Source organism: Streptomyces sp. NPDC041200 (genome assembly GCF_055591805.1).
The window spans coordinates 1-57671 of sequence record NZ_JBVIZF010000029.1; the positions used below are offsets into that span (position 1 = coordinate 1).

At 72.6% G+C, this 57671-nt stretch carries 34 protein-coding genes and 3 pseudogenes (1 of these 37 running past the window's edge); 22 read left to right on the top strand and 15 right to left on the bottom strand.

The window, feature by feature from the left end:
* The 3 genes from ACZ6CL_RS34635 to ACZ6CL_RS34645 all read left to right on the top strand — a co-directional run.
* The coding region (locus tag ACZ6CL_RS34635; RefSeq protein WP_468943314.1) for an MFS transporter at positions 1-203 on the top strand (203 nt) is incomplete at its 5' end.
* 57 nt (positions 204-260) lie between these two features.
* Positions 261-1457, top strand: coding sequence for a Gfo/Idh/MocA family protein (locus ACZ6CL_RS34640; protein WP_468943315.1), 1197 nt, complete (start codon positions 261-263; stop codon positions 1455-1457).
* Between the two features lie 27 nt (positions 1458-1484).
* Positions 1485-2483, top strand: a complete 999-nt coding sequence (locus ACZ6CL_RS34645; protein ID WP_468943318.1) for a sugar phosphate isomerase/epimerase family protein — start codon at positions 1485-1487, stop codon at positions 2481-2483.
* An 80-nt stretch (positions 2484-2563) separates the two neighbouring features.
* Here the strand turns inward: ACZ6CL_RS34645 and ACZ6CL_RS34650 are convergent, their stop codons facing one another.
* Positions 2564-3511, bottom strand: a complete 948-nt coding sequence (locus ACZ6CL_RS34650) for a methionyl-tRNA formyltransferase (protein ID WP_468943321.1) — start codon at positions 3509-3511, stop codon at positions 2564-2566.
* A gap of 247 nt (positions 3512-3758) precedes the next feature.
* Here ACZ6CL_RS34650 and ACZ6CL_RS34655 point away from each other — a divergent pair, with 247 nt between their 5' ends.
* The 8 genes from ACZ6CL_RS34655 (at position 3759) to ACZ6CL_RS34690 (ending at position 23860) form a co-directional block, all read left to right on the top strand.
* A complete protein-coding gene (locus ACZ6CL_RS34655) occupies positions 3759-5114 on the top strand; it encodes a lysine N(6)-hydroxylase/L-ornithine N(5)-oxygenase family protein (RefSeq protein WP_468943322.1) in 1356 nt (451 codons plus the stop codon).
* A gap of 54 nt (positions 5115-5168) precedes the next feature.
* Positions 5169-6227: a FecCD family ABC transporter permease gene (locus ACZ6CL_RS34660; protein WP_468943325.1), complete on the top strand. Its 1059-nt coding sequence runs from the start codon at positions 5169-5171 to the stop codon at positions 6225-6227.
* Entirely contained in the window at positions 6224-7309 is a 1086-nt protein-coding gene (locus ACZ6CL_RS34665) for a FecCD family ABC transporter permease (RefSeq protein ID WP_468943328.1), read from the top strand. The genes ACZ6CL_RS34660 and ACZ6CL_RS34665 overlap by 4 nt, the downstream gene beginning before the upstream one ends.
* A 41-nt stretch (positions 7310-7350) precedes the next feature.
* Complete coding sequence (locus tag ACZ6CL_RS34670; protein WP_468943331.1) at positions 7351-8217, top strand: ABC transporter ATP-binding protein; 867 nt, start codon at positions 7351-7353, stop codon at positions 8215-8217.
* Positions 8218-8305: 88 nt separating this feature from the next.
* Positions 8306-9355: an iron-siderophore ABC transporter substrate-binding protein gene (locus tag ACZ6CL_RS34675; protein WP_468943334.1), complete on the top strand. Its 1050-nt coding sequence runs from the start codon at positions 8306-8308 to the stop codon at positions 9353-9355.
* A gap of 2 nt (positions 9356-9357) precedes the next feature.
* A complete protein-coding gene (locus ACZ6CL_RS34680; protein ID WP_468943335.1) occupies positions 9358-11160 on the top strand; it encodes an ABC transporter ATP-binding protein in 1803 nt (600 codons plus the stop codon).
* 98 nt (positions 11161-11258) lie between these two features.
* Positions 11259-22163, top strand: coding sequence for a non-ribosomal peptide synthetase (locus ACZ6CL_RS34685; RefSeq protein ID WP_468943338.1), 10905 nt, complete (start codon positions 11259-11261; stop codon positions 22161-22163).
* A complete protein-coding gene (locus ACZ6CL_RS34690) occupies positions 22160-23860 on the top strand; it encodes an ABC transporter ATP-binding protein (protein ID WP_468943340.1) in 1701 nt (566 codons plus the stop codon). Before ACZ6CL_RS34685 ends, ACZ6CL_RS34690 begins: the two co-directional genes overlap by 4 nt.
* A 42-nt stretch (positions 23861-23902) precedes the next feature.
* On the opposite strand, the gene ACZ6CL_RS34695 is transcribed toward ACZ6CL_RS34690, so the two are convergent.
* Positions 23903-25003, bottom strand: a complete 1101-nt coding sequence (locus ACZ6CL_RS34695; protein WP_468943342.1) for an alpha/beta hydrolase-fold protein — start codon at positions 25001-25003, stop codon at positions 23903-23905.
* A gap of 98 nt (positions 25004-25101) precedes the next feature.
* On the opposite strand from ACZ6CL_RS34695, the gene ACZ6CL_RS34700 reads away from it, so the two are divergent.
* Together ACZ6CL_RS34700 and ACZ6CL_RS34705 are read left to right on the top strand one after the other, a co-directional pair.
* A complete protein-coding gene (locus tag ACZ6CL_RS34700) occupies positions 25102-26679 on the top strand; it encodes an amidohydrolase (protein WP_468943345.1) in 1578 nt (525 codons plus the stop codon).
* A complete protein-coding gene (locus ACZ6CL_RS34705) occupies positions 26676-27185 on the top strand; it encodes a GNAT family N-acetyltransferase (RefSeq protein WP_468943347.1) in 510 nt (169 codons plus the stop codon). The genes ACZ6CL_RS34700 and ACZ6CL_RS34705 overlap by 4 nt, the downstream gene beginning before the upstream one ends.
* Positions 27186-27189: 4 nt before the next feature.
* Here ACZ6CL_RS34705 and argB read toward each other — a convergent pair whose 3' ends face one another.
* Together argB and ACZ6CL_RS34715 are read right to left on the bottom strand one after the other, a co-directional pair.
* The gene (argB, locus tag ACZ6CL_RS34710; protein WP_468943349.1) at positions 27190-28071 is read right to left on the bottom strand and encodes an acetylglutamate kinase; all 882 of its coding nucleotides are present in this window, start codon (positions 28069-28071) and stop codon (positions 27190-27192) included.
* Positions 28072-28527: 456 nt separating this feature from the next.
* Positions 28528-29448, bottom strand: coding sequence for a LysR family transcriptional regulator (locus tag ACZ6CL_RS34715; RefSeq protein ID WP_468943353.1), 921 nt, complete (start codon positions 29446-29448; stop codon positions 28528-28530).
* Between the two features lie 118 nt (positions 29449-29566).
* Here ACZ6CL_RS34715 and ACZ6CL_RS34720 point away from each other — a divergent pair.
* Both ACZ6CL_RS34720 and ACZ6CL_RS34725 read left to right on the top strand, forming a co-directional pair.
* Positions 29567-29899 (top strand): annotated as a pseudogene (locus ACZ6CL_RS34720) (FAD-binding oxidoreductase); the annotation flags it as partial.
* A gap of 170 nt (positions 29900-30069) precedes the next feature.
* Positions 30070-30573 (top strand): GNAT family N-acetyltransferase, encoded by a 504-nt coding sequence (locus tag ACZ6CL_RS34725; protein ID WP_468943356.1) that lies wholly within the window; start codon positions 30070-30072, stop codon positions 30571-30573.
* 36 nt (positions 30574-30609) lie between these two features.
* Here the strand turns inward: ACZ6CL_RS34725 and ACZ6CL_RS34730 are convergent, their stop codons facing one another.
* Complete coding sequence (locus ACZ6CL_RS34730; protein ID WP_468943359.1) at positions 30610-31866, bottom strand: ROK family protein; 1257 nt, start codon at positions 31864-31866, stop codon at positions 30610-30612.
* Positions 31867-32093: 227 nt separating this feature from the next.
* On the opposite strand from ACZ6CL_RS34730, the gene ACZ6CL_RS34735 reads away from it, so the two are divergent.
* From ACZ6CL_RS34735 to ACZ6CL_RS34755, 5 genes are read left to right on the top strand one after another with little or no spacing between them, the layout of a single operon-like run.
* Positions 32094-33446 (top strand): ABC transporter substrate-binding protein, encoded by a 1353-nt coding sequence (locus tag ACZ6CL_RS34735; protein WP_468943361.1) that lies wholly within the window; start codon positions 32094-32096, stop codon positions 33444-33446.
* A complete protein-coding gene (locus tag ACZ6CL_RS34740) occupies positions 33443-34417 on the top strand; it encodes a carbohydrate ABC transporter permease (protein ID WP_468943363.1) in 975 nt (324 codons plus the stop codon). The genes ACZ6CL_RS34735 and ACZ6CL_RS34740 overlap by 4 nt, the downstream gene beginning before the upstream one ends.
* Positions 34414-35271 carry a carbohydrate ABC transporter permease gene (locus tag ACZ6CL_RS34745; RefSeq protein ID WP_468943366.1) on the top strand — a complete coding sequence of 286 codons (858 nt, stop codon included), beginning with the start codon at positions 34414-34416 and terminating at the stop codon, positions 35269-35271. Before ACZ6CL_RS34740 ends, ACZ6CL_RS34745 begins: the two co-directional genes overlap by 4 nt.
* 6 nt (positions 35272-35277) lie before the next feature.
* Positions 35278-36309: a Gfo/Idh/MocA family protein gene (locus ACZ6CL_RS34750; RefSeq protein WP_468943442.1), complete on the top strand. Its 1032-nt coding sequence runs from the start codon at positions 35278-35280 to the stop codon at positions 36307-36309.
* A complete protein-coding gene (locus ACZ6CL_RS34755; protein ID WP_468943369.1) occupies positions 36306-37319 on the top strand; it encodes a Gfo/Idh/MocA family protein in 1014 nt (337 codons plus the stop codon). Before ACZ6CL_RS34750 ends, ACZ6CL_RS34755 begins: the two co-directional genes overlap by 4 nt.
* 73 nt (positions 37320-37392) lie before the next feature.
* Here ACZ6CL_RS34755 and ppk2 read toward each other — a convergent pair whose 3' ends face one another.
* The 4 genes and pseudogenes from ppk2 to ACZ6CL_RS34775 all read right to left on the bottom strand — a co-directional run.
* Positions 37393-38286, bottom strand: coding sequence for a polyphosphate kinase 2 (gene ppk2, locus ACZ6CL_RS34760; protein ID WP_468943372.1), 894 nt, complete (start codon positions 38284-38286; stop codon positions 37393-37395).
* A 17-nt stretch (positions 38287-38303) separates the two neighbouring features.
* Complete coding sequence (locus ACZ6CL_RS34765; protein ID WP_468943374.1) at positions 38304-38537, bottom strand: hypothetical protein; 234 nt, start codon at positions 38535-38537, stop codon at positions 38304-38306.
* 27 nt (positions 38538-38564) lie between these two features.
* On the bottom strand, positions 38565-39719 hold the full coding sequence (locus ACZ6CL_RS34770) for an inorganic phosphate transporter (protein ID WP_468943377.1): 1155 nt from the start codon (positions 39717-39719) through the stop codon (positions 38565-38567).
* A gap of 80 nt (positions 39720-39799) precedes the next feature.
* Positions 39800-40363, bottom strand: a pseudogene (locus ACZ6CL_RS34775) (LysR substrate-binding domain-containing protein); the annotation flags it as partial.
* Between the two features lie 14 nt (positions 40364-40377).
* On the opposite strand from ACZ6CL_RS34775, the pseudogene ACZ6CL_RS34780 reads away from it, so the two are divergent.
* Positions 40378-41001, top strand: a pseudogene (locus ACZ6CL_RS34780) (amino acid ABC transporter ATP-binding protein); the annotation flags it as partial.
* 46 nt (positions 41002-41047) lie between these two features.
* On the top strand, positions 41048-42208 hold the full coding sequence (locus tag ACZ6CL_RS34785; protein ID WP_468943379.1) for an NAD(P)/FAD-dependent oxidoreductase: 1161 nt from the start codon (positions 41048-41050) through the stop codon (positions 42206-42208).
* 12 nt (positions 42209-42220) lie between these two features.
* Here the strand turns inward: ACZ6CL_RS34785 and ACZ6CL_RS34790 are convergent, their stop codons facing one another.
* The 6 genes from ACZ6CL_RS34790 to ACZ6CL_RS34815 all read right to left on the bottom strand — a co-directional run.
* The gene (locus tag ACZ6CL_RS34790; RefSeq protein WP_468943382.1) at positions 42221-42925 is read right to left on the bottom strand and encodes a DUF2470 domain-containing protein; all 705 of its coding nucleotides are present in this window, start codon (positions 42923-42925) and stop codon (positions 42221-42223) included.
* Between the two features lie 114 nt (positions 42926-43039).
* Positions 43040-44002 (bottom strand): prolyl aminopeptidase, encoded by a 963-nt coding sequence (pip, locus tag ACZ6CL_RS34795; protein ID WP_468943384.1) that lies wholly within the window; start codon positions 44000-44002, stop codon positions 43040-43042.
* 74 nt (positions 44003-44076) lie between these two features.
* A complete protein-coding gene (locus ACZ6CL_RS34800) occupies positions 44077-45306 on the bottom strand; it encodes a glycosyltransferase (protein WP_468943386.1) in 1230 nt (409 codons plus the stop codon).
* Between the two features lie 24 nt (positions 45307-45330).
* Positions 45331-46203, bottom strand: a complete 873-nt coding sequence (locus ACZ6CL_RS34805; RefSeq protein WP_468943389.1) for a TauD/TfdA dioxygenase family protein — start codon at positions 46201-46203, stop codon at positions 45331-45333.
* A gap of 48 nt (positions 46204-46251) precedes the next feature.
* Positions 46252-55563 (bottom strand): amino acid adenylation domain-containing protein, encoded by a 9312-nt coding sequence (locus ACZ6CL_RS34810; protein ID WP_468943392.1) that lies wholly within the window; start codon positions 55561-55563, stop codon positions 46252-46254.
* Positions 55560-57671, bottom strand: the 3' portion of a protein-coding gene (locus ACZ6CL_RS34815; RefSeq protein WP_468943394.1) for a non-ribosomal peptide synthetase. The gene runs 1887 nt beyond the window's last position; only the last 2112 of its 3999 coding nucleotides appear in the window; its start codon lies beyond the right edge, outside the window — the gene reads right to left on this strand; the stop codon is at positions 55560-55562. The genes ACZ6CL_RS34810 and ACZ6CL_RS34815 overlap by 4 nt, the downstream gene beginning before the upstream one ends.

The window sequence follows — 57671 nt, forward strand, 5'->3', positions numbered from 1 at the left end:
CCGTGTTCGGCACCTGGACGGCCAACTTCGTGGTGACCCTGGCCTTCCCGCCACTGATCGCCGCGATCGGCGGTGCCACGTTCCTGCTCTTCGCGGCGGTCAACACCGCCACCATCTTCTACTACCTCCGCACCGTCCCCGAGACGCGAGGCCGCTCGATGGAAGCCATCGAGGCCCACTTCCGCGGCCAGTCCGCCGACTGACCACCCACGCCACGTCGACCAGACCGACCACCCCACTCCACGCTGAAAGGCACACCCATGGCCACGCCCGGCAAGCCCCTTTCCGTCGCGGTAATCGGAGCCGGCATGGCCGGCCGCACCCACGCCGCCGGTTACCGCAACGTCAACACGGTCTTCGCGGCCGGCCTGCCGCCGGTCCGCCTGGCCGCCATAGCCGACGCCAACGTCGCACTCGGCGAGGACGCCGCCCGCCGGTACGGCTACGAGAAGGCGCTCCCCAGCTGGGAGGCCGTGGCCGAGGACCCGACGATCGACGCCGTCAGCATCGTCGTCGGCAACGATCTGCACCGCCCCATCGCCGAGGCCCTGGTCGCCGCGGGCAAGCATGTGCTGTGCGAGAAGCCCCTGGCCGGAACGCTGGACGACGCCCGCGCGATGGCCGAGCTGGAGCGCACCGCCGATGTCGTGACGGCCGTCGGGTACACCTTCCGGCGCTCTCCCGCCATCTCCGCCATCCGTGACCACGTCCAGCGCGGGGAGCTGGGCGACCTCACGCTGTTCAGCGGCCGCTACTGGTGTGACTACGCCACCGACCCGAACGGCCCGCTGAGCTGGCGCTTCAAGGGCGGCCCCGGCTCCGGCGCGCTCGGGGACGTCGGCGCGCACGTGATCGACGCCGCCGAGTACATCGCCGGTCCCATCTCCGCGGTCTCCGGCGCCTCGCTGTCGACGCAGATCCCCAAGCGTCCGCTGCCGCTGGGCGCGGTCGTCGGGCACAACGCCGCCCCCGTCTCCGACGAGTTCGGCGAGGTCGAGAACGAGGACACCGCGTCCTTCACCGCGCGCTTCGAGTCCGGTCTCGTGGGCACCTTCTCGCTGTCGCGCACCGCCTTCGGCCTGCCCAACGGGCTCGCCTTCGATGTCGTGGGGCTGGGCGGCCGGGCGGCGTTCGACCAGCACAGGCCCGCCGAATACCTCTTCGACGATGCCCAGCCGGACGCCCGTACCCGCGGTGCGCGCCACATCATCGCCGGTCCGCAGATGCCGTACTTCAAGGGCGGCTACCCGATGGAGGCGCCGGGCGTGGGCGGCGGCAACGCCGAGATGTTCACGTACCAGGCGCGGGCCTTCCTCGACCAGGTCGCGGGCGTCGCCGACCCGCTGCCGGCCTGCGCCACCTTCGCCGACGGGCTGCGGACCATGGAGATCATCCAGGCCATCGTCGAGTCCTCCCGCCACGACGGTGCCGCCGTCGCCATCCCGGCCACCTCCTGACCACCCCCGTACGAAGGAGATAACCCCATGGCTCTCAAGCTCGGTGCCTACACCGCCTGTCTGCACGACCGCACGCTCACCGAGGCCCTCGACATCCTCAAGGAGAACGGGCTGACCTCCGTGGAGGTCAACACCGGTGGCTTCATCCCCGCCCCGCACTGCCCGGTCGACCTGCTGCTGTCCTCGGCCACCGCACGCGAGGAGTACCTGGCCGCCTTCGCCGACCGCGGCATGGAGCTGACCGGCCTCAACTGCAACGGCAACCCGCTCAACCCGCTCCCCGGGGTCGGCCCGAAACACGCCGACGACCTGCGCCGCACCATCCGGCTCGCGGGCCTCCTCGGGGTGAAGCACGTGGTCACCATGTCCGGCACACCCGGTTCCGACCCCGACGCCAAGTACCCCTCCTGGGTCGTGAATCCGTGGGACGGCGTCTACATGGACGTCCTGGACTACCAGTGGGGCGTGGCCGTCGCGTTCTGGAAGGAGATCGACGCGCTGGCCCGGGAGAACGACGTCCGGGTGGCCGTCGAGATGCACCCGCACAACGTGGTGTTCTCCCCGGTCACCCTGAAGCGGCTGGTCGACGAGACCGGCGCCACCAACGTCGGCGCGGAGATGGACCCCTCGCACCTGATGTGGCAGGGCATGGACATTGTGGCCTCCATCAAGTGGCTCGGCCCGCTGGTGTTCCACGCCGCCGCGAAGGACGCCACGCTCTGTCCCGGCGCCGACATCCGCGGCGTACTGGACTCGTCGTTCACCCGCGTGCCCGCCGACGCGCCCGGCAAGGTGCCCACCGGCTACGGCTTCTGGTGCAACGCCTGGCCCGAGGACCCGGCGTGGAAGTTCGTCGCGGTCGGCCTCGGACACGACACCGCCTACTGGACGGAGTTCCTGCGCGCCCTCGCGGAGGTCAACCCGGACATGGCCGTGAACATCGAGCACGAGGACGCCGCCTACTCCCAGACGGAGGGGCTGGCCCTGGCCGCCAAGAACCTGCGCGGCGCCGCGGCCGACCTCTGAACCCACGGGCGTGGGCGGCCCCGTACCCGGGAGGACCGGGTACGGGGCCTGCGCGTGCGGCCGTTACCGGGTGCGGTGGCTCAGGGGCGGCTGGTGAGGTAGCCGCCCATGGAGGTGAAGTACTCGGTGGCGGCCATCTCGTGGCCGTCCTCGGTCCGTACCCGGGTGATGGCCAGGCCGTGGTTGCGGCCGGTGCGGGCACCGGCTCCCGCGACGATCACCACGCCGTCGCCCTCGCGGTAGAAGACGCGGCCGGGAGTGCCGCCGTACCGGTTCTGGGACACGTCCGCTGCCAGGATTTCGAGGCGCTTGCCCTTGTGGAAGGTGTAGGTGCTGGGGTACGGCTCGGACTGGGCGCGGACCAGGCGTTCGAGGTCTTCCGCGGGCCAGGTCCAGTCGATGCGGATGTCCTCGGCGGACCGCTTGTGGAAGAAGGTGGCCTGGGACCGGTCCTGCTTGGTGAACTCCGTCTGCCCGGAGGCGATGAGGTCGAGGGCGCCGATCGTGACCGGGGCGATGAGGTCGACGGTCTTGTGGAAGAGGTCGGTGGTGGTGTCCTTCGGGCCCACCGGGACCGCCTCCTGCCGGACGATGTCACCGGCGTCGAGTTCGTCGTTCATCATGTGCGCGGTGACGCCCACTTCGGGCTCGCCGTTGATGAGGGCCCAGATCAGCGGGGAGAAACCGGCGTACTTCGGCAGCAGCGAGTCATGGACGTTGAGCGTGCCGTGGCGCGGCAGGCCGAAGATGCGCGGGGGGATCCAGGTCCGCCAGTTGTTCGCCACGATGATGTCCGCGTCGGCCTCCTTGAGGCGCTCGAACAACTCCTCGTCGTCGGGGCGGTTGCGGATCAGGACCGGGACGCCGTGCTCGTCGGCGAGGTCGGCGACGGAGTCGCTCCAGATCTTCTCGTACGCGTGCTCGCTCTTGGGATGCGTCACGACCAGGACCACGTCGTGTTCGGAGTCCAGGAGGGCTTGCAGGGTGCGGTGCCCCCAGGTCTGGTAGCCGAACATGACGACCCGCATGGGGTTCCTCCTCGAAGCAGGGGATGACCGGGGCAAGTAAAGCAAGGCTTGCCTTAGTCTGCAACGGGCTGATCTGGGGCCCCAGTTGGCGGGGCTGGTGTCGGATTGATTGTTTCCGGCTATCGACAGCCCCACCGGTTTAGCTTAGGCTCGCCTAAGTTGTTGGCGTGTCGCTCCGTCGGCGCGCCCCCCTTTACGCACCCTTCTCACCGCCTGACAGGCGATGGCCCCGCACGATGGGAGTGTCATGTCACGGGTTCTTCCTGGTGACGCATTACCGGTCCACGACCTCATTGGCATCGGCTTCGGGCCGTCCAATGTGGCCATGGCGATCGCGATCGGCGAGCACAACGCACGCGCCGGAGGGCCGGAGGCGATCAGCGCTCACTTCTTCGAGCAGCAGCCGCGCTTCGGCTGGCACCGTGGCATGCTGATCGACGACGCGACCATGCAGGTGTCCTTCCTCAAGGACCTGGTGACGCTGCGGAACCCGTCCAGTGAGTACAGCTTCCTCTGCTACCTGCAGAGCAAGGGCCGGCTGATCGACTTCATCAACCACAAGAACCTCTTCCCGCTGCGCGTGGAGTTCCACGACTACTTCGAATGGGCCGCGGCCAAGGTCGGGAACATGGTTTCCTACGGCCACGAGGTGGTGGGCGTCGCGCCCGTCGTCCGGGACGGAGCGGTGGAGTACCTGGACGTGACGGTCCGTTCGGGGGAGGGGCTGGAGGTCTACCGGGCCCGCAACCTCGTCATCGGCACCGGACTGCGTCCTCTCATGCCGGAGGGCGTGGAGCGCGGTGACCGTATCTGGCACACCTCCGAACTCCTGGCCAGGGCCGACGGGTTGGAAGGCACCTCGCCCTCCCGGTTCGTCGTCGTGGGCGCCGGGCAGAGCGCCGCCGAGAACGTGGCCTATCTGCACCGCCGCTTCCCCGGGGCCGAGGTCTGCGCGGTCTTCTCCCGCTACGGCTACAGCCCCGCCGACGACAGCGGTTTCGCCAACCGGATCTTCGATCCCGGGGCGGTCGACGACTACTTCGCCGCGCCCGACGACGTCAAGCGGCGGCTGATGGACTACCACGGCAACACCAATTATTCCGTGGTGGACATCGACCTGATCGACGACCTGTACCGGCAGAGTTACCAGGAGAAGGTGCTGGGCGCCGAGCGGCTGCGCTTCCTCAACGTGTCCCGGCTCACCGACGTCAAGGAGACCCCCGCCCAGGTACGGGCCACCGTGACGTCCCTGGTCACCGGCGAGGAGACGCTGCTGGACGCGGACGTCGTGGTCTTCGCCACCGGCTACAGCCCCGTCGATCCCCTCGGCCTCCTCGGCGAAGTCGCCGACAGCTGCCTCCGCGACGACGAGGGCCGGGTCCGCGTGGAGCGGGATTACCGCATCGCGACCGACCCCGGCCTGCGCTGTGGTATCTATCTGCAGGGCGGCACGGAGCACACGCACGGCATCACGTCGTCCCTGCTGTCCAACACCGCGATCAGGGTCGGCGAGATCCTGGACTCGCTCCTCGACCGGGGCGCCGGGCCCGCTTCCCCCGAGGCCCGGCCGGTCGCCGACGGAGTCGGCAGCACCGCGCGCTAGTGCGTCACCGGTGGGACAAGGCCACCGACGGAACAAGGGATGACGTACTGAGACATGGGCACGACTGCGATTGAGCGCCCCGTGGCCAGGGGCGCAACAGGGGCCCGCCGGCGGCGGGTTGTGGGGCTCGGCGCGCTCGTGGCGGTCCTGGCGGCCGTGGCGGCGGTGTCGCTGGCCGTCGGTGCGCGCGCGCTGAGCCCCGCCGAGGTGTGGCACGGGTTGTTCGCGGGGCCGGAGTCCGATCAGCGGCTCACCGAGATCAGGCTCATCGTGCGGACCGTGCGGGTGCCCCGGACGGTGCTCGCGATCGTGGCGGGCATCGCGCTGGGGGTCGGCGGGGCGCTGATCCAGGGGTACACCCGGAACCCGATCGCCGACACGGGCCTGCTGGGGGTGAACGCCGGTGCCTCGTTCGCCGTGGTGTCGGTGATCGCCGTGTTCGGGTTCGAGAATCCGTTCCAGTACGTCTGGTTCGCCTTCCTGGGCGCGGCGATCGCGGGTGTCGTCGTGTTCGGGCTGGCGAGCCTCGGCCGGGGAGCGGGCAATCCGCTGACGCTCGCCCTGGCCGGGCAGGGGATCACCGTGTTCCTCGCGGCGATGACGAAGGCGGTGGCGCTGTCGGACCAGAAGTCGCTGAACGCGCTGCGGTTCTGGGACGCGGGCTCGGTGGCCGGAGTCGGCTTCGACGTCATCTGGCCGGTGACCGCGTTCATCGCGGTCGGGCTGGTGCTGGCGGTGACCACGTTGCCCGCCATGAACCTGCTCAACCTGGGGGATGACGTGGCGCGGGGGCTGGGCGTGAACATCGCGCTGAGCCGGACCGTCGGCATCGTCGCCATCACCCTGCTGGCGGGCGCGGCGACGGCGGCGTGCGGCCCCATCGCGTTCCTCGGGCTCATGGTGGCCCACATCGCCCGGTATCTGACCGGGCCGGACTACCGCTGGCTGGTGCCGTACGCGGGGCTGCTCGGGGCCGTCGTCCTCCTCGTCTGCGACATCGTGGGCCGCTTGGTGGTGCGACCGGGCGAGCTGGACGCCGGTGTGCTCGTGGCCCTCCTCGGCGCCCCGTTCTTCGCGGTTCTGGTGTGGCTCGGAAAGTTCAAGACGGCATGAGCGGAACAGATGTGAGATCCGATGCGAGGGCGGATGTGAAGCGCTCGGTGGCGCCGGGCGTGCGGCTCGGCCGGGTGTCGTTCGTGTGGCGGCCCTGGCTCGTCTGCGTCACGCTGCTGCTGGCCGCGGCGACCTTCCTGGTGTTCTGCCTGTCCATCGGCGTGGGGGAGTTCCCCATCGGGCTGCCTCAGGTGGTCAGGACCATCCTCGGCCGGGGCGAGCGGGTCGACGAGTTCGTCATCATGGATCTGCGGATGCCGCGCGCCCTGGCCGGGCTCGTCGTCGGGATCGCGCTTGGGGTGTCCGGGGCGCTTACGCAGTCCATCGCGCGCAACCCGCTGGCCAGCCCGGACATCCTGGGGATCACCGGGGGCGCCGGAGCGGTATCGGTGTTCCTGGTGACGGTGTCGGGCGGGGCGTCCGCGGCGATCGAAGGCGCCGTGGGCCTGTCCGCGGCGGCGCTCGCGGGCGGGCTCGGCACGGGTCTGCTGGTGTACTTCCTGGCGTGGCGGCGCGGGATCGACGGCTTCCGGCTCATCCTCATCGGCATCTCGGTGAGCGCCGTCACGGAGGCGATCACGACCTGGCTGCTGGTCACGGCCGACATCAAGGACGTGGCCCGGGCCCAGGCGTGGCTGGTCGGCTCGCTGGACAACCGGTCGTGGGACGAGGTCCACACGGCGCTGTGGTGCACGCTCGCCCTGCTGGCCGTCGTGTCCTGTGTGGCGTTCCAGTTCAAGCCGATGCACCTGGGCGACGAGGTCGCCGCGGGCCTGGGCGTCCGGTACTCGATGGTGCGGGCCGTTCTGCTGCTGTGCGCGGTGCTGCTGGCCGGTGTGGCGGTGAGCGCGGCGGGGCCGGTGCCGTTCGTCGCGCTGGTGGCGCCGCAGGTGGCGATGCGTCTCGCACGGTGTCCGACACCGCCGTTGGCGGCGTCCGGCCTGGTGGGGGCGCTGCTGCTGACCGGCGCGGACCTGGTCGCGCGCACGGCCCTGCCGATCACGCTCCCGGTCGGCGTGGTCACCGCCGCGATCGGCGGCCCCTTCCTCGTCTATCTGCTGGTACGGGCGAATCTCAGATGACCGGATAGAGAGGTTTGGCGAACGTGGAAACAGGGGGGCTTGTGAGCGCCGAGCGCAGCACCGAGAACGAGTCCGGGGCCCAGATCCCCGCACGGCTGGCGGCCAGGGGCGTCACGGTCGGGTACGGCGGACGGAACGTCATCGACGGCCTGGACGTGACGATTCCGCCGGGCGTGATCACCACGATCATCGGGCCCAACGGCTGTGGGAAATCAACGCTTCTGCGCACCCTGACCCGGCTGCTCAAGCCGGCCAGCGGGAGCGTCGTGCTGGACGGCCAGGACATCGCGCGGCTCAAAACCCGGGACGTGGCCAGGAAGCTGGGCCTGCTGCCGCAGGCGCCGGTCGCGCCGGAGGGGCTGACGGTGGCCGACCTCGTCGCCAGGGGGCGCCATCCGCACCAGAGCTGGCTGCGGCAGTGGTCGTCGGACGACGCCGGGGTGGTGGAGCGCGCGCTGGCCATGACCGGGGTGGCGGATCTGGCCGACCGCCCGGTGGACTCGCTGTCCGGCGGGCAGCGGCAGCGCGTCTGGATCTCGATGACCCTGGCCCAGGGCACCGGCCTGCTGCTCCTGGATGAGCCGACCACCTACCTGGACCTGGCGCACGCGATCGATGTGCTCGACCTGGTCGACGACCTGCACGAGTCGGGCCGCACCGTGGTCATGGTGCTGCACGACCTCAACCTGGCCACCCGCTACAGCGACAACCTCATCGTGATGCGGGAGGGGACGATCCTGGCGCAGGGACATCCGCGCGACGTGATCACCGCCGAGCTGCTGGACGAGGCGTTCGGGCTGCGTGCAGCGGTCGTTGACGATCCGGTGGGCGACCGGCCGCTCATCGTGCCGATCGGGCGCGCCCATGTGCGGTCCGATCAGGTTCCCGCCGAGGAATGTTGCAAGTAAGGCTAGGCTAGCCTCACTTACTCGGGATAAGGTTTGCCTGCCCTGCGACAGGGGGCGTAACGGACAGCGCGACAGCAAGGGATGCGGGATGCTCCTCGATCGAACGACGCGTAGGACGCCAAGACGGCGGTTAGCGGCGGCACTCTCCGCGGCGGCCCTCGGCGTCGGCCTCCTCGCGGGATGTGGTTCCGACTCGTCGGACACGGCGAGCGACGACGCCCCGGCCGCCGCCTCCGGCGCGTTCCCGGTCACCGTGGAGCACGCGTTCGGATCCACGAAGGTCAGCAAGGCCCCCCAGCGGGTCGTCTCCGTCGGCTACACGGACGACCAGGCCATGCTGGCGCTCGGCGTCAAGCCGGTCGGCATGGTCGACCAGTACCCGAACCCCGCGGGCAAGAAGCCCGACATCAACACCCAGTGGCCCTGGGTGAAGGACAAGTGGGGCGACACCCAGCCCGAGGTCGTCATGAAGAACGGCGACTCCGGCCCCGACTTCGAGAAGATCGCCGCCCTGCGGCCGGACCTGATCGTGGCGGTCTACTCCGAGATCGACAAGGCCGCCTACGACAAGCTCTCCAAGATCGCCCCCACCGTGGGCCGCACCAAGGGCGAGAAGGAGCCCTTCAGCGCCCCCTGGCAGGACAACGCCGTGCAGATCGCCAAGGCGCTGGGCAAGGAGGACGAGGGCACCAAGCTGGTGCGGGGCGTCCAGGACAAGCTCGACGCGGCCAAGAAGGCGCACCCCAAGTTCGCGGACCAGACCGCTGTCGCGCTGTCCTGGTACAAGGACTCGGTGGCGCCGTTCACCTCCACCGATGTGCGGGGACGCATGGTGACGGGCATCGGCTTCAGGTACCAGACCAAGATCGACAAGATCGCGGACGGAAAGTTCTTCACCGCGCTGTCCCCCGAGCGTGTCGACCTGGTCGACGTCGACCGCGTCTTCGTCGTCAACGACAAGGCGGACCAGGAAGCGCTGAAGAAGTTCAAGCTGTTCGCCAACCTGGACGCCGTGAAGAAGGGCAAGGTGTCGTACCTGCTGGACAGTGAGGGCCCGGCGGTCGGCGCGGCCATGTCCCAGGGCACCCTGCTGTCCCTGCCGTACGCGATCGACGAACTCGTCAAGTCGGCCGGTTAGGTGTGAGCACCACCGACGCGCGTAGCGCCCCGGCCACCGCCCGGGCCACCCTGCGCACCGCGACAGGACGCGTGGCCACCCGATGGGTCGTGGCGCACTGCCGCGAGGTCCCGTGGCTGTCGGCGGCCACCGTGCTCACCACGGTGGCCGGGGCGGCGCTCCAGGTGCTCCCGGTGCTCCTGCTCGGCCGGGTGGTCGACGGGGTGGCCGAGGGCGAACCGCGCTCGGCCCTGGTCACCATCGGCGTGCTGATGGGAGCCGCCGCGCTGCTCGGCGCGGCGGCCACCGCGGTGTCGACCTATCTCATCGGGCGGCTGGGCGCGGACCTCCTCGCGCGGCTGCGCGAAGGCGCCGTCCGCGCGGTGCTGGGGATGCCGAGCGCACGCATCGAGCAGGTCGGCCGCGGCGATGTGCTGTCCAGGGTCGGCGACGATGTGGCCGTGCTGTCCAAGGGCATCCGTACGGCCGTCCCCACGGTGTTCTCGGCGGGCGTGCTGGTCCTCATCGCCACGGTCGGCATGTTCGGGCTGGACTGGCGGCTGGGCCTCGCGGGCGCCGGTGCGCTGCCCGCGTACGCGCTCGCACTGCGCTGGTATCTGCCCCGGTCCGCCCCCCTCTACCAGAAGCAGCGGGCGGCCCAGGCCGACCGCGCGCAGGCGCTCATCAGCGGCCTGAACGGGATCGACACGGTCCGGGCCTACCGCCTGGAGGGCGCCTTCCGTGACAAGGTCACCAGCGAGTCGTGGCGGGTGCGCGACTTCGGTATCGAGGTGTTCCGGTTCTTCGGCCGGTTCGTCGGCCGGGAGAACCGCGCCGAGTTCATCGGGCTGGTCCTGATCATCGTGGTGGGGTACGCCCTGCTGGAGGCCGACGCCGCAAGCCTGGGCGAGGTGTCGTCGGCCCCCCTGATGTTCCACCGGCTGTTCACCCCGCTGGGCTCCATCATGTTCACCTTCGACGAGGCGCAGAAGTCGGGCGCGAGCCTGACCCGGCTGGTCGGGGTGCTGGGCGAGGCCGCGGAGGACCGGCTGGTGGGGGACGCCCCGGCCGTCGCCCCGGCGGACACCGTGCCGTACCCGGTGACGGTGGAGGGGCTGACGTATCGCTATCCCGACGCCGAGGACCCGGTCCTGCGGGACGTCAGCCTGACGATCCCGGCGGGCGGTTCGCTCGCGCTGGTGGGGGCCACGGGCGCGGGAAAGACGACGCTGGCCGCGCTGATCGCGGGCATCGGGACCCCGGAGTCCGGTTCGGTGCGCATCGGGCCGACCGACCTGGCCGGTCTGGATGAGGCCGGGGCGCGGGCGCTGGTGAGCATCCTGACGCAGGACACCCATGTGTTCTCCGGCCCGCTCGCCGACGACCTGCGGCTGGCCGCGCCGGAGGCGACCGACGCCGAGCTGCGGCACGCGCTGCGCACGGTCGGCGCCGAGGAGTGGGTCGACGCGCTGCCCGACGGGCCGCACACCATGGTCGGCGAGGGCGGCGAACGCCTGGACGTCACCAAGGTCGCCCAAGTCGCGCTGGCCCGGCTGGTGCTGAGCCGGTCGCCGGTGGTGGTGCTCGACGAGTCGACCGCGGAGGCGGGCAGCGAGGGCGCCGCCGAGCTGGACCGGGCCGTGCTGGCCGCGTGCGCGGGCCGGACCACGCTGTTCGTGGCGCACCGGCTGACCCAGGCGATGGCGGCGGACCGGATCGCCGTGCTGGACGCGGGACGGGTGGTGGAGCAAGGGACGCATGAGGAGCTGGTGGCCCTGGGCGGCCGGTACGCGCGACTGTGGCGGGCCTGGCGAGAAGGCAGCTGAGCCAGCAGCGCGGGTCGGGCGGGCCGAGCCGTTCGGGCCGGTGAACACCCCTGATGCAGGTGAGGTTTTCATGACGTGGAAGGAATGCTGAGTCTTCGATGACGGAACCGAGCGCTCGCCGCGTACTGCTCTCTCCCGCACGCGTTGCCGACGTACGCCGCCGGACCGGTGATTTCTCCGATCGGACCATCGCCGAAGCGTGCGCCATCGGGCTGTCGTACTGGGCGTCGGGGCACAGCCCCGACGGCATCGACCTCACCCCCGCCACCCTGTTCGCCGACGTCCTCGCATGGGTCGACAACGGAGGTGCTGGGCCGACCGGTTGGGAGGTCGAGGCAGATGGCACGGACGGGTGGAGCATCGCCGTCCCGGACGGTGTCGTACGGGCCGACGCGCAGCTCGCGCTGGACGACCTGGCCGACTTCCCGGACCGGCCGCTCGGCACCATCAGCCCGTCCAGCGTGGCGGAGAGGCTTAACGCCCTGGCCGAGTGGAACGACAACACCGCCGACCGGATCCGGCCCACCATCGTGGAGATGTTCCACGAGCAGGCGCGGACCAGGCCGGACGCCATCGCCATCGTCGACGAGCACCGGTCGCTGACCTACCGTGAGGCGGCCGAGCGGGCCGCCCAGCTCGCCCACCATCTGCTGGAGCGCGGACTCCGCCCCGAACAGGTCGTCGGCATCTCCCTCGGCCGCTCCGCCGACATGGTGATCGGGCTGCTCGGCGTGGTCCAGGCGGGGTGCGCGTTCGTACCGCTCGATCCGCGGTGGCCCGCCGCGCGCCGGGCCGTCGTCATCGCCGACGCCCAGGTCGTGACGCAGCTCAACGACTCGGGCGAGCACACCCCGGACGAGCCGGAAGCCGTGGCCGTCGACCTCGGTGACTGGCGCTTCGGCTCCTACCCCACGGAGGGCCCCGGGACCGTCGTACCCGGCGACGCCCTGGCGTATGTGATCTTCACGTCCGGTTCGACCGGGCGGCCCAAGGGCGCGATGATCCGGCACGAGGCGATCAGCGAGCGCCTGCTGTGGCAGGTGAACGAGATCCTGGGCTTCGGCCATGACGACGCGTCGCTGTTCAAGGCGCCGCTGTCGTTCGACATCTCCATCAACGAGATCTTCCTGCCGCTGGTGTCCGGCGGCAGACTGGTGGTCCTGCGCCCCGGTGGCGAACGGGATCCACACCATCTGCTGAGCGTGATCGCCGAGCAGCGCGTCACCTTCACCTACCTGGTGTCCTCCATGCTGGACGTGCTGCTGGAGATGGCGGGCGACTCCGGGCGGCTGGACAGTCTGCGCCATGTGTGGTGCGGCGGCGAGGTCCTGACCCCGGAGCTGTACGAGCGGTTCCGCACCCGGCTCGACATCCCGCTGTACCACGGCTACGGCCCCGCCGAGACGACGATCGGCGTCTCGCACGTCATCTACCGGGGCGCGGCGGAACGCCTGTCGACCTCCATCGGCAAGGCCAACCCCAACACCCAGCTGTACGTGCTGGACGACGAACTGCGCCCGGTCCCCGTCGGCGTCGGCGGTGAACTGTACGCGGGCGGCTTCCTCCTGGGCCGCGGCTACATCAACGCACCCGGCCTGACGGCGTCCCGGTTCGTGGCGAACCCCTTCGCCGGGGACGGATCCCGGCTGTACCGCACCGGTGACCTGGCCCGGTTCGCCCCGGACGGGTCGCTGGACTTCCTCGGCCGGGCCGACAACCAGGTCAAGATCCGCGGCATGCGGCTGGAGATCGAGGACGTCGAGGCCGGTCTCGCGGAGCACCCCCGGGTACGGCACACCTGTGTCCTCGCGAAGAAGAACACGGCGGGCGGCACCTATCTGGTGGGGTACGTCATCCCGGCCGCCGGGAGCGAGGAGCTGCGCGCGGACGAGGTCACGGCGTGGGCCGCCGCGCACATGGTGGAGTACATGGTGCCCGCCCACATCGTGGTGATGACGGAATTCCCGCTCACCGCGAATGGCAAGCTCGACCGCCGCGCGCTGCCGGAACCCGTGATCGGGACGGGCTCGCTCACCCCGCCCGCCACCGAGAACGAGCGGGTGCTGTGCGCGGCGGTCGCGAAGGTGCTGCGGCTGGAGGAGGTCGGTGTCGACCAGGACTTCTTCCAGCTCGGCGGGGACAGCCTGCTGGCGATCTCGCTGCTGAACGCGGTGCGCGACGCGGGCCTGCACCTCACGGCACGGCAGATCTTCACCCACAGCACCGTGGGGGCGCTGGCGGCGGTGGCGCTCGTCGAGGACACCGCCACCGTGGACCGGGCGGACGTCGCGACCGGCACGGTCGTGGGATCGCCCATCGTGCAGTGGCTCGGCGAGACCACGGACGCGATCGACGGCTTCGTACAGTCGGTCGTGCTGAACACCCCGGCGGAGCTGACGGCCGACGCCCTCGACGCGATCCTCACCGCCGTGGTCCGGCGCCACGACATGCTGCGCGCCACGCTGGTGCGCGGCGACCGCTGGAGTTTCGCCATCCCGGAGGCTGACCGGGCCACCTCATCGTGGCAGGAGAGCGACCGGCCGCTGGAGGAGTGCGTCGCGCTCGCCACCGACGGACTGGACCCGGCGAGCGGCGTGATGCTGCGCGCCGTCTGGCGGCGCGCGGCACGGCAGCTGGTCGTGGTGGCGCACCATGTGGTCGTCGACGGCGTGTCCTGGCGTGTCCTGATGGACGACCTGGCCACCGCGTGGCGGCAGTTCGCTTCGGACGAGCCGATCGCGCTGCCCCCGGTGGGCACGTCGTTCCGGCGCTGGACGCAACTGCTGGAGCACACGGCGTTCGACGCGGACCGTGACTACTTCCGGCGTCCCCTGCCGGGCGCGGACGCACCCGTGGGCAGGCGCGCGCTGTCGGAGGCCGACACCGTCGCGCGGGAGCGGGCGCGGACCGTTTCGGTCGGGCCCGAGGTCACGGCCGCGCTGCTGGGTGAGATTCCCGCGAAGTTCCACGCGGGTGTGAACGACGTGCTGCTGACCGCGCTCGCCGTCACCCTCGCCCGCTGGCGCCGCGACCTCGGACAACGCCAGACGTTCGCCCACATCGAACTCGAAGGCCACGGCCGCGAGGGGCGGTTCGTGGCGGACGCCGCCGGTTTCGAGCCGGAGCTGTCGCGGACCGTGGGCTGGTTCACCACCCTGTTCCCGGTGACCGTGGATCCCGGCGCGGCGGCCGACTTCACCGCGCCCGGGTATCTGGCCGCCGCGCTCAAGGCGGTCAAGGACGACCTCGCCCGGGTGCCGGGCAACGGCGTTTCCTACGGCGCCCTGCGGTATCTGCGCGGCGTGGAGTTCGACGCACCCGCACCGCAGGTGTTGTTCAACTACCTTGGCCGCTTCGAAGCGGGCGCGTCCGGTGACTGGCAACTCGCGGGTTCCACCGGGCAATTGGGCGAGAAGCGCGACCCCGGGATGCGTCTGCCGCGCGCCCTGGAGTTCAACGCGATCACCGAACCCGCCCCGACCGGCGCCTACGAACTGGTCACCACCCTCTCCTGGCCCGACGGGATGTTCACCGACCAGGACATCACGACGATCGGCGGGTACTTCCGCGAGGCCCTGGCCGGGCTGGCCGCGCTCGACCAGGGCGGCCACTCGCCCAGTGACTTCGGCCCGGTGCCGCTCACCCAGGCCGACGTCGACGCCCTGGACGGCCCGGCGCTGCGCGACATCCTGCCGCTGACCCCGTTGCAGGAGGGCCTGTACTTCCACTCGGTCTTCGACGGCGACTCGGCGGGCGCGTACGTCGAGCAGCAGCTGCTGACGCTGGACGGCGAGGTGGACGCCGACCGGCTCGCGGCGGCGGCCACCCGGTTGCTCACGCTGTACCCCAACCTGGCCGCGCGGTTCACGGCCCTCGCCGACGGCCGCGTGGTCTCCGTACTGGACAGTGGCGTGGAGGCGCCCTTCACCACGCTGGACCGCCCCGGCATCACCGACGACGAGATCCGCCACCTGGCCGAGCGGGACCGCCGCGCCGGATTCGACCTGGCCACCGGGCCGCTGATGCGGTACACGCTCATCCGTGGCGGCCCCGGCAGGGACGTCCTGGTGCAGACCGTGCACCACATCATCGCCGACGGCTGGTCGGTGCCGCCGATGCTCCGCGCGCTGCTGGCCGAATACCACGCGCCGGGGACCGTGCACCCACTCGGCGGCTTCCCCGACTACGTACGACGGCTCGCCGCACGCGATGACGACGAGAGCGACCGGGTGTGGCGCGAGCAGCTCGCCGAGCTGCCCGGCCCCTCGCTGGTCGCCGAGGGACACACCCCGTCCGACCGGTTCGCCGACACCGCCGTGGAGCCGGGGGAGGACATCGACGCGGCGGCCCGGTCGGCCGGTGTGCCGCTGAGCGTGGCCGTGCACAGCGCCTGGGCGGTGACGCTGGGCTCCATCCTGCACGGCCGGGACGTGGCGTTCGGCTCCACGGTGTCCGGGCGTGACGCGGAGGTGCCCGGCATCGAGGACATGGTGGGGCTGTTCATCAACACGATCCCCGTGCGCGCCCGCTGGACCGGTACCACCACGGCGCGTGACCTGCTCGCCTCGGTGCGGGAACACCAGAGCGCGGTGCTGCCGCACCAGCACGTCTCGCTGGCCCGGATCAGCCGGCAGACCGGCGCGGGCACGCTGTTCGACACCCTGGTGGTGTTCGACGTGGCGGCCGATGTGGCCGCGCTGCGACGGCCCGGCGACACGCTGGCCATCACCGGCATCGTCAACGAAGGCGCCCCGCACTACCCGCTGACCCTGGTGGTCGAGCGCGCGCTCGACGGCCGCCCCCGCTTCAACCTGATCTACGACGGCGAACTGCTGCGCGAGGCGACCGCCCAGGCGATCCTGCACACGTTCACCCGGGCCCTCACCGGCCTGCTCACCCGGCCGGACGCCCTGGTCGACGACCTGGCACCGGAGGACGCCCGGCGCCCCGGGCGGATCGCCGAGACGACCCTGGGCGGGCTGTTCGACGCCGCCGCGCGCCGCGACCCGGCGGCCACCGCCGTCACCCAGTGCGGTCTCGACGGCGGCACCCGGTCACTGACCTACGGCGAACTCGCGGACGCGAAGAACGAGCTGGCCGCTGTCCTGCGCGCGGCCGGGGCCGGGCCGGGGAAGCGCGTCGCCGTGGCCGTCCCGCGCTCCCTCGAACAGGTCGTCGCCCTGGTCGCGGTCGTCAGCGCGGGCGGTGCGTACGTGCCGCTGGACCTGGCGTACCCGGACGAACGGCTGGAGTACCTCCTCGCCGACGCCGCGCCGCAGGTCGTCCTCGTGGAGCGTGAGCAGCGCGACCGCTTCACCCGGCTGCTTGCCCGGGCGGGCGTGGCGGCCCGTGTGCTGGTACGGGGGGAGGAGCGGCCACCGGCCACTACCGAGCCCGGGCCGGAGGCCACCTGGCACGACCCCGCGTACCTGATTTACACGTCCGGATCGACGGGCAGGCCCAAGGGCGTCGTCGTCCCGCACTCCAGCGTGGTGACACTGCTCGCGAACACCCGGCCCGCCATGGACTTCGGCCCGCACGACGTCTGGGTCCAATTCCACTCCTTCTCCTTCGACTTCGCGGTCTGGGAGCTGTGGGGCGCGCTGGCGCACGGTGGCGAGCTGCTGGTGCCGGAGTACGGGCTGACCCGCTCGCCGGTCGAATTCCACCGGCTCGTCCGGGAGCGCGGAGTGACCGTGCTCAATCAGACCCCGTCGGCGTTCTACCAGTTCATCGAGGCCGACCGGCATGCCGGTGAGCCGTTGCCCGCGCTGCGCCGGATCATCTTCGGCGGCGAGGCACTGGACCTGGGACGGCTGCGCGGCTGGGTCGAGCGGCACGGCACCGGATCGCCCGAGCTGGTCAACATGTACGGCATCACCGAGACCACCGTCCATGTCACCCACCGGGTGCTGGCCGACGAGGACTTCGGCCCCGGCCAGGACGTCAGCCCGATCGGCACTCCGGTTCCCGGGCTGGTCACCTATCTGCTCGACGACCGGCTCCGGCCGGTGCCGCCGGGCCGGGAGGGTGCCATCTACGTCGCGGGTGACCAGGTGTCGCTGGGCTATCTGGGCAGGCCCGGACTCACCGCCGGCCGGTTCGTGGCGGATCCGTTCGCGGGCGACGGCTCCCGCATGTACCACACGGGCGACCTCGCCATCCGCACCCTCGACGGCGAGCTGGAGTTCACCGGCCGCGCCGACGATCAGGTGCAACTCAAGGGATTCCGCGTCGAGCTGGGTGAGGTGGAGACCGCCGTACGGGAACTCGACGGTGTCGTCGACGTGGCCGTCACCGTGGCGGACACCGGCGACCACCTTGTCGCACACGTCGTGGGCCGGGTGCCGGACGACTTCGCCGAGTCGCTGTCCACGAAGCTGCCCGTGCACATGGTGCCGGGCCGGGTGCTGCCGGTCGACGCCCTGCCGCTGACGGTCAACGGCAAGCTCGACCGCACGGCCCTGATCCAGCGCGCCGCCGCCCAGGACGACACTTCGGCCGCGATGAGCGATTCCGCGCTCGCCGCGCTGGTCGGCATCTTCGCGGACACGCTGCCCGGGTCCGCCGTGGATGGCGACACCGACTTCTTCCGGGCCGGGGGTGACAGCATCGTCGCGATCACCGTGATCAACCGGGCCAGGGCGCTCGGCCTGCCGATCGCGCCACGGGACGTGTTCCTCTTCCGGACACCGCGCGCGCTCGTCGAACACCTGGGAACGCGCACGCCGCGGGCCGAAGCGTCCGCCGCCGTGCGCCGCGAGGACGGCCCGCTGGCGCCGACGCCGATCCTCCTGCGCCAGCGCGAACTGGGCGGATCGCTCGCCCGGTTCGCCCAGGCCAGGACGCTGGTGGCACCCGAGGGCGCCGGGTTCGCCGACGCCGGGCGCGCCGCGAACGCCGTGGTGGCCGCGCACCCGGCCCTCCGGCTGCGGCTGCGCGTCGAGCACGGGGTGTGGGCCCCGCGTACCGAGGCCGCCCGAGAGGTCACCGTCGTACGGCCGGACACCACCGATGCCACGACGGCGGCGAACGAGGCCGCCGGACGGCTCGATCCCGAGTCCGGGGACGTGGTCGCGTTCTCGTGGCTGGAGGCGAGCCGGACCCTGGTGGTCACCGTGCACCACCTCGCCGTCGACTCGGTGTCCTGGCTGGTCCTGCTGGACGACCTGGCCACCGCCCTGCGGGGGGAGCCCCTGGCGCCGCCGACCACGTCGTACGCCGAGTACGCCGAGGCGCTCACCTTGCGGTCCACCCACGCCATCGACGACCTCGGACACTGGATCACCACGCTGCGGGCGCCCGAACTCCTCCCGTCCATAGGCGAGTTGCGCGAGACCGCAGTCGTGCTCGCGCCCGAGGTGAGCGACCGCGTGACACGTACCGCGCCCGCAGCGCTCGGCGTCGGGCTCACCGAGCTGCTGTGCGGCGCGCTGCGTGCCGCGCTGACCCGCGTCCAGCCCTCGCCCACCGATCTCGCGATCGAGCTGGAGCGGCACGGCCGGGTCCCGGCGCTGGAACACCACGACTACACCCGCACGGTCGGCTGGTTCACTGCCATCGCGCCCGTACGGCTCACCGCGCACACCGATCCCGTCGCGGCGGCGCGCGAGGTGGCCGAACGCCAGCCGGACGAGCGCGCACACGTCGGCTACGGGCAGCTCAGATACCTCAACCCGCAGACCGCGCCCCTGCTGACCGCCCGCCCACAGGTGCTGTTCAACTACCTCGGCCGGGGTGGCGAGTCCCAGGCGCCGCGCGTCACCGGCGGCGATCAGGGCAGCCCGTACGCGGTCGAGGTCAACGCGTGGACCGACGCGGCCACCGGAAGCCTGCACACGGACTTCATCCTCGCCGAGGGCATCCCGGACGAGATCACCGAGCACTGGCGGAGCGCGCTGGAACACATCGCGGACGCCTCCGCGACGGCCGAGCGCACCGCACCGGTCACCCCGCTCCAGCGAGGTCTGTACTTCCAGGCCCAGATGGCGGGCCCGGCCGGACACTATGTCGCGCAGAGCTGGTTCACCTTCGACCGGCGCCTGGACACCGGCGCGCTGGCCGAGGCGATGGCGTACGTGATCGCGCGCTACCCGGGCGTGGCCGCCGGATTCGCCACCGACGACGACGGAAATCCGGTCCAGGTCCTCGGCGCGGGACGGCGGGTCGATGTCCGCACGGTGTCCCTCGCCACGGACGCGGAGGCCGACGCCCTGCGCGCACGGGACCGCGACACCGGATTCAATCCGGATGAGCCGCCGCTGATCCGGATGACCGTGGTGCGGCTGCCCGACGACCGCGACGGGCTGCTGCTCAGCTACCACCTGCTGCTGTGGGACGGCTGGTCCCGCGAGATCGTGCTGCGCGAACTCTTCGACGCCTACGCGGCCGTCCTCGCGGGCGAGTTGCCCGCACCGGTCCCGGCCACGCCGAGCTTCGAGGACCACGCCCGGGCGCTGGACGCCCGCGACGCGGCCGCATCGGAGCGCTTCTGGGCGGAGCACCTGGCCGGTGTCCCCGGCCCGACACTGCTCGCCGGACCGGCGCCGACCCTCGTCGACGACCTGCCGCGCACCCTCGTGCACCCGCTGTCCGCCGAGCTGTCGGACCTGCTGCGGGACGCGGCCAGGGCGCACGGCGTCACGCTGAACTCGGTGCTGACCGGCGCGTTCGGCCTCCTGCTGGGCGCCCATACGGGCCGTAGCGACGCCGTGTTCGGCGTGACCGTCTCCGGTCGGGAGGGGGAGGGCCTGGACGACATCGTCGGTGTGCTGCTCAACACCGTGCCCCAGTGGACGCGGGCCCGGCCGGACGACACGGTCGGCGGGTATCTGTCGGGCGTCCAGGCGGCCAGGGTCGAAGCGATGGAGCACGAGCACCTGGGGCTCGGCGAGATCCAGCGGGCCAGCGGCCACGACACCTTGTTCGACAACCTGTTCGTGCTGCAGAACTTCCTGGACATGGACGCCTTCGCCGAGATGAACACCCGGCACGGCATCACCTCGGTGAAGGCCGACGACTCCACCCACTATCCGTTCACCTGGGTCGTCACGCCCGGCGACCGGCTCACGGTCAAGCTGGAGTACCGCGACCACGACACCGGGCACGCCCGCCGACTCCTGGACGACTATCTGCGCGTCCTCGAAGACGTGGCCCGCTCCGCCGGACCGGTCGGCGCGCTGCGCGGCCTGGGGCCGTGGCCATCGCCGGAGGCACGTACGGACGTCGGCACGGACACCGTGGTCGACCGCTTCGACCAGGCGGCGGACCGCGACCCGCGGCGGGTGGCACTCGTCGCCGATGGCTCGACCATGACGTTCGCGGGGCTCCGGGACCGCAGCCGCGCGGTGGCGGGTGTCCTCGCCCGGCGCGGCATCGGCCCCGAGACGACCGTGGGGCTCGCGATACCGCGCTCCCTCGACTCGATCGTGGCGCTGTTCGCCGTGCTGCGCGTCGGCGCCGCGTACGTACCGCTGGAGCTGGACCACCCGGACGAGCGGATCGCCGCGATCGTCGCGGACGCCCGCCCCGACGTCATCCTCACCGTGAGCGCGGTCTCGCCCCGGCTCACCGGCGACCTGATCGAGCTGGACCGCCCGCTGCCCGGGGCCGAGCCCTACCGGACGTTCGCGCCGGACGACCCGGACCGGCTGCGGCACCCCGCGTACACGATCTACACCTCCGGATCGACAGGGAAGCCCAAGGGCGTGGTGACCGAGTACGCCGGGCTCACCAACATGCTGATCAACCATCAGCGCCGGATCTTCGAACCGGTGCTCGCGGAACACGGCCATCGGATCTTCCGGATCGCCCACACCGTGTCGTTCGCCTTCGACATGTCGTGGGAGGAGCTGCTGTGGCTCGCCGACGGCCACGAGGTGCACATCTGCGACGAGGAACTGCGCCGCGACGCGCCCCGGCTGGTCGAGTACTGCCTCGAACACGGCATCGACGTCATCAACGTGACCCCGACCTACGCGCAGCAGCTGGTGGCCGAGGGCCTGCTCGACAACCCGGAACGGCGGCCGGCGCTGGTGCTGCTGGGCGGCGAGGCCGTCACCCCGACGCTCTGGCAGCGGCTCGCCGAGACCGAGGGCACGGTCGGCTACAACCTCTACGGACCCACCGAGTACACCATCAACACCCTCGGCGTCGGCACCTTCGAATGCCAGGACCCGGTGGTCGGGGTGGCGATCGACAACACCGATGTGTATGTGCTCGACCCATGGCTGCGGCCGCTGCCGGACGGGGTCCCCGGCGAGCTGTACGTGGCGGGCATCGGCATCGCGCGCGGCTATCTCGGACAGCCCGCCCAGACCGCGCACCGCTTCGTGGCCTGCCCGTTCGGCGCACCCGGCGAGCGCATGTACCGTACCGGGGACCTGGTGATCCGGCGTCCCGACGGCAACCTGATGTACCTGGGCCGCACCGACCAGCAGGTCAAGATCCGGGGACACCGGGTCGAACTGGGCGAGGTGGAAGCCGTGTTCGCGGCGCACCCGGCGGTGCGGTTCGCCGCCGCGGTCGCCCAGCCCGACCCGCAGGTCGACGGAGCGTACCGGCTGGCCGCCTACCTGGTGCTGGAGGGGGCGGAACTGGCGGCGGTGGCCGCCGAGGTGTGCGCCGGGCTGCCGGACTTCCTGCGCCCCACGCACTACGCCCAGGTCGACAGCATCCCGCTGACGGTGAACGGGAAGGCTGACACCAAGGCGCTGCCGGAGGCCAGGCCGCTCGGCGCGCTGACCACGGCGGGGGAGCGGGGGCCCGAGACCGAGACCGAGACCGTGGTGTGCGAGTTCTTCGCCGAGGCACTGGACCTGGACGACGACGAGGTGAGCGCGGTGAGCGACTTCGTGTCCCTGGGAGGGCACTCCATGCTGGCGGTGCGGCTGATCGGGCTGCTCCGCCGAGAGTACGGTCCTGTGATCACGATCCGTGATCTGTTCACCCTGCGAACCCCGGAAGCGATGGCCCGCCACCTCGATGACAACGCACCGCGATGACCACTCCTGACACGCAGCGGCCCCGACCGGGGTCCGACATCCTCCAAACCGCCCTGCGCCGCAACATGGGCGCCATGGCCTGGGGCACCGTCCTCATGGGCCTGTACCAGGCGGGTGAGACGGCCTTTCCCATCGCGCTCGGCCTCATCGTCGAGCACACCATGCGGGACCGGAGCCTCGGCGCGCTCGGCCTGTCGATCGCCGCGCTGGCGGTGATCATCACGACGGTGTCGCTGTCGTGGCGGTTCGGGATGCGGGTCCTGCAGAAGGCCAACACGACCGAGGCACACCGCTGGCGGGTGAAGGTCGCGTCCTGCGGCCTCCAGCCGGTGGCCAGGGACGTCGACCTCAAGTCCGGCGAGGTGCTGACCATCGCCACCGAGGACGCCGACCAGACCGCCGACATCATCGAGGTGGTGCCGCTGCTCATCAGCTCGCTGGTCGCGGTGCTGGTCGCGGCGGTCGCGCTGGGCCTGGCCGACGTACGGCTCGGGCTGCTGGTGATCGTGGGCACCGTGGCGATCCTGTCGGTCTTAAGCGTGCTGTCCAAGCGGATCGGGTCCAGCACCCGCGAACAGCAGGCCCGGGTGGCGCGGGCGGGCGCGAAGGTGGCCGACCTGATCACCGGCCTGCGCCCGCTGCACGGCTTCGGCGGCAACCACGCGGCGTTCCGGTCCTACCGCGAGGTCAGCACGGAGGCCAAGCACCAGGCGATCACCGTCGCCAAGGTGAACGGCGTGTACGCGGGCACCGCGCTGGCCCTCAACGCGGTCCTCGCCGCCGCCGTGACCCTGACGGCGGGCTCGCTGGCGTGGGACGGCAGCATCAACATCGGGGAACTCGTCATGGCCGTGGGGCTGGCGCAGTTCATCATGGAACCGCTGAAGCTGTTCTCGGAGATGCCGAAGTACGTGATGATGGCGCGCGCGTCGGCCGAGCGGATGGCGCTGGTGCTGACCGCGCCGCCGGTGGCGGCTCCGGGCCCGGAGCGTCCGGCCACCGGTGGCGGCGTGGAGATCGACTGCGTCCGGTACGGGTCGCTGCGTGAGCTGAAGTTCCAGGTGGCAGCGGGCGAGTTCGTGGCGATCGCCGCCTATCAGCCGCGTGCGGCGGCCGACTTGGCGTCGGTACTGGCCGTGAACGTCCCGCCCGGCGCGTACGAGGGAGCGGTGCGGGTCGGCGGGCAGGAGCTGGCGGACCTGGCGGTCGAGGCGGTCCGCGGGCACATGCTGGTCAACCCGTACGACGGGGAGATCTTCGCGGGCACCCTCCGGACGAACATCGACCCCTCGGGCACCAGCCGGATGGTCCCCGAGGCCGTCGAGGCGTCCATGCTGACCGATGTCGTCGCCCTCCACCGCGCGGGACTCGACTACGGCGTCCGCGACCGTGGCGCGAACCTCTCCGGGGGGCAGCGCCAGCGGCTGTCCCTGGCCCGGGCGCTGGCCGCCGACACCGATGTCCTTGTGCTGCACGACCCGACGACGGCCGTCGACGCGGTGACCGAGCAGCTCATCGCGCGTCACGTCGCGAAGCTGCGCCGGGACCGTACCACCATCGTGATCACCAGCAGCCCGGCCCTGCTGGACGCCGCCGACCGTGTCCTCGTCCTGGACGACGGCGTCATCACCGCCGAGGACACCCACCGCAATCTCCTCGCCACCGACGAGGGTTACCGCTCGGCGGTGGCCAGGTGACGCGGTGACGCGGTGACCCTGACGCAGTGACCCGGGGCTCCGTCAGGCGAGCGCCCAGGCGACATCCCTGAGCAGGGCCTGCCGCCAGCCCGCCCGGTCGTGGCCGGACGCCGACCGCGCCACGCGTACGGTCGCGCCGGACCGTGCCATCAGGGTCTCGGTCACCTCGCAGTGGGGGAGCATGCTGGTCTCGTGTTCCCCCACGTCGAACGCGACCCGCAGGCCCGACAGGTCGGGGCGCTCCCGCAGGCGTGCGGCGACGGTGCCGCCGACCGGGCCGCCCAGCGGGTCCGGCAGGTCCAGGGCGCCGGGTGTCCACCAGAACGACCCCGACTGACAGGCGACGCGGGACACCAGGTCCGGGAACTCCAGCGCCGCGTACACCGCGCTCAGCCCGCCCAGGCTCTGCCCCGCGACCACCAGCCGGTCCAAGTCGGCGGGTACGCCGGACTCCGCCACCAGCGGCAGCAGTTCGTCCCGGATCGCCTCCCACAGCCCGGGCGCGCACCCGAACTCGGCCTCCCGGTCCTTGACCGGAAGGAAGACGAGCGTGACGGCGGGCATCTCGCCACTGGCCACGGCCGAGTCGAACGCGGTCATGGCCGGGTGCAGATACAGCCAGTCGTCCCCGTCGAGCAGCAGGACCACGGGCCCGCCACCGCCCACCGGGTGGACGCGCACGGTGCGCCGCCCGCCGAGCCGTTCGCTGTTCCAGCGGATCCGGGCGCGCGGGACGGGCAGTACGTCGGCGGCGCCGATGACGGGCCAGTGCGGCTGGGCCGGGGCGTCCGGGGTGGCGGCGATGGACCGGTCGCCACCGGCGCCGACCGGGTTGAACGGGTCGGCGTGGGCCTCGTCGTCCACGAGGAACTGGTAGGTGACCCGCAACCGCGCGGGCATGCCCACCTCGGCGTACCAGCAGTCCGTGTCGGCCCACCGGCGCAGGGGCACCGGCTCCGACCAGCTCTCGAAGCCGATGGTCGCCGGGGACCCGCGCCACAGGAACAGGGTCACCCAGCCGCCGTCGCCGTCGGGTATCGACGCGGGCGCCCCCGCCGCCGCCCAGAACTCCTCGGTGCCCGGCGTGCCGGGCAGTCCGAACTCGACGAAGGCGGTTTCCCTGCCGGTCGTGCCCAGGCGCATGAACGTCTCCTTGTGAGAGGGGAGGGACACGGATAAGCTCCTGCCAATTAGGCGAGCCTAACCTAACTTTGGTGTTCACCGCGGGAGAGTCCTGTCCGATGCTCTGCACCAGACTGACGAACGCACGTTTCCTCACCATGGACCCCGACCACCCCGTCGCCCATGACCTGGGCGTGTGGCGGGGCCGGATCGTGGGCCTGGACGAGGCCGTGACCTCCTTGCCCGCCCGCGAGGTGATCGACCTCCAGGGCGCCACCGTGCTGCCCGGGTTCATCGACGCCCATGTGCACCTGGCCTGGACCGGCTTCCAGCAGAACACACCGAGCATCGCGGGGCACTCGCGGATCGACGAGGTGCTCGCCCTCGTGGAGGAGGCCGTCACCCGCGAGGGCTCGCCCGGCGCCTGGGTGAGCGTCGCGGGCTACGACCAGCGGGCCCTGGGCCGCCATCTGACCGCCGCCGAACTGGACCGGGTCAGCCAGGGACGCAAGGTGTTCCTGCTGCATGAATCCGGGCACGGCTGCGTCGTCAACTCCGCCGTCCTGGACCTGCTCCCCGCCGACCTCCCGCACGAGAACGGCTTCCTGACCGAGGGCGCCATGGGTGCCGCCCGCGCCCTGCGCCTGCCGTACGCGCAGACGGAACTGGCCGAGGCGATCGGGCGCGCCGCCCGGACCTGCCTGGCCGAGGGCGTCACCGCCTGCGCCGAGGCGGGCATCGGCGGCACCCTCTTCGGCCATAGCCCGGTCGAGCTGGGCTCCTATCAACTCGCCCAGGAACAGGGCCTGTTGCCACTGCGCGTCCAGCTCATGGTGTCCGCCGACCGGCTGCGCCCGGCCGCCGCGCACCCGGCCGACGGCATTCCCCGCGCCCTCGACCTCGGCCTGCGCACCGGATTCGGCGACGCACGGCTGTCCGTGGGCGCGCTGAAGATCTTCACCGACGGCGGGATGATGGCCCGGACCGCCGCACTCAGCAGCCCGTACGAAGGGCTGGACCACAGCGGTGAGGTGCAGGACGACCCGCGGGTGCTCGCGGACACCATCGTGGACGGCCACCTGGCCGGGTGGCAGCTCGCCGTCCACGCGATCGGCGACCGCGCGGCCGACATCGCTCTGGACGCCCTGGAACGGGCCCAGCGCCTCCGTCCGCGCCCCGCCGCCCGGCACCGCATCGAGCACGCCGGGCTGATCCGTCCCGACCAGCTCCCGCGCTTCGCGCGGCTCGGCGTCAGCGCGGTCGTCCAGCCCAGCTTCCTGCGCTACTTCGGCGACGACTACGCGGCGATCATGGGCGCGGATCGGGCCCCCTGGTTCTATCGTGGCAGGGCGTTCCTGGACCACGGCATCCCCCTCGTCGGCAGCTCCGACCGCCCCGTGGCCGATGGATCCCCGCTGCGGGCCATCCAGTTCATGGTCGAGCGCGCCTCCGAGTCCGGCCAGGTCATCGGCCCGGACGAGGGCATTACCGTCGACGAGGCGCTGCACGCCTACACGGTGGCGGGCGCGTACGCCTGCCACTGGGAGGACAGCCTGGGAAGCCTCACCCCGGGCAAGCTCGCCGACCTGGTCGTGCTCGGCGACGACCCCCGGTGCGCCGAGACCTCGCGCATCGGCGACATCGACGTGGTGGCGACGTATGTCGGCGGCCGCGAGACCGGGACACCGGCGCTGTGAGCGGGATATCCGCGGTCGCCGAGGTGCTGCCCGCACCGACGCCGTCCGTGCGCACGGCCCGTCAGGAGGACGCCGCCGAACTCGCCGCATTATCCCGGCCCTTCGTGCGCTCGGGCGCGCTGCGGGAGCGCCCTGACACGCTCTACGCCACCCACGCGGCCGACTTCCTCGTGGCGGAGGCCCCGGACGGCACCGTGGAGGGCTGCGTGGGCCTGCGTGTGCACCGAGCCGACCCGGGAGCGGGCCGCGGGCCCGCGGGCGTCGTGTACAACTTCTGCGTGGCCGGGCGGCGGCAGGGGAGCGGAGTGGGGGCGGGGCTCCTGCGCGCGGTGCTGGCCAGGGCGCGCGCCCAGGCGCTGGACGCCGTGTTCACGGCGACGACCGGCGGTGGCGGCCTGTTCCTCCGGTACGGATTCATGACCACGCCGGTGCGCCTGGCGCCCGCGTCCTGGGTGGCGTCGCTGGACCCCCGGCGCGATGCGCGGGTCCTCGGGCGGATCTTGTGACCCGTCATACGGCGGCGCTTTTGTCGCGGTCCGTGTCGTGGTCCCTGTCGTGGTGCGGGCTGTGGTCGAGTACCACGGTGGTGCCCTGGCCCGGTTCGCCGAGAACACCGCGCACCACCGCGTGCGGCACCCGGCCGTCGAGGACGTGTGCGCGGCGTACGCCGCCGCGGACGGCCCGCAGGCAGCCCTCCATCTTCGGCAGCATCCCGCTCGCCAGCCCCGGCAGCAGTTTGTCCAGCGCGTCGGCCGTCAGCTGCCGGATCACCTCGGTGCTGTGCGGCCAGTCCGCGTACAGCCCCGCCACGTCGGTGAGCATCACCAGCCGCTCGGCGTCGAGGGCCACGGCCAGGGCGGACGCCGCGAGATCGGCGTTGACGTTGTAGACCTGCCCGTCCGCGCCGCGCGCCACGGGGGAGACCACCGGGATGTGGCCCTTCTCCATGAGCGTGCGCACCATGCCCGGGTTCACGTCCACGACGTCGCCGACGAGCCCGATGTCCACCGGCCGTCCGTCCACCCAGGCGGGCCGCCGCACGGCGGTCATCGTGTGCGCGTCCTCGCCCGTCATCCCTACGGCGAAGGGCCCGTGGGCGTTGATGTGGCCGACCAGCTCTCGCTGGACCCGGCCGGACAGGACCATGCGGACCACATCCATGGCCTCCGCCGTGGTCACCCGCAGTCCCGCCTCGAACCGGGTCTCCAGGGATAATCGGTCGAGCATCGCGCTGATCTGCGGTCCGCCCCCGTGGACGACGACCGGCCGCAGGCCCGCGCGCCGTAGCTCCACGACATCAGTGGCGAACGCGCGCTGCAGGCTCGCGTCCACCATGGCGTGACCGCCGAACTTGATGACGACAGGTCTCATCTGTGTCCCCGCCCCGTTCATGAGGTGCGTTCAGCCGGCCTTGCCAAGATTTTGTTAGCTTAGCCTAACCTCAATCAGGGGTGGCTGTTACGTCGTACGGTTCCGCGTGCGCCGCCGGTGCCCGCTGACGTCGGGGCGGCCGACGTGGCCCGCCGCGCGCTGGAACTCGCCCAGCCAGACCTGCGGGACGTGACTCCGCACCGCCTCGACCACCGGCCCCTGGGTGGGGGCGGAGAGGGTGACACGGTGGCGCAGGCGGGGAAGGCCGGGGCGCGGCGGTTCCTCGTCGCGGACCAGGGTCCACAGGTGGGGGTCGTCCCGGTCGATGGGCCCGGCGGGATACAGCTCGAGGGAGTAGACGACACGCCACTTTGGGCAGGCGGGCAGCCCGGTGCGGTTCGGCCACGGCGGGGCCAGACCGCGATGGCGGAGCGGCTGGCGTCGGCATCGAAGGGGGCAGCGGCCCGGTAGCGGGGACTACGGCGCGGGCGCCTCGACCGGGTGCAGATACGGCTCGTCACCGGGCACCGCGCGCCGCAGCGTGTCGAGCACCGTGCCGAGCAGGGGGTTGGTGTTCTCGTCGCGGTGCAGGGCCATCACGTGGCGGTGCGCGGACCGCTGGGTGAGCCGGGTGGCCTGGATCGCCTCGCTGGGCGCGTGGCCGAGCGCCGGGACGACCGCCACGCCGAGCCCCGTGGACACCAGCTCCCGTACGACGTCGTAGTTGTTGCTCCGGAACGCGACCTCCGCGTCGAACCCGGCGGACGCGCACAGCCGGACCAGCGAGAGCGCCCCGGCCGTGCCCTCCGCGCTGGTGATCCAGCGCGCCTCGGCCAGCTGGGGAAGGCTCGCCCCCAGGCGGCTGTCCGTGGCCCGCAGCAGGACCAGGTCCTCCCGCAGCAAGGGGTGACGGGCCAGCCCGTCCGGCCACTGCCGGGGGCTGAGCCCGTACTCGTAGACCAGGGCGATGTCCAGGTCACCGCTGGTGAGCAGGGCGAGGAGATCCTCCGGTTCGCCCTCCTCCAGCTGGATTCGCGCCCGGGGGTGGGTTTCGGCGAGTGCCGACAGCGCGGTGGGCACCAGCCGGACGCTCGCGGTCGGGAAACTGCCCAGCCGCAGCCGCCCGGTGGCACCGGTGGCCAGCTCCCGCACCTGCTGGTCCAGGTCGTCCAGGGCGGCCAGGGCCCGGCCGCTGAGGTCGACCAGGCGGTGGGCGGCGGCGGTCGGCCGGATGCCGTGCGCCTCCCGTTCGAACAGGACCAGACCGGTCTCCTTCTCCAGGGCCGAGATCTGCTGCGAGATGGCGGAGGCGGTGTAGCCGAGGTCGCGGGCCGCGACGGCGAACGATCCGCTGCCGACGACGGCCTTCAGGGTGAGGAGATGCAGGGGCTTGAGCAACGCGGCTCCTCGCGTAGGTGAGGGGGAGGGGCGGACGGGCCACCAGGAGGGTAAGGAATGCTTGCCCTCCTCCGTCAAGACCGTCGCCCTGCTGGTGCTTGTGGAGCGTCCGCACCCCCTCGATCCGCGGGGGCGCACCGCGACCGTGGAGCCGGGTATCGTCCTGGACGACCTCCAGTCGGCCGCCGCCGGGCACGGCCTGCTGTTCGGCGCGGCGTAACCTCGCGGTGCTGCGCACCGAGTTGGGGCGTTTCCCGCGCCAGGTGTCGGGCTACGCGCTGGAGCATCTGCTGCCCGAACGCCGCTTCCACCTCGCCAGGGCGCTGGTCGGCAGCGAGGGCACCCTGGTGGTCGTCCTCTCCGCGACCGTCCGCCTCACCCGCGCCCGCGCGCCCTGGTCGTGCTCGGCTACGAGGACACCTGCGCGGCCGCCGACGCGGTGCCCGCCCTGCACGCCACCTCGGGCTTCGGCGCCGACAGCACACTGCTGCACCGCATGGGCGTCGACAACACCATCCTCGACGCGGGCTGCCCGCGCCCTCGGCTGAGACTGCCGGACCGGTGCCTGCCGAAGGTAGGCTGCCGCGACGGTATCGCCCACCGCGAGGAGGCCTGAAGGCAGTGCTCACCACCCCGCGCCTCCGGCTGCGCCCACTCACCGAGGCCGACGCCGACTGGTGGGTACGTCTGCACGCCGACGACGAGGTGAACCAGTTCGTCGGCGCCTACACCCCCGACCAGGCCGCGGCACGTCTGCGCGACATCCACCAGCAGTGGGCCCAGCGCGGACACGGGCTCTGCGCCGTCGAACTCGCCAGTACCGGCGAGGCGATCGGGCGCTCCGGCCTCAACTGGTGGGAGCAATTCGGCGAGACCGAGATCGGGTGGACCTTCGCCCGGGCGCACTGGGGCAACGGCTACGCCAGCGAAGCGGCACGCGCCGTCCTGGCGTGGGGCTTCGGCCCCCTCGGCCTCAAGCAGATCACGGCCATGATCCACCACGGCAATACCGCCTCCGCCACCCTGGCCGGCCGTCTGGGATTCACGCCGTTGCGCGAGGACACCGTCCTGAACCGTCCCTGCACCGTGTACGCGCTGAGCCAGGACGACTACACCGCACGGTGAAGCGGACCCCGCTGGAGCACGCTGGCGGGCCCCCGCTCAGTGCGGGGTCAGGCTGGTGGGGCGGGTGCGCAGCACGGCCTCGACGGAGGAGAGCGCGAGGCGGACCGCGCCCGTGATCACGGCCTCGTCGCCGAGGGCCGACAGCCGCCAGCGGGGCGGGTCCACGAGCAGGCCGTCGGCGTGCCGCTGGGCGGCGCCGAGGAGCAGCTCGGCGGCGGGCAGCAGATCCCGGTCGCCGAAGGGACCGGTGCCGAGCACGACCAGCGCCGGGTCGAGCGCGAGCAGGACCGGGGCGATGCCGTCGGCCAGCCGCTGTCCGTAGGACGCGACGGCCGCGGCCGCGTCCGGGTCACCCGCGGCCGCGTTCCGCACGGTGAGGGACGCCTGCGGCGGCAGGCCCGGGCGCGGGGGTGCGGGCTCGCTGGGAAGGACGGGAAAGTGGATGAAGCCGATCTCACCGGCCGCCCCGTGGTGACCCCGCAGCAGCCGCCCGTCCGTGATCACGCCCGCGCCGAGCCGCTCACCCAGCAGCACGAAGATCATCTCGTCGGTGTCGCCGCCCACGCCGCGCCATCGTTCGCCGAGCGCGGCGAGGTTGGCGTCGTTCTCCACGGTCACCGGGCAGTCGAGCTGGTCGCGCAGGACGCCGACGATGTCCGCCCGCGCCCAGTCCTTGAGGTTGTCGGCCTGCCGGATGGTGAGGTTGTCCCGGTCGACCAGGCCGGGGGTGCCGACCGTCGCGGCCCATACCCGCCGGGTGTCGGCGCCCGCCCGGCCGATCGCGGCATCGACCGCCGTCGTCACGGCGCGGGCGCGGGCGCGGCCGGTGAGGTCGGCGCGCACCGCCTTGCGCTCGATGGCCACCGCGCTGCCGTCCAGATCGGCGAGGCAGGCGGTCACCGACCGGGCCCGTACGTCGACGCCGATGACGAAGCCCGCGCGGGCCCGGAAGCGGAACCGGCGGGCCGGACGGCCGGGGGAGCGCCGGCCCCGTGCGGACTCCGCCGCGGCGGTCTCGATGAGGCCGCAGTCGGCCAGCTCGTCCACGATGGCCTCGACCGTGGGGCGGGACAGCTTGGTGGCCTTGACCAGCTCGGACAGGCGGGGGTGGTACTCCGCCGAACGGACGGCGGCCAGGATGGCGGCCGCGTTCGTGGCGCGGAGGTCCGCCACGCCCACCACCGCCGGCATGGGCGGGCCCGGCTCCGCGCCCTGGTCCACGGGCCAGCGCGTCTGCGGGACGGCGGCGGTGGCCGGGGACGCGTCGTCGCGGCCTCCGCGACCCCTGGACATGACCAAAGGATTCAGCCTCCTGGTGTCGGCCCCGGTTGCCCGGCCCTGGCATCGGCCCGGCGATCGACCTCGTAACGGCTCTTGACGCGTCGGTGTGCCATGCCGATTATGAAACGAAACTGCTTTATTAAATCACGCCCTGCTTCCCCCGCACAGGGCCCCGCCGCGCCCCCAGCGACCCCTCCGCGAAGCCCGGCATCTCCTCCTCGCCGTCTCAGGAGACCCCCGTGAGACCCACCCAGTCACCCCTGTCCTCCACCGCCCTGTCCAGACGGGCCTTCCTCGCTGCCACCGGCGTGGTCGGCGCCTCCGCCCTCGCCGCCTGCGGCAGCCTGACGCCCGGCTCCTCCGCGAAGAAGAGCAGCGCCGGGCCCGCCTCCACCGCCGTGCCGACCGGCAAGAAGCTCACCCTCGTGCTCGCCGACGCGGACGACACCACCATGACGCCGGGCCTGGTCAAGGCCTTCATGGCGAAGTACCCCAACATCACCATCAAGCGCCAGTACACCGGCTGGGACGACTACCTCAAGAGCATCAACACCACGATGTCCGCGGACACCGCCCCCGACATCGCCCAGTTCACCTCCGGGATGCAGAACCTCGTCCGCGGCCGGCTGCTGCTCGACATGGGCGCGTACAGCCGCGCGTACGGCTGGCCGAAGAAGTTCCCGGGCCTGGACCAGATCACCTTCTCCGACGACGGCAGGACGGTCGGCACCGGGCAGCTGTACGGAGTGCCCGCCGGGCTGTCCTTCGAGGGCGTGTATTACAACAAGGCGAAGGCCCGCAAGCTCGGGCTGCGCTTCCCGCCCGCCACCGTGGACGACCTCGAGAAGATGTTCGCCAAGGCCAAGGCGGCCGGGGAGACCGCGCTCGTCGAAGGAAACCTCGACGGCGGCCTCAACCACCCCTTCAACGTGCTGCTCTCGATCTTCATGAAGCCCGCAGACCGCGAGGCCTGGGCCTTCGGCCACAAGGGCGCCACCATCACCGGACCGGAGGCGCTCAAGGCCGCCAGGACGCTCAAGCGCTGGGTCGACGAAGGCTACGTCACCGCCAAGACCAACGGGCTCAGCGACAACGACGCCACCGCCGCCTTCGCCAAGGGCCAGGGAGTCTTCCGCATCAGCGGCAACTGGGCCGCGGCGGCCGTCGCCAAGGGCCTCGGCGACGACGCGGGCTACGTCAACGCGCCGCCCGCCACCCGGGGCGCCCCCGTCCGCACCACCGGCGCCGGGGTCTACTACTGCGTCTCCAGCAAGAGCGACAACCCCGACGTCGCCGCCGCCTTCCTGGAATTCGCCGCGAGCAAGGGCGCCGCGCCCGTCATCGCCAAGGGCGGCTTCATGGCACCCGACGCGGCCGCCATGCCCCGCCAGAGCGGACTGATCGGCGAGGTGCAGCAGGGCTGGCAGGGCATCGTCAAGGACTCCGGGCTGGAGCCGTTCATCCAGAACGCCTCCACCACGACCATGGCCGACACCCTCACCACGCAGCTCCAGCTGCTCGCCGGGGGCAAGGTCAGCGCGGAGAAGTTCCTGGCCAACCTCCAGCAGGACTACGAGAACTACCACGCATGACCGCCACCGAACGCCTCGCCACCGGAGCCCACCGCCGCCCCCGCACACCACACCGTCCGCGTCCCCGCCCGCACACCGCCGGGGCCGTGACGACCGGCGCGGGCAGACGGCGCCGCCGCCGGGCCGTGGCGCTGCTGTACGTCCTGCCCGCCCTCCTCCCGTACACGCTCTTCGCCGTCCTCCCCGCCCTGCACACCGCCTACCTGTCGCTCTTCGACTGGGACGGCGTGACCCTGCCGTCCTTCGTCGGCCTCGACAACTACCGGCGGGTGTTCGCCGATCCGCAGCTGCGCGCGGCGTCCTGGCACGCGGGCGCGCTCATCGTGTTCTTCTCCGTCCTGCCCATCTGCCTCGGCCTGGTCTCGGCGGCCATCGTCTCCCGCCGCACCGGCCGCGGCACCGCCCTCATCCGGGCGCTGCTCTTCCTGCCCCAGGTCATCCCGCTGGTCGCGGTCGCCATCATCTGGCGCTGGGTGTACGCCGAGGACGGCACCCTCAACCAGGGGCTGCGCGCCATCGGCCTCGGAGGGCTCGCCGACTCGTGGCTGGGCAGCTTCACCTGGGCGCTGCCCGCCGTCGGGCTCATCGGCACCTGGGTCGTCTCCGGTCTGTGCATGGTCCTCTTCCTGTCCGGGACCCAGCGCATCGACCAGGAGATCTACGAGGCGGCCCGCATGGACGGGGCGGGTCCGATCCGCGAATTCCGGTCCATCACCGTCCCGCTGCTGCGGCCCGAGATCGCGGTCGCCCTGTCGATCACCGTGATCGCCGCGCTCTCCAGCTTCGACCTCATCTACATCACCACCGGCGGCGGCCCCGGCAACACCACCGTCGTCCCCGGCATCCTCATCTACCGCCTCGCCTTCGGCGGCGGCGCCGTCGGCCTCGCGAGCGCCCTGGCCGTCGTCCTCACCGCCGTCATCTCGGTGGCCGTCCTCGTGATCAACCGGCTCGCCAGGGAGGCCCCGTGACCAGCGCCGCCACCGTGAGCGCCACCGCCACCGCCCGTCCGGCCGCCAGGGGGCTCGCGGCGCCCGCCGTGCTCGCCGTGTTCCTGGCCGTCGTCCTGATCCCGTTCCTCTCCCTGCTGCTGGCCGCGCTCCAGCCCGCCGGTACGCCGCTCACCGGCTTCGCCTGGCCGAAGGGCATCCACCTGGAGAACTTCGGCCACGCCTGGTCCGCCGCCGGATTCGGCACCCTGCTGCGGTCCAGCGCGGTGATCGCCCTCAGCGTGGTGCCCGCCGCCGTCGTCTGCGCCACCCTGGCCGGGTACGCGCTCGCCACCATGGAGGTCCCCGGCCGCGGCAAGCTCTACGCGTACCTGCTGCTCGGCCTGTCCATCCCGGTCGAGGTCACCGTCATCCCGCTCTACTACGACCTGCGGGCCATCGGGCTCACCAACACCGTGCCGGGCCTGGCCCTCGCCGAGATCGGCGCGTTCATGCCGTTCGGCGTGTTCTGGATGCGGGCGCACTTCGCGACCATGCCGCGCAGTCTCATCGAGGCCGCCCGGCTGGACGGCGCCTCGTCGTGGGCCACGCTGTGGCGGGTGCTGCTGCCCAGCTCCCGCCCGGCCGTGACCACCCTCGGCGTCCTCTACTTCGTCTGGAGCTGGAACCAGTTCCTGCTGCCGCTGGTCCTGATCCAGGACCCGAGCCGGCGCACCGCGCCCGCCGGACTCGGCCTGTTCACCGGCCAGTACGAGGTCGACATCCCGCTCCTCGCGGCGGCCACGCTGATCGTGATCGCCCCCGTCGTCCTCGTCTACCTCTTCTTCCAGCGGCACTTCATCAACGGAGTGCTCAGCGGCGCCCTCAAGGGCTAGACGCCCATACAGGCTTACAGGCTAGGAAAGTCCATGGCAGAACTCGACATCGCGCTGATCGGCGCGGGCGGCATCGCCCGCACCCACCTGCCCGCCTGGGCCGCGCTCGGCGCCCGCGTACGCGTCTACGCGCCCGACCCCCACACCGCCACGCTCGCCCACGAATTCGGCGCCACCACCGCCGACTCGCTGCACGACGCGATCAGTGGCGCCGACGCGGTGGACATCTGCACCCCCACCGACACCCACCACGACATCGCGCTGGCCGCCATCGCCGCGGGCACCCACGTCCTGTGCGAGAAGCCCCTCGCACTGAGCGCGGCCGACGCCGAGGAGATGGCGGACGCCGCCGACGCCGCCGGGGTGCGGCTCTACCCCGGACACGTCGTGCGCTACTTCCCCGCCTACGCCCGGCTCCGCACCGCCGTCGCGGACGGCGAACTCGGCCGGGTCGCCGTCGCCCGCTTCACCCGCACCGGCCGCTACCCCACCTGGAGCCGCTGGTTCGCCGACCCCGCCCGCTCCGGGGGCATCCTGATCGACCAGATGATCCATGACCTGGACATCGCCCGCTGGCTGTTCGGCGAGGTCGTACGGGTCCACGCCTACCAACGCGGCCACTTCACCGCCCCCGCCCCGGCCGGGGCGGTCGCCACCGGAGGCGCGGTCCTCACCCACGAGGGCGGTGTCATCACCCAGGTCGTGGGCGTCTGGGCGCCCCCGGCCACCCGGTTCCGCACCACCTTCCACGTGGCCGGGACCGGCGGGACCGTACGCTACGACTCGCTCGCCGCGCCCGGCCTGCGCGTCACCGGCACGCTGGCCGAGGAGGACGGCATCCCGGCCGGTGACTTCGGCGAGTCCCCCTACCTCACCCAGATACGCGAGTTCGCCGAGGCGTTCGCGGGCGGCCCGGCGCCCCGGGTGAGCGCCCGCGACGGCGTGGCCGCCGTCCGTATCGCCGAGGCCGCGGCGCTCTCCGCCCGCACGGGCCGCGCGGTCGAGCTGACCGCCCCCAAGGAAGGAGCCACCACGTGAGGGTCGCCGTACTGTCCTTCGCCCACGTCCACGCCGCGACCTACGTCGAGCTGCTGCGCGACCGCGACGGCATCGACCTGATCACCGCCGACCCCGACGCCCCGCCCGGCGACCCCACCCGCGGCCGCGCCCTCGCCGACGGGCTCGGGGTGCCGTACGCGGACAGCTGGGACGAGGCCTTCTCCCCGCCCCCCGACGCGGTCGTGGTGTGCAGCGAGAACGCCCGCCACCGGCCCCTGGTCGAACGCGCGGCGGCCGCCGGTGCCCAGGTGCTCTGCGAGAAGCCGCTCGCCACCACGGAGGCGGACGCCCGCGCCATGATCGACGCCTGCGCACGCGCCGGGGTCGGCCTCATGACCGCCTACCCCGTACGGTTCAGCCCGGCCTTCGCCGCCCTCCACCGCTCCCTGGCCGACGGCTCCCTCGGCGAACTCGTCAGCGTCCACGGCACCAACAACGGCACCAACCCCGCCCGGATCCGCCGCTGGTTCGCCGACCCGGCCCTCGCGGGCGGCGGCGCGGTCATGGACCACACCGTCCACCTCGCCGACCTGATGGACGTCCTGCTCCACGGCGAGCAGGCCGCCGAGGTCTACGCCCAGGCCAACACCGTCCTCGACGCCGGCTCGCCCGTCGAGACGGCGGGCCTGGTCACCATCCGCTACCCGAGCGGCGCCGTCGCCACCATCGACTGCAGCTGGAGCCAGCCCCCGGCCCACCCCACCTGGGGAGGGCTGACCCTGACCTGTGTGGGGGAGCGCGCCATCGTCGAGTTCGACGCCTTCCCCCGGCTGCTCGGCGGCTTCGACTCGGTGGACGGCCGCGCCCGCTGGGAACCCGGTGGCACCGACCTGGACGCGGCCATGCTGGACGAGTTCCTCGACGCCGCCCGCACCCGGCGGCGCCCGAGCCCCGACGGCCAGGCGGGCCTGCGCACCCTGCGCATCGTGCTGGCCGCCTACGACTCGCTGCGCACCGGCCGCCCCGCCGCCGTCGCCGCACACCGGTGAGGCCACGCCGAAGGGGCCCGGCCACTTCCCCGCGGGCCGGGCCCCTTCGGCGTGATGGTGCCGTCAGCGCGCGTCAGCGCACGTCTTCGCCTTCCTCCAGCAGACCCGCCGCCGCGCCCACGACGCGCGGATCGGCGCTGCCGACCACTTCCGCGTCCTTGTCGGCGTAGTCGAAGCGGGCGAGCACGCTGCGCATGGCCTCGACGCGGGCCCGCTTCTTGTCGTTGCTCTTGACCACGGTCCAGGGCGCGTGATCCGTGTCTGTCTCGCGGAACATGGCGACCTTCGCGGCGGTGTAGTCGTCCCAGCGGTCCAGCGAGGCGAGGTCCATCGGGCTGAGCTTCCACTGCCGTACGGGGTCCACCTGGCGGATCGTGAACCGGGTGCGCTGCTCGCCCTGGGACACCGAGAACCAGAACTTCACCAGGTCCACGCCGTCGTCCACGAGCATCCGCTCGAACATCGGCGCCTGGCGCATGAAGCGCTGGTACTCGTCCTCCGCGCAGAAGCCCATGACCCGCTCGACACCGGCCCGGTTGTACCAGGACCGGTCGAAGAGCACGATCTCGCCCGCGGTCGGCAGATGCTCCACGTACCGCTGGAAGTACCACTGGCCGCGCTCGCGCTCGGTGGGCTTCTCCAGCGCGACGACCCGTGCGCCGCGCGGGTTGAGATGCTCGGTGAAGCGCTTGATCGTGCCGCCCTTGCCCGCCGCGTCCCGGCCCTCGAAGACGATGACGAGACGGCGTCCGGTCTCCTTGATCCAGCTCTGCAGCTTCAGCAGTTCTATCTGCTGCAGCCGCTTGTGCCACTCGTACTCCGGGCGCTCCATGCGCCGCGTGTACGGATAGTTCTCCCGCCAGGTGTCGACCGGGCTTCCGTCCGGCCGGATGAGTACGGGGTCGTCGTGGTCGCTGTAGTCGACCCGCAGGTCGGCCAGCTCGGACAGCAAGGGCGATGTCGTCATCCGGTCCTCCTTCCGCCTCAGTGGAACTGCGGCACGATCAGATAGATTCCGTACGCCACCACGGCCGCGCACGCGGCGAAGCACAGGCCGGCCTGGGTGAGGCCGAGGGTGGACCCGGTGCCGTTCCCCTCACGGGCCGCCTCGACGCGGGCGAGGCCCAGGACGCCGAGGGCGAAGACGGTGACCACGGCGACGGTGACGCCGACGCTCACCGCGCCGACCTGACCGAGTGCGTTCCAGTCGAGATGCATCGTTTTAACTCTCCGGGATTCAGTGGCTCATGCGGCCGTGCCGACCGCGGCGGGCGGCTCGGTGCGGATGGTGACCTCGTGCGCGTCGTTGACGTTCTTCGCGTCCACGGGGTTACGGCGCGAGAGGAGCACGATGCCCCCGGCGAGGGCCGCGCCGACCAGGGCGACGACCGCCGCGCCGATGTCGCCGCCGTTGGTGACCACGCTCGCGGAGACGCCACCGACCACCGCGGAGGCGGGCAGCGTGACCATCCAGGCGATGACCATGCGGCCCGCGACGCCCCAGCGCACCTCCGCCAGCCTGCGGCCCAGGCCAGCGCCGAGGATGCTGCCGGAGGCGACCTGGGTGGTGGACAGGGCGAAGCCGAGGTGCGCGGAGGTGAGGATGACCGTGGTGGAGGCGGTCTCGGCGGCGAAGCCCTGCGGCGACTGGATCTCGGTGAGGCCCTTGCCCATGGTGCGGATGATCCGCCAGCCGCCCAGGTAGGTGCCGAGGCCGATGGCGAGCCCCGCGGAGGCGATCACCCACAGCGGCGGACCGGCGTCATGGCCGAGCGCGCCCGCCGAGATCAGGGTCAGCGTGATGACACCCATGGTCTTCTGCGCGTCGTTCGTGCCGTGTGCGAGGGAGACGAGCGAGGCCGAGGCGATCTGACCGATCCGGAAGCCCTTGGTCACCGACTTCCTGCGGGCGCGGTCGGTGAGCCGGTACGCGAGATAGGTGGCCAGCAGCGCGGCGACACCGGCCACGAGCGGCGAGGCCACCGCCGGGATCAGCACTTTCTCGATGACCTTGTCGAAGTGCACGCCATGCGCGCCCGCCCCGACCCACATGGCCCCGATCAGTCCGCCGAACAGAGCGTGCGACGAACTCGACGGCAGCCCGACCAGCCAGGTCAGCAGATTCCACAGGATGGCCCCCACCAGCCCGGCGAAGATCATCCCTGGCGTGACCAGAGTATCGTCGACGATGCCGCCGGAGATGGTCTTGGCGACCTCGGTGGACAGGAAGGCACCGGCGATGTTGAGCACCCCGCTCACCAGAACCGCCGTTCTGGGGGTGAGCGCGCCGGTGGCGATGGAGGTCGCCATCGCGTTCGCCGTGTCGTGGAATCCGTTGGTGAAGTCGAAGGCGAGCGCCGTGACGATGACGACCGCCACCAGGAAGGTGATGTGGGCCATTCCTGTATGCAAACAAGCTCAGGCCAATGCCCGGCGAACGCGTGGCAAAGGAAGTACAAGGCCATGCACATAGGTGGGCTTCAGCGGGTGACCGTGGGGCACTCCCCGGCGCCCCGCTCGGGCAGGGCGGCCGCGGCGGTGTGCAGGAGGGCGAGGGCCTGGGGGAGGAACGGGTTGGGGTCGCTGGTGCGGCGGGTGGCATAGACCCGGCGGGTGTGGGTGGGGTCGGTGAGCCGGACGAGGTGGGTGCCGGAGGCGTCGGGTGAGGCGGAGGTGTCCGCGATGGCGAGTTCCGGTGCGATCGCCACTCCCAGGCCCTGCCGGACCAGCTCGTAGGGCAGGTTGTAGTCGTTCGTGCGGAAGAGCACCTCGGGCAGGAAGCCACCGGCCGCGCAGATGTGGCGCAGGCAGCGGGCGGCGTCGGTGTCCTCGTGGTAGCTGATCCAGCGCTCGTCCCGCAGATCGGCGAGGCGGATGTGCCGCCGTCCGGCGAGCGGGTGCCCGGCGGGGAGGAGGACGTAGAGCGGCTCTTCCCGCACCAGCGTGTGGTCGAGACCGTCGGGCCAGCTGTGCGGCACCACGCCGTACTCGAAGATCACGGCGAGATCCAGCCGCCCTTCCACCACCGCGGGCACGGTGACCTGCGGGTCGCCTTCCGCTGCGCTGCATCAACCACCTGGAGACCATCGACCGGGGACGCCTGTACGTGCGGGGCGAACTCGTCGGCTACGAAGAGCGGGACGGCAGGCTCCACGAACTGAGCGACAAGGCCGTCTCCCGGCGCCGCCGGGGCATCGGCATGGTCTTCCAGCGCTTCAACCTCTTCCCGCACATGACCGCGCTGGAGAACGTCATCGAGGCCCCCGTCCAGGTCAGGAAGGAGCCGAAGGAACGGGCCCGGATACGTGGCGCGGAACTCCTCGACCGCGTCGGCCTCGCCGACAAGACACACAGCTACCCCGCTCAGCTCTCGGGAGGCCAGCAGCAGCGGGTGGCCATCGCCCGCGCCCTGGCGATGCGGCCCGAACTGATGCTGTTCGACGAGCCCACCTCCGCGCTCGACCCCGAACTCGTCGGGGAGGTGCTGGAGGTGATGCGAGGGCTCGCTGAGGACGGCATGACCATGGTCGTCGTCACCCACGAGATGGGCTTCGCCCGCGAGGTCGGCGACTCGCTGGTGTTCATGGACGACGGCGCCGTCATCGAGACCGGCCCCCCGGCGGACGTGCTGAGCGACCCGCGCCACGAACGCACCCGCGCGTTCCTCAGCAAGGTGCTCTGAGAACCCCGGCCAGCTCCTCCCTCTCCCCACGACCGAAGGAGTCTCCATGACCCGTGCCCTCGTCATCGGCGCCGGAGTGATCGGCGCCGCCACCGCCCACCGCCTGGCCGAGGCAGGTGTGGGCGTCACCGTGCTCGACGCGGGCGGCCCCACCCCGGGCACCTCCAGCGCCACCTTCTCCATCGACGTCACCCACCTGAAGACCCCCCACTCCTACTTCCTGCTCAACCAGCGCAGCGCCGCGCTCCACCGGGAACTGGAGCAGGAGATCCACACCCGCACGGGAGCCCCCGGCTGGCGCCACCCCGCGCCGCTCGTCCAGTGGGGCCACACCGAGGAGGAGCAGCGCACCCTCCGCGCACGGGCCGAGCGGCTCGCCGACTGGGGCCACCCCTGCCGCACCGCGGACCCCGGCGAACTGCGCACGCTCGCGCCCGCCGTCGACCCCGCCTCGTGCCGGGCCACCGAACTCGTCGTGCACGACGACGCCACCTGGTACGACGCCCCCCTCCTCGCGCGCACCCTCCTCGACCGGGCCGCGGCCCTGGGCGCCGACATCCGCTACGACACTCCCGTCACCGCCCTGCTGCGGGACGGTGAACGGGTACGCGGCGCCGAGGCGCGGGGCCGCCACTTCGAGGCCGACCACGTCGTCAACTGCGCGGGACCCGACGCCGGACGCGTCGCCGGACTGGCCGGGATACGGCTGCCGCTGCGCCAGATCCCCGGCCTGGTGGGCGAGTCCGTCCCCCTCGCCGAGCCGCTGCGCGCCATTGTCGCCACCCCCGGCGTCGATCTGCGCCCCGCCCCGGGCAACCGGGTCTGCGCCATCTCCTGGCCGGTCGACGCCCTCCTCGCCCCGACCCCGGCCACCCAGGTGCCGCCCGAAGCGGATCTCCTCGGCCGGTGCGCCGAGATCCTGCCCGCCTTCCGCGCCCTGGCGGGCACCCGGATCGGAGTCCGCCCCGTTCCCGAAGACGGCCTCCCCCTGGTCGGCCCGCACCTCGACGCGCCCGGCCTCTACACCATCGCCACCCACAGCGGTGTCACCCTCGCGCCGCTCCTGGCCGCCCTCGCCGCCGGGGAACTCACCACCTCCGCCCCCGACCCCGCCCTGGCCCCCTACCGCCCCGACCGCGACACCTCACGGCCCATCCGCGACGAGAGCCTGGCCGTGATGAGCGGCCACCGCACCGAAGCCGGTTGACGCGCCGGTGGCTCAGGCCAGCAGGTTGCCCGTGTGGGAAAGGCGGCGCGCCGTGGTCAGGAGGGCGTGGATCTGAGGTCCGGCCTGGTTGATGTCGGTCACGGCCGTTTTGAACGGCAGCCGCACATCGTGGTGCGTACGGGGGTATTCGAGGCGCAGGGTGAGGCCGTAGCGGTCCATCGCCACCGGGAGGGCGCGCACCATGCCCTGGTCCGGGTGCGGGTGGACGAGGCGCAGCAGCAGGGGGACGAGTTCGCTGTGGTCGTCCACGAGGTGGGTCAGCATGCTCGCCTCGCTGGTCGCGATGGGGTCGAGCGGTGCCGCCTGCAGGGTGTGGAGGGTGACGTAGTCGCGTCCGTCGGCGTCTTCGAGGACCGCCTGTCCGAACTCCAGGCAGGTGCTCTCGGTGGCCTCCGCGTCGTACGGAGCGGACAGCAGCCCGGTCACCGTGACGCGGGCGCGGAGGCGGTCGCGTACGGGTGTGGGGGCGATGTCGGTGAGTTCCAGCCGGACCGGCACGCGCATCGTCGTCTGGGCCTCGGCGCCCTCGTACGGCGGGTGGAGGTGGAAGTGGCCCATCGCCCCCGTGCCGTCGAGACGGCGTACTTCGGTGTGGATCCCGTCGCTCACCACCGACATGGAGTGGGCGGCGGCGAGGATCGACCGGACGCGCTCGGCGGCGGTCGGGGTAGTGGCGCGGGGGGTGAAAGGACGCATCCGGGGGCTCCAGGCGCGGATAGGACGGACACCAAGCGAACGACTTAGGTATGCCTAACCTAACTTACGAGCCGGGATCCGGGTAGTCCCGAGGGGTGCGTGGGGGAGGGGTCGCTACCCGTTCCTCCCGAAACGGGCGATCGCTTCCAGGATCGCGTCCCGCATCGTGGGACTGCCTGTGTGCCCCGAGTCGTCGATCACCTTCAACTCCGCGTCCGGCCACGCCTTGGCCAGCTCCCACGCGGTCTTCAGCGGACTGCCCAGGTCGAGCCGCCCATGGATCAGCACCGCCGGGATCCCCGCCAGCCGGTGCGCGTCCCGCAGCAGTTGACCGTCCTCCAGCCAGGCGTCGTGGGCGAAGTAGTGCGCGCAGATCCGTACGAAGGCCATCAGCGCGTCGTCGGACTTGTCGCTGTAGTAGCCCGGACTGCCGAGCACCTCGTGGGCGATGACCGCGTCCTCCCAGGTGCACCAGTCCCGCGCCGCCTTGGCCCGGACCGCCTCGTCCGGGCTGTTCAGCAGCCGGTCGTAGGCGGCCACGAGATCGCCGCCGCGCTCCAGCGGTGGCAGCGCGTCGCGGAACGCCTCCCAGGGGCCGGGCAGCAGGCGTCCCACGCCCCGGTAGAGCCAGTCGGTCTCCTCCGGCCGGGTCGTGGTGACGCCCGCGATGACGATCCCGGAGACCCGCTCGGGGTAGCGCTCGGCGTAGGCCAGGATCAGCGTCGAGCCCCAGGAGCCGCCGTGGAGGAGCCAGCGCTCGATGCCCAGGTGCTCGCGCAGCCGCTCCATGTCGGCGATGAGGTGGTGGGTGGTGTTGTGTTCGAGGCCGACCGCCGGGTCTGAGGCGTGCGGTCTGCTCTCACCACAGCCGCGCTGGTCGAACAGGACGACCCGGTAGACCTCGGGGTCGAACAGCGTGCGGCTGCCACGCCGCCCCCCGCTGCCGGGGCCGCCGTGCACGCACAGCGCCGCCTTCCCCTCGGGGTTGCCACTGGTCTCCCAGTAGATCTGCTGGCCGTCGCCGACGTCGAGGAGTCCGTGTGCGTCCGGTTCGGTGGGCGGGAAGGGCTGGGCCATGGCGGTCTCCTCCTGCTGGGCGCGGCGGACAACCTCGCGAGGCTAGCCGACTACCGCGACCTCTCACACGTGGTTTACGCGGACGTGGGCGGCTTTCCCCGGCCGACCACGTCGAGCAGCAGCCGCGCGGCCATCGCGGCCCCATCGGTACGGACCGTGGCGGCCACGGCGGCCGCCCGTGCGCGGGTCTCGGGGGCCAGCGCCGTCCTGAGCGAGGCCGACAGGGACGCGGTGGTCGGGACCGGACCGTCGTGTGCCGCGCCGATGCCCAGAGCGGCCACCCGGCCCGCCCAGTACGGCTGGTCCACCATTTGCGGCACCACCACCTGAGGCACACCGGCCCGGGCCGCCGCCGCCGTCGTGCCCGCGCCGCCGTGGTGCACGACGGCGGCCACCCGGGCGAACAGGGCCCGCAGGTTGACCTCGCCGACGACGTGGCAGCCCGCCTGGTCGGGGGTCAGGTCCAGGCCCGCCCAGCCGCGCGAGACGAGGACGCGGCGGCCCTGCGCGCGGACCGCCGCGACGGCCACCCGGGCCGCGTCCCGCGGGGCGCGCATGCTGCCGAAGCCCACGTACACCGGTGGTGTTCCGGCGCCCAGGAACGCCTCCAGCTCCGCCGGGAGCGGGCGTTCGTCCGGCAGGATCCACGCACCGGTCTGTACGACGTCCAGCTCCGCCGTCTCCTGCCACGGGCCGAGGACCGGGTCGGCCGCCAGCCACGGGCGGCCGGTGAAGACGTGGCCGCGTACGTCGTCCACCGGTGGCAGGCCGATCGCCGCGCGCTGGGTGTTCAGCGCCACGCCGAACAGCTCGTTGATGTTCCGGGCATCCAGATCCCACAGCGTCCGGTGGTCGGTGACGTGGGGTGGGAACGGCAGGCCCTCCCGTGGCGGCGGCGCGTGGTGCGGCGACGGCAGGGCGACCGGCTGGTAGCTCGCGTACACGTACGGGATGCCCAGCTTCTCGGCCACCGACCGCGCGGCGACCTGTGCCAGGCCTGCCGCCACCAGCGCGTCACACCCCTCGGCCGCCGCGGCGAGGGCGCCGAACTGCGCGGCCACCAGCTCCACACGGCGCCGGGACAGGTCCGCCGCCGATGGCGGCGCCACTCCGTGCATCAGCGGACGCACCGGCTCCCCGACCGGCACCAGCGGTACGCCGACACCGGCCAGCAGCTCCGCGAACTCCGCGTCCGGCGGCGCGCACACCCGCACCTCCGCGCCGAGCGCCCGCAACCGCACCGCGAGCCCCGCCATCGGTTCGACGTCCCCGCGCGATCCGTACACCGACAGCACCACACGCATCCGGAACTCTCCTCGCCGTGGCGCTCAGCTCTTGAGCGGGCCGCCGTTGATCGCCACCCGGCGGCCGTAGCGGGTGTGCGGGTAGTAGTCGTAGACCGCGTGGTGCTGGACGCAGCGGTTGTCCCAGAACACCAGGGTGTGGGGTTCCCAGCGCACCCGGCAGAAGAGCAGCGGGCGCTCCGCGACCACCTTGAAGAGCAGATCCAGCACGGCCCGGCTCTCGTCGGCCGACAGCTGCGGAATGCGGTCGGTGTAGGCGGGATTGACGTACAGGACCGGGCGGTCGGTCTCCGGGTGCCGGACCACCAGCGGGTGTTCGGAGGTCGGCACCACGTAGTCCGGCGGCAGGGTGTACCCCTTGAGCGACAGCCCGCCGTCGTGCAGCGCGGTCAGCCCGTCCAGCATTCCGCGCAGCGTGGGGGAGAGCATGTCGTAGGCCAGGTGCATGTTGGCGAACAGGGTGTCGCCGCCGCAGTCCGGCTCCGGCGTCCGGATGATGTGCAGCATCGAGCCGAGCGACGGCTCCTGGTCCGCGGTGCCGTCGGCATGCCAGCCGTTGCCCGCCACGTTGCTCGCCTCGGCGCTGGTGCGGATCTCCAGAACATAGGGGTCGCCCTCCGGTGGCGGCGGGTTGACCGGGCGCAGTTCGCCGAAGTGGCGGGCGAACCGCTTGTGGTCGTCGACGCTGATGTCCTGGCCGCGGAAGACCAGCACATGGTGGTCGAGGAAGGCGTGGCGGACCTCGGCCAGCTGCTCGTCGGTCAGTTCCCGGGTGAGGTCCAGACCGGAGACCTCGGCCCCGATGACCGGGGTGAGCGGCGCCACCTCGATGGTCCGGTACGCGGGCTGTGGCCGGGTGGTGATCCGCTTGATGGCGTCGAGTTCGTACGCTTCCATGGCTCTCCCTGCTGGGTACGGAGGATGGTGCGGGCGGGCCGGGGCCCGTCAGCGCTGACCGGCCGCCTCGCGGTGGACGGCGTTGACCGCGGCGGTCACCGCCGCCACATGGGGCGGGCGGACCAGGCCGTAGTGGGTCGTCTCCAGCTCGTGCCAGTCGCTCGGCGCGGCCAGCTGGGCCCGCCACAAGGCGCGCTGCTCCTCGGGGGAGCCGAGCGGCGGCAGGCCCGCCACCGGGAGCCGGGCCAGCCACACCCGGGCCGGTGTGGTGGTCAGCGGCGGCGGCCGGTGGTCGGCCATGGCACGGAGGTTGGCCAGACAGCACCGGGTGAGCCGGTCCGCGTACGTCCGGGCCGCCTCGCCGTCCCGGCCGTCGCCATGGCCGCGGAGCCCCAGCTCGTGGGCGAAGAGGGTCCGCAACTCGCCCTCGCCGTACGCCTGGTAGAGCGGTCCGGAGCCGGGCGGTGGCGGGTCCAGCAGATGGAGCGCGTCCACCGGCCGCCCCGCCGCCTCCGCCTCGGCGGCCATACCGACGGCCACCCAGGCGCCGAACGACCACCCGGCTAGCTGCCGATGCCACGTGGCGGCCGGGAAACGCGCATCCAGCGCCGCGTGGTAGCGGCGGGCCCGCTCGGCGATGGTCCACTCGGGGCCACCGGGACGGCGCAGCGCCGGGTCGGCGATCAGCGCCACGGTCAGCCGTGGATCGAGGCCCGCGACCAGCGCGCGGTACGCCTGGATGTCCCCGCCGACCGGGTGCACCAGGCACAGCACCTCCGCTCCGGTGCCCTGCTGCCACACGTCGAGCATGACGCCATCGGGTGTCCCGGCGGGCGTGCCGCTGACGGCGGACGTCGCGCGGCGGGCCCGGTCCAGCAGGGTCAGCACCTCGGCCAGCGAGACCTGGTGGCTCAGCTCGGCCAGATCGAGCTCCACGTCGAAGTGGCGCTTCATCTCGCCGATGAGGTCCAGCAGGGTCAGCGAATCGGCGCCCAGGTCGTACAGCGAGGCGTCCGGGTCGAGGGTGTCCAGCCCCAGCCACTCGCACAGCCAGTCGCCGAGCAGCACGGCCGGTTCGCTCCCGTCCGCAACGGGTTCGGCGTCCGGCGCGGGCGCGGGCCCGGCGTAGAAGGCGCGGGACGCGTTCAGTTCGGTGGTAGAGACCAGCACCTGCGGCAGTTGCGCGGCCAGCGCCCGGGCGAGGGTGCGACGGCCCTCCTCCAGCGTCAGCCCAATCGCCAGATGGGCCTGGTGGCGTACGTCCGCGGCCGGTGCCCGCAGCGCCATCCCGGCCTCCCGCCACACGTCCCAGCCGATGGCCAGCCGGAGCGTCGTCCCACCGACTGGAGTGGCGCCGCCCTCCTGTGGCGTGGGCGGCTCGTGGTGGGCGAAGGCGTCCAGCACCCCGGCCGACGCGGCGTAGTCGAGCTGGCCGACCCCGCCCAGGGTCCCGGCCATGGAGGAGCAGTAGACGGCCAAGTGCGGCCGGAACCGCTCGACCAGGCGCTCCACCAGCAGCGCGCCGTGCAGCTTGGCGAGCGAACCGGTGCGCGCCACGGCGGGGTCGCGGCGCGCGATCAGCCCGCCCGCTGCCGTGCCCGCCGCGTGCACCACGGTGTCCAGCCGCCCCGTACGGTCGGCGACGAGGGCGGCGAGCCGGTCGGGGGAGTGGGCGCTCAGGTCGGCCTCGACCAGCTCGACGCGGTCGGCCCATGGCGTCAGCGCGTCCGGCAGCTCCGGCCGCCGGGCCAGCAGCAGTACCCGCCCGGCGGTCCGCTCCAGCAGCCAGCCCGCGAGCGTGGCGCCGATGCCGCCGGTGCCGCCCAGCACCAGGTGGACCGTATCCGCCGCGGCCGGGATCACGGGGTGTTCGACGGGCGCCGGGACCGGCACCGTGTCCTGCCGCCACCAGTAGCCGTGACGCAGCGCCAGGTGCGCCGGGAGTCGTTTGTCGGCGGCCCGTCCGTCGGAGGGCCCCTCGTCGGTGGCCAGCAGCGACGCGAGCGTCGCCGACCAGCCGGTCGGCGCGGCGGCCGGGAGGTCGACCCAGTGCCCGGCGGCGGCGCCCTCCTGCGGCGCCACCTCGGTGACCCCGGCCAGCAGCGCCAACTCGGGCCGGTCCACCGGGCCGTCCACCGGCCGGGCCCGGTACGAAAGCCACACCGGGCGCGGCGTCAGCCCGGTCCGCCCGGCCGCCGCCCGGATCAGCGCGGCCGGAGCGTCCAGGCAGGCCCAGCGGGCCCGGTCCAGCCGGTCGGCGTCGACCGGGCCGGTCACGCCCAGCGGCAGCGCGTGCAGCCAGTCCACGGCGCCCAGACCGTCCAGTGCGTCCAGCAGCGCGCCGAGTGAGGCCGGGTCGGCCGGGTCCACCAGGTACGCGTCGTCGTCGAGCCGGGCGAACCCGCTCGCGGCGGCCACCAGCACCACCCGGCTGCGGACCGAGCGCAGCGCGCGTACCTCCTCCGGGTCGGCCGGGCCGTCCGTGACCAGGACCAGCGGACGGGAGGCGGCCGCCGGGCCGGTGGCGCCCGCCCGGCGGAACCGGACCCAGTGCGGCTGGTGCAGCCACTGTTCCTCGGCCAGGCGGGCGGGCCAGGCGTCTTCGGTCGGCGCTGGTTCTTCCGCCGCCCGTTCGATGCCGTACTCCGCCCGCGCGAAGGACGGCGGAGGGAAGTCCCACGGCGCCTGCGCCGGGCCCGTCGGCCAGTCGATCCGCTCCCCGGCCAGCCAGTCGGCGGCCAACCGCCGCGCGTCGCGGTCCGCCACCGGGACCGGCTCGGTACCCGGCTCCACCTCGGTGCCACTCGCCGTACGCAGCCACCGCACCGCCGAGGCCGGGTCCGGGCAGACCGCCGCCATCCGCCACCGGCGAGCCGGACGGCCCGCCTGTAGATGCCGCAGCACCGCCGGGTACGCCTCCGGCCGCTCCGCGAGATAGGCGGCTATCCGGTCCGCGTCGGCGCGCAGCGCCGCCTCGCTGGAGGCGGAGAGCAGCAGACAGGGCGGTGGCGCGTCGGCCGGCCGCCCCGGCTCCCCGGCCTCGATCACCGCGTGCGCGTTGGCGCCCCCGATGCCGAAGCTGCTGACCGCCGCCACCCGGGGCCGGTCGCCCGGCCAGAGCAGTGCCTCGGTGGGTACGTAGAACGGCGTCGGGTCGGGGCCGAGCTGCGGGTTGAGGGCACGGAAATCCAGCGTGGGCGGGATCAGCCCATGGTGGACGCACAGCGCGGCCCGGACCAGACCGACCACCCCGGCCGCCGCGCCCAGGTGGCCGATCTGGCTCTTGACCGAGCTGAGCGCCGTACGGCCGGACTCCGGCACCTCGAACGCCTGGCGCAGCGCGCCCACTTCGACCGGGTCGCCGAGCCGGGTGCCGGTGCCGTGCGCCTCCACATAGCCGAGGTCGGCGCCGGTGCGCCCGCTGCGACGCAGGGCGGTACGGATCACCTCGCGCTGGCCGGAGAGCGAGGGGGCGCTGTAACCGAGCTTGTCCGAGCCGTCGTTGTTCACCGCCGATCCGGTGACCAGCGCGTAGACCGTGTCCCCGGCTTCGCGGGCCAGTCGCAGCGGCTTGAGGACCAGCATGCCGACCCCGCTGGAGCCGACGGTGCCGGTGGCGTCGTCGCTGAACGGGCGGCAGTGGCCGTCCGCTGAGAAGATGTGCTGCGGTTTGTAGCGGTAGCCGTCGCTCAGCCCGGTGTCCACCAGCACCCCGCCCGCCAGCATCACATCGGCGTCGCCCTGCCGCAGCAGCCCGGCGGCCACGTGCACCGCGAAGAGCGAACTGGCGCACGCCGCCTGCACGGTGAAGGCGGGACCGGTCAGATCGAGGTGGTAGGCGGCCTTCGTGGCCAGGAAGTCCTTCTCGTGGTGCAGCGCGAGCTGAAAGCCGTCCGGCAACCGGTCCGGGCCGGTCTGTCGCAGCATGGCCTGGAAGTACGTGTTCTCGCCCGCACCGGCCACCAGTCCGACCCGCAGCGCCGAGGTGTCGGCGATACCGGCGTGCGCCAGCGCCTCGACGCAGGTCATCAGCGTGTGCCGCTGCTGCGGATCCATCAGCCGGGCGTCTTGGCGGCTGATGCCGAAGTGCTCGGGGTCGAAGTCGAGCAGCCCGTCCATCTGGCTGTGGGCTCCCACCAGCCCGTCCGGGGCGTCGAAGTACTCGATGCCACGGTCACCGCCGCGGATCAGCTCCCAGAAGGCCCGCAGGTCCGGTGCGCCCGCCACGCGCACCGCCATCCCGACCACCGCGATGGGTTCGTGGCCCGCCACCTCGGCCGGTCGCGCCGCGCAGGCGGGGCCCGGCGCCGTACCGTCCAGGAAGCGGGCCAGCGCGCGTACCGTCACATGCTCGAACAGGTCCGCTATCTCGAACCGTAGCCCGAGCGCGGTGGTGCACCGCAGGTGGAAACGCATCAGCCCCAGGCTGGACGCACCGGCCTCGAAGAACGTCTGCTCCGGGCCGACGGGCACACCGGTCACCGCCTCGAAGGCGGCGGTCAGTTCGGCCTCCCGTTCCGAAAGCCGCTGCCCGTCGGCCGGACCGCGGCGCAGCTCCTCACCCGGGGCGCGCAGTGCCGCCCGGCGGTCCAGTTTGCCGCTCGGGGTGCGCGGCAGTGACTCCAGCCGACGGAACCGGCCGACGCGTACGTGCGGTGGCAGCAGCGGCACCAGGTGGCCGTCCAGCTCCCGGGGCGCAGGGGCGTCCCCGCGGCACTCCAGGCAGGCGGTCAGCCCGCCGCCCTCAGCGACCACCACCACGCCCACCACCTTCGGGTGGCGCAGCAGCGCCGCCTCCACCTGGCCCAGCTCCAGCCGGTGGCCGCTCAGCTTGATCTGCTGGTCGTCCCGGCCGTGGTGGTGCAGCAGCCCGTCGTGGCCGAAGGCGGCCCGGTCGCCACTGCGGTAGAACAGGCCCTGGGTTCCGGGCAGTTCGGTGAAACGTTCCCGGTTGAGCGTGCCGTCGCCCAGATAGCAGCGGGAGACCATGGTGCCGCCGATCAGCAGGTCGCCGACGCAGCCCGGGGGCAGTGGCTCACCGGCCGGGTCCACCACCCGCAGCAGCGCCCCGGCCACCGGGGTGCCGATGGCCGGGCGCTCCGGCCAGTGAACCGGGTCGCCCGCCAGGCACAGGGCGCTGACCACGTGGGTCTCGGTCGGACCGTAGTGGTTGAACAACCGGGCCCCCGGCAGTCCGGCGAACCACCGGCGGATGGCGCCGGTGCACACCAGCTGCTCGCCCGCGGTCACCACCTCGCGCAGCCGGGACGGGTAGCGGCCCAGGCGGACGGCGTGTTCGGCGAGCAGCTGCAGCGCCACGTACGGCATGAAGATCCGCTCCACACCGGCCGACTCCAGCTGGTCGAGCAGCGCCGGGATGTCCTGCCGCCAGCCGGGGCGTACGAGGTGCAGAGCGCCGCCACCGCACAGGGTGGTGAAGATCTCCTGGAAGGAGACATCGAACGACAGCATGGAGAACTGCTGGGTCACGGCCGGTGTGCCGAGACCGCCCTCGGACGCCTGCCAGTGCAGCAGGTTGGTCAGCGTGTGGTCGAAGACCTGGACACCCTTGGGCGTGCCGGTGGAGCCGGAGGTGAAGAGTGTGTACAGCGGACGCCCGGCATGCGGTGGCGGTTGCGGCGGTGCGGTGTCCGGCTCGCCTTCGGCCAGCGTGATGGTCCGGCGTACCGTGCCGCCGTCCGGGTCCATTCGCTGGTACGCCACGTCGCCGCCCGGTGCCAGGAGCACGCACTCCGGGTCGACCTGGCGCAGGATCTGCCGCAGCGGCTCGGCCGGGTAGGCCGGGTCGAGCGGCACCGCGGTCCAGTTGAGCCGGGCGAGCGCCAGCAGCGCCACCACGTGTTCCACCGACGGCTCCAAGTACAGCGCCACCTGCCGCTGCCCGTCGGCCGCCAGGGGATGAGCGGCCAGCAGTTCCCCGGCGAGCGCCGCCGCCCACCGGTCCAGCTGTGCGTAGTCGACCGGGCCGTCCGGCGTCATCAGGGCGGGCGCGCCGGGTGTCCGGGCGACCTGGGCGGCGAAGCCCTCGGCCACCGTCGTCCAGCCGCCGGACGGCTCGCCACCGCGCCCGAACTCCGGCAGCCCGCGCCGGTACGGGGCCGCCACCTCGGCGGGCGTACCGGACCGGCCGGTGGCGAGCAGGTCCAGGCCGGTCCGGAACAGCCGGTCCATGGCCTCGATCTCGTCGGCGGCGAAGTGGTCGGCCGCGTATTCCCACAGGCAGTCGAAGCCGTCCGGGTGTTCCACCAGTGAGACGGTCAGCGGCACCTTGGCCTCGGCCGGTGCCCGCCACACCGGCCGGGCGGTGATCCCGGGCAGCTCCAGCGCGCCGAAGTCGGTGTTCTCCAGCACGAACAGCACATCGAAGGGGCTACGACCGGCCGGGTGGCCACGGTCGTCCAGCACATCGGCGAGCGACACGTCCTGCCACTCCAGGGTGTCGCGCACCGCCGCGCCCAGCCGCAGCAGCTCGGCGCGCAGCTCGCCGCGCGGCGCGACGGCCACGGGCAGCAGCACGGTGTTGGCGAACATCCCGACACTTGCCTCGAACTCCTGCACAGGGCGGCCCGCCACCGGCGTGGCGATCCGTGGCCGGGTGCGGCCGGTGACCGCGTACAGGCTCCAGGCGAACACCCCGAGCAGCAACTCGAAGCGGCTCAGCTCCAGTTCGCCGCAGAGCCGGTCCACGGTGGTGCGGTGGTCCGGGTCCAGCGCGGTGTGCAGCAACCGGCCCTCGGGGTACGGCCGGTCGCGGACCGGGAGCAGCGGCTCGTCCGGCTCCTCCTCGGCGTTCCACCGCTCGCGCAGCCCGGCGCGCAGCGCCTCGTACCCGGTCGCGGCGCACCATTCCGTTTGCCATGCGGCGTGATCCAGCGGGGTGGGCGCCGCGGAGACCTCGGGCAGCGTGGTGTCCGGTGCCGTCAGCGCCTGGGCGTAAGCGGTCGACAGGTCGCGGAAGAGCACGGTCAACGACCAGCCGTCCACCGCGATGTGGTGCAGCCGCAGCAGCAGCGTGCCGCCGCTCGGACCCGAGCCGTCCGGGCCCGAGCCGTCCGGGCCTGAGCCGTCCGGGCTTGAGCCGTCCGGGCTTGAGCCGTCCGGGCCTGAGCCGTCCGGGCTTGAGCTGTCCGGGCCCGAGCTGTCCGGGTACGGCAGCCAGCAGGCGGCCAGCATCCGCGGACGCGCCAGATCGTGCGGCTCGGCGAAGAACCGGTCGGCGACGGCGGATACGGCCTCGTCACCGGCGAGCGCCACGGCCTCCGGCTCGACCCACGGGTCGTAGGGCGCGCCCACCACCTGCAGCAGACCGTCCGGCGACGCCTCGAACCCCGTACGCAGCGCCGGGTGCCGGGCCACCAGCCGGCCCAGGGCCCGGCGCAGCGCGTCCTGGTCCACCGGGCCGTCCAGCCGGAGCGCCTGGCCCACCGTGTAGCCACGGGAACCGGGGAAGCGCTGGTGGTGCAGCCACAGCCGCTGCTGCTCGCTGGTGGCCGGGCCACGGACGGCGCCGGACGGCGGGCCCGGCACCGGGTAGCGCGGCCCGGCCCCCGACCCGGCCCGGTCGATCGCCTCGGCGATGGCGGCGAAGTCGGCGTGCAGCACCTCGGCCTGGCCCAGCTCGTGCCCGAAGCGGCGGCGGATCTCGAACCGGAGCCGCAGCGCCCGCAGCGAGTCGCCCCCGCTGGATATCCACCGGTCGGTGGGGCGCAGCCCGGAGGTGCCGAGCACCGCCTCGGCCAGCTCCAGCACCTCGCGCTGCCGGGCGGTGGCCACCGTGGCCGGGCCCGCGTCGGCGGAGCGCTGCCACGGGCGGTCGGCGCGGCGTAACAGCGCGGCCCGGTCCACCTTGCCGTTGCCGGTCAACGGCAGCGCGTCCACCCGGTGCACCCGGTGCGGCCGCATATAGGCCGGTACGGCGGACGTCAGGTGGCGGTCGAACTCCTCGAAGTCCAGCTCCGCCCCGGCCACCAGGTAGGCCAGCAGTTCGTGTCCGGCGGTCTCCGGGTGCTCCCGGGTGCACACGTACGCCTGACGGACCGCCGGGTGCGCCGCGATCCGCCGTTCCACTTCGGCCGGTTCGATGCGGAAGCCGCGCACCTTCACTTGCCGGTCCGCCCGGCCCAGATAGCTGATCACGCCGTCGGCGTCGGCCCGCACCAGGTCGCCGGTGCGGTAGTGGCGCTCCCGGCCGCCGTCGTACCAGTCCAGCCGGACGAACCGCCGGGCGGTCTCCTCGGGCAGGTTGCGGTAGCCGGTCGCCACGCCCGTCCCGGACAGCAGCAGCTCGGCCACCTCGCCCGGTTCGGCGACGCGTTCGGAGCCCGGTACCACCAGCAGCGCCCCGGTGTCCGGTATCGGACGGCCGATCGGCACCACGTCCGCGTCGAAGTCGCGGGGAATCGGGTGAACGAGCGAGAACGTGCACACCTCGGTGGGGCCGTAGATGTTGTGCAGCACCGTGGCGCCGCCGGGGTTGTGCCGGTACCAGCGCCGCACCACGGCCGCGTTGAGCTGCTCACCACCGACCAGCACCTGCCGCGCACCGGCGAAGCACGTGGGCACGGTGTCCACCACGGCCTGGAAGAGCGCGGTGGTGACGAACAGCGTGTTGATCCGCTCCCGCAGCAGCGCGGCGGCGAGCCGGTGCGGCGACTGCACGTCCTCGTCACGCAGCACCACGCAGCAACCGCCGGTCAGCAGCGGTGTCCACATCTCGAAGTTGATGGCGTCGAAGGCCGGGTTGGACAGGCAGGCGAACCGTTTCCCCGGCTCCAGAGGCAGCCAGCCGGGCCGCGCCATCCGCATCACACCCGCCTCCGGCAGCTCCACCCCCTTCGGGCGGCCGGTGGTGCCGGAGGTGTAGAGGACCAGCCCGGCGGGCCGCTCCGTAAACGTGTCGACCGACACCGCCCCGTCCGCCAAGGCGTCCAGCAGCCGCGCCGCCGGAAGCGGACGTACGGTGTCCGGGATGTCCTCCGGTGCCGTGGCGGCGTGCACCAGCGCGACGCTGCCCGAGTCCGTCAGGATGTGCGCCTGCCGCTCCGGCGGGCTCTGTGTGTCCAGCGGGACCACCCGGGCGCCCAGCCGCAGCGCGCCGAGCACCACCACGACCAGCTGCCAGGAGCGGGGGAGGCCGACCGCGACCGCGTCGCCGGGGCGCACCCCGTGGCCGCGCAGCGCCGCGGCCACCTGCGCGCCCGCGGTGTCCAGCGCCGCGTAACCGAAGCGGCGGTCCTGGTCCACCAGCGCGAGCGCGTCGGGGGTGAGCCGTGCCCGCAGATGGACGCCGTGGGCCAGACCGGTGGCCTCCAGGGCCGGGCCGTCGCTCAAGGTCGTCATGAGCGCTCCAGCGCCACGTACGGTACGGCCGGTCGGGCGGGCTCCGTGGCGTCCAGCCGGTCCAGTTCGCTGACGACCACCTCGGCCACCGCCGACACCTGCGCTCCCTCCAGCAGATCCCAGTGGCCGCACTCGAGCGGCACCACCGCGAGTCCGGCACCGGCCCGCAGCCGCCAGAACGCGCGGGTCGGATGCGGGCCGGACGGGCCCGGGCCGTCCGCGGCGGCCTCGATCAGGGTCAGCGGAGCGGTGGTCGGCCGCGGGTGGTGGCCGCGGGCGGTCATCCGGCTGTGGTTGTACGTCTCGAAGTACCGGGTCAGCTGGTCGGCTTCGATGCCCGGGTACATGCCGTTGAACCGCACCAGCTTCTCCGCGAACTCCTCGTACGCCACCGGCTGGATCGCGGCCCGCTCGGCCGGGTCGTCGGTGGCCTGGGTGTCGAGCAGCACCACGCTCAGCCGGGCGTGCCCGGCCAGCGCCAGCCGCCGGCCCATCTCGTGTGCGATCAGACCGCCGTAGGACAGCCCGCACAGCACCAGCGACTCGTCCGGGCGGGCGTCGATCAGTTCCAGATAGGCCCGCGCCATCGCCTCGACGGTGGGAAGCCGCTCCTCATCCGGGTCGATGCCCGGGGCCTGGATGCCCTGGACCCCGATGTCCCCGGGGAGCGCCCCGGCCAGTGGCAGATAGCAGAAGGCGGTGCCACCGGCCGGATGGACGCACACCAGCCGCCGCCGTCCGGTTCCGGCGTGGAATTCGATCAAGTTCGTGCCCGGCTTCGTGTCCCGGGGTCCGCAGGCGCCCCGGCGCAGCCGTTCGGCGAGCGCCTCGATGGTCGGATGCCGGATCACCTCGCGTATCGGCGGCGTCCGGCCGAACTCCTCGCCGATCGCGTGGGCCAGCTTGATGGCCGAGATGGACGTGCCGCCGATGTCGAAGAAGTTGTCCGATATGCCGATGCCGGGATGGAGCAGCAGCCGGGACCAGATCCGGTGCAGCGCCATCTCCACGTGGTCGCGCGGGGTCGCGGTGTTGACCTGGGTGGGCAGCGCCGTGCGCGCGTGTTCCAGCAGGGCCGCCCGGTCCAGCTTGCCACTGCGGCCCAGTGGCAGACCGGGCAGTTCCACAAAGACGGACGGGATCATGTAGTCCGGCAGCCGCTCGGCCAGCTCCGCCCGCCACTCGTGCGGTTGCCGGGACGGCGCCTCGCCACGTCCGATGCCCGCCACCAGCCGTGGTTCACCCGCCCGGTCGCGGTCGACCAGTACGGCGGCCTCCCGCACCCCCGGCAGTGCCAGCAGCGCCGCCTCCACCTCGCCCGGCTCGATGCGGAAGCCGCGCAGCTTGACCTGGTCGTCCCGGCGCCCGGTGTATTCGGCGTTGCCGTCCGGCAGGCGGCGGGCCAGATCGCCGGTGCGGTAGATCCGGCCGCCGGGGACGAACGGGTCGTCAAGGAACCGCTCGGCCGTCAGCTCCGGCTGGTTGAGGTATCCGCGGGCCACGCTCGCGCCGCCGATGTACACCTCGCCCACCACACCGGGCGGCACCGGACGCATCCGCTCGTCCAGCAGATACAGCCGGGTGCCGGGCAGCGGTCGGCCGATCGGGCACGGCCGGTCCACCGGGCGCGGGTCGGTGTAGGCGGTGGCGTACAGCGTGGTCTCGGTCGGTCCGTAGCCGAAGCAGATCCGCAGCCCGGGCAGGGCTGACGCCATCCGGTGCAGTGCGGCCTCGGGCAGTGACTCCACCCCGGTCAGCACCTGGCGCAGCGCCAGCCCGGCCAGCCTGCCGTCCGGGTCCTCGTCGATCCACCGTACGTAGGCCGGTGGCAGGAAGGCCTGCACCACCCGGTGTTCGCGCAGCCAGCCCATCAGCGGGGCAGGGTCCCCGCGTAACTCCTCGGGTACCAGGTGTACTTCGGCGCCCGTGGTGAGGGGCAGCAGCAGCTCGTGCACCGAGGCGTCGAAGCCGATGCTGGACCAGGCCGAGGTGGCCTCGCCCGGGGTGGCGCCGAACCGGGCCAGCCACTGGTCGAAGAGGCCCAGCACATTGCCGCGCGTGACCGCGACACCCTTGGGGCGGCCGGTGGAGCCGGAGGTGTAGATGAC

Bases quoted from the DNA above. Each gene is read 5' to 3' on its own strand.
- ACZ6CL_RS34810 (WP_468943392.1), bottom strand. From the start codon at position 55,563: ATGACGACCTTGAGCGACGGCCCGGCCCTGGAGGCCACCGGTCTGGCC.
- ACZ6CL_RS34765 (WP_468943374.1), bottom strand. From the start codon at position 38,537: ATGCATCTCGACTGGAACGCACTCGGTCAGGTCGGCGCGGTGAGCGTC.
- ACZ6CL_RS34740 (WP_468943363.1), top strand. From the start codon at position 33,443: ATGACCGCCACCGAACGCCTCGCCACCGGAGCCCACCGCCGCCCCCGC.
- ACZ6CL_RS34800 (WP_468943386.1), bottom strand. From the start codon at position 45,306: ATGCGTGTGGTGCTGTCGGTGTACGGATCGCGCGGGGACGTCGAACCG.
- ACZ6CL_RS34730 (WP_468943359.1), bottom strand. From the start codon at position 31,866: ATGTCCAGGGGTCGCGGAGGCCGCGACGACGCGTCCCCGGCCACCGCC.
- ACZ6CL_RS34640 (WP_468943315.1), top strand. From the start codon at position 261: ATGGCCACGCCCGGCAAGCCCCTTTCCGTCGCGGTAATCGGAGCCGGC.
- ACZ6CL_RS34655 (WP_468943322.1), top strand. From the start codon at position 3,759: ATGTCACGGGTTCTTCCTGGTGACGCATTACCGGTCCACGACCTCATT.
- ACZ6CL_RS34660 (WP_468943325.1), top strand. From the start codon at position 5,169: ATGGGCACGACTGCGATTGAGCGCCCCGTGGCCAGGGGCGCAACAGGG.
- ACZ6CL_RS34665 (WP_468943328.1), top strand. From the start codon at position 6,224: ATGAGCGGAACAGATGTGAGATCCGATGCGAGGGCGGATGTGAAGCGC.
- argB (WP_468943349.1), bottom strand. From the start codon at position 28,071: ATGAACGGGGCGGGGACACAGATGAGACCTGTCGTCATCAAGTTCGGC.
- ACZ6CL_RS34785 (WP_468943379.1), top strand. From the start codon at position 41,048: ATGACCCGTGCCCTCGTCATCGGCGCCGGAGTGATCGGCGCCGCCACC.
- ACZ6CL_RS34650 (WP_468943321.1), bottom strand. From the start codon at position 3,511: ATGCGGGTCGTCATGTTCGGCTACCAGACCTGGGGGCACCGCACCCTG.
- ACZ6CL_RS34700 (WP_468943345.1), top strand. From the start codon at position 25,102: ATGCTCTGCACCAGACTGACGAACGCACGTTTCCTCACCATGGACCCC.
- ACZ6CL_RS34685 (WP_468943338.1), top strand. From the start codon at position 11,259: ATGACGGAACCGAGCGCTCGCCGCGTACTGCTCTCTCCCGCACGCGTT.
- ACZ6CL_RS34645 (WP_468943318.1), top strand. From the start codon at position 1,485: ATGGCTCTCAAGCTCGGTGCCTACACCGCCTGTCTGCACGACCGCACG.
- ppk2 (WP_468943372.1), bottom strand. From the start codon at position 38,286: ATGACGACATCGCCCTTGCTGTCCGAGCTGGCCGACCTGCGGGTCGAC.
- ACZ6CL_RS34790 (WP_468943382.1), bottom strand. From the start codon at position 42,925: ATGCGTCCTTTCACCCCCCGCGCCACTACCCCGACCGCCGCCGAGCGC.
- pip (WP_468943384.1), bottom strand. From the start codon at position 44,002: ATGGCCCAGCCCTTCCCGCCCACCGAACCGGACGCACACGGACTCCTC.
- ACZ6CL_RS34675 (WP_468943334.1), top strand. From the start codon at position 8,306: ATGCTCCTCGATCGAACGACGCGTAGGACGCCAAGACGGCGGTTAGCG.
- ACZ6CL_RS34690 (WP_468943340.1), top strand. From the start codon at position 22,160: ATGACCACTCCTGACACGCAGCGGCCCCGACCGGGGTCCGACATCCTC.
- ACZ6CL_RS34770 (WP_468943377.1), bottom strand. From the start codon at position 39,719: ATGGCCCACATCACCTTCCTGGTGGCGGTCGTCATCGTCACGGCGCTC.
- ACZ6CL_RS34695 (WP_468943342.1), bottom strand. From the start codon at position 25,003: ATGCGCCTGGGCACGACCGGCAGGGAAACCGCCTTCGTCGAGTTCGGA.
- ACZ6CL_RS34805 (WP_468943389.1), bottom strand. From the start codon at position 46,203: ATGGAAGCGTACGAACTCGACGCCATCAAGCGGATCACCACCCGGCCA.